The organism is Pseudoalteromonas sp. T1lg10, assembly GCF_002964545.1.
GTDB lineage: Bacteria > Pseudomonadota > Gammaproteobacteria > Enterobacterales > Alteromonadaceae > Pseudoalteromonas.
On sequence record NZ_PQBV01000037.1, the window covers coordinates 76,993 to 134,663 of the forward strand.

At 49.3% G+C, this 57,671-nt stretch carries 48 protein-coding genes, 6 tRNA genes, 1 other RNA gene and 3 pseudogenes (1 of these 58 running past the window's edge); 17 read left to right on the forward strand and 41 right to left on the reverse strand.

The genetic code is table 11. The features are described from left to right. The 4 genes from C2M17_RS16035 to C2M17_RS09045 all read left to right on the forward strand — a co-directional run. Positions 1-203, forward strand: a 203-nt coding sequence (locus C2M17_RS16035) for a hypothetical protein (protein ID WP_233997953.1), incomplete at its 5' end; no start/stop codon positions are given. A 213-nt stretch (positions 204-416) separates the two neighbouring features. Continuing rightward, positions 417-1,904 carry a KAP family P-loop NTPase fold protein gene (locus C2M17_RS09035; RefSeq protein WP_105200484.1) on the forward strand — a complete coding sequence of 496 codons (1,488 nt, stop codon included), beginning with the start codon at positions 417-419 and terminating at the stop codon, positions 1,902-1,904. 138 nt (positions 1,905-2,042) lie between these two features. After that, positions 2,043-2,639 (forward strand): recombinase family protein, encoded by a 597-nt coding sequence (locus C2M17_RS09040; protein ID WP_105200485.1) that lies wholly within the window; start codon positions 2,043-2,045, stop codon positions 2,637-2,639. 76 nt (positions 2,640-2,715) lie between these two features. Continuing rightward, positions 2,716-2,916, forward strand: a complete 201-nt coding sequence (locus C2M17_RS09045) for a hypothetical protein (protein WP_105200486.1) — start codon at positions 2,716-2,718, stop codon at positions 2,914-2,916. 427 nt (positions 2,917-3,343) lie between these two features. Here the strand turns inward: C2M17_RS09045 and C2M17_RS09050 are convergent, their stop codons facing one another. The 19 genes from C2M17_RS09050 to aspS form a co-directional block, all read right to left on the reverse strand. Continuing rightward, entirely contained in the window at positions 3,344-4,216 is an 873-nt protein-coding gene (locus C2M17_RS09050; protein WP_105200487.1) for a hypothetical protein, read from the reverse strand. Positions 4,217-4,238: 22 nt separating this feature from the next. Further along, a complete protein-coding gene (locus tag C2M17_RS09055) occupies positions 4,239-5,951 on the reverse strand; it encodes a site-specific integrase (RefSeq protein WP_105200488.1) in 1,713 nt (570 codons plus the stop codon). A gap of 95 nt (positions 5,952-6,046) precedes the next feature. Beyond that, a tRNA-Ser gene (locus C2M17_RS09060) sits at positions 6,047-6,137 on the reverse strand. Between the two features lie 106 nt (positions 6,138-6,243). Next, positions 6,244-7,287 carry a quinolinate synthase NadA gene (gene nadA, locus C2M17_RS09065; protein ID WP_105200489.1) on the reverse strand — a complete coding sequence of 348 codons (1,044 nt, stop codon included), beginning with the start codon at positions 7,285-7,287 and terminating at the stop codon, positions 6,244-6,246. Positions 7,288-7,417: 130 nt separating this feature from the next. After that, a tRNA-Lys gene (locus C2M17_RS09070) sits at positions 7,418-7,493 on the reverse strand. A gap of 69 nt (positions 7,494-7,562) precedes the next feature. Then, positions 7,563-7,638: transfer RNA gene (locus tag C2M17_RS09075), tRNA-Lys, on the reverse strand. Positions 7,639-7,706: 68 nt separating this feature from the next. Then, positions 7,707-7,782, reverse strand: a tRNA-Lys gene (locus C2M17_RS09080). Between the two features lie 23 nt (positions 7,783-7,805). Further along, positions 7,806-7,881, reverse strand: a tRNA-Lys gene (locus tag C2M17_RS09085). A 26-nt stretch (positions 7,882-7,907) separates the two neighbouring features. Next, positions 7,908-7,983, reverse strand: a tRNA-Lys gene (locus C2M17_RS09090). A 187-nt stretch (positions 7,984-8,170) separates the two neighbouring features. Continuing rightward, positions 8,171-8,938: a tol-pal system protein YbgF gene (gene ybgF, locus C2M17_RS09095; protein ID WP_105200490.1), complete on the reverse strand. Its 768-nt coding sequence runs from the start codon at positions 8,936-8,938 to the stop codon at positions 8,171-8,173. A gap of 16 nt (positions 8,939-8,954) precedes the next feature. Then, positions 8,955-9,488: a peptidoglycan-associated lipoprotein Pal gene (gene pal, locus C2M17_RS09100; protein WP_105200491.1), complete on the reverse strand. Its 534-nt coding sequence runs from the start codon at positions 9,486-9,488 to the stop codon at positions 8,955-8,957. Positions 9,489-9,610: 122 nt separating this feature from the next. Further along, a complete protein-coding gene (tolB, locus tag C2M17_RS09105) occupies positions 9,611-10,966 on the reverse strand; it encodes a Tol-Pal system beta propeller repeat protein TolB (RefSeq protein WP_105200492.1) in 1,356 nt (451 codons plus the stop codon). Between the two features lie 9 nt (positions 10,967-10,975). Further along, a complete protein-coding gene (gene tolA, locus C2M17_RS09110) occupies positions 10,976-11,908 on the reverse strand; it encodes a cell envelope integrity protein TolA (RefSeq protein ID WP_105200493.1) in 933 nt (310 codons plus the stop codon). Position 11,909: 1 nt separating this feature from the next. Next, positions 11,910-12,335 (reverse strand): protein TolR, encoded by a 426-nt coding sequence (tolR, locus tag C2M17_RS09115; protein ID WP_105200494.1) that lies wholly within the window; start codon positions 12,333-12,335, stop codon positions 11,910-11,912. Further along, positions 12,322-13,023, reverse strand: coding sequence for a protein TolQ (gene tolQ, locus C2M17_RS09120; protein ID WP_105200495.1), 702 nt, complete (start codon positions 13,021-13,023; stop codon positions 12,322-12,324). The genes tolR and tolQ overlap by 14 nt, the downstream gene beginning before the upstream one ends. Before the next feature lie 891 nt (positions 13,024-13,914). Beyond that, entirely contained in the window at positions 13,915-14,919 is a 1,005-nt protein-coding gene (ruvB, locus tag C2M17_RS09125; protein ID WP_105200496.1) for a Holliday junction branch migration DNA helicase RuvB, read from the reverse strand. A gap of 13 nt (positions 14,920-14,932) precedes the next feature. Next, positions 14,933-15,553 carry a Holliday junction branch migration protein RuvA gene (gene ruvA / locus C2M17_RS09130; RefSeq protein WP_105200497.1) on the reverse strand — a complete coding sequence of 207 codons (621 nt, stop codon included), beginning with the start codon at positions 15,551-15,553 and terminating at the stop codon, positions 14,933-14,935. Between the two features lie 2 nt (positions 15,554-15,555). Then, positions 15,556-16,077 carry a crossover junction endodeoxyribonuclease RuvC gene (gene ruvC / locus C2M17_RS09135; RefSeq protein ID WP_105200498.1) on the reverse strand — a complete coding sequence of 174 codons (522 nt, stop codon included), beginning with the start codon at positions 16,075-16,077 and terminating at the stop codon, positions 15,556-15,558. A 129-nt stretch (positions 16,078-16,206) separates the two neighbouring features. Next, entirely contained in the window at positions 16,207-17,994 is a 1,788-nt protein-coding gene (aspS, locus tag C2M17_RS09140; RefSeq protein WP_105200499.1) for an aspartate--tRNA ligase, read from the reverse strand. A gap of 193 nt (positions 17,995-18,187) precedes the next feature. On the opposite strand from aspS, the gene C2M17_RS09145 reads away from it, so the two are divergent. Further along, the gene (locus C2M17_RS09145) at positions 18,188-19,045 is read left to right on the forward strand and encodes a DUF72 domain-containing protein (RefSeq protein ID WP_105200500.1); all 858 of its coding nucleotides are present in this window, start codon (positions 18,188-18,190) and stop codon (positions 19,043-19,045) included. Positions 19,046-19,063: 18 nt separating this feature from the next. Here the strand turns inward: C2M17_RS09145 and C2M17_RS09150 are convergent, their stop codons facing one another. Further along, positions 19,064-19,747 carry a DUF3334 family protein gene (locus tag C2M17_RS09150; protein WP_105200501.1) on the reverse strand — a complete coding sequence of 228 codons (684 nt, stop codon included), beginning with the start codon at positions 19,745-19,747 and terminating at the stop codon, positions 19,064-19,066. A 227-nt stretch (positions 19,748-19,974) separates the two neighbouring features. Here C2M17_RS09150 and cmoA point away from each other — a divergent pair, with 227 nt between their 5' ends. The 5 genes and pseudogenes from cmoA to C2M17_RS09175 all read left to right on the forward strand — a co-directional run bounded on the left by cmoA (position 19,975) and on the right by C2M17_RS09175 (position 24,583). Continuing rightward, on the forward strand, positions 19,975-20,700 hold the full coding sequence (gene cmoA / locus C2M17_RS09155) for a carboxy-S-adenosyl-L-methionine synthase CmoA (RefSeq protein ID WP_105200502.1): 726 nt from the start codon (positions 19,975-19,977) through the stop codon (positions 20,698-20,700). A gap of 11 nt (positions 20,701-20,711) precedes the next feature. After that, a pseudogene (cmoB, locus tag C2M17_RS09160) lies at positions 20,712-21,679 on the forward strand (tRNA 5-methoxyuridine(34)/uridine 5-oxyacetic acid(34) synthase CmoB). 447 nt (positions 21,680-22,126) lie between these two features. After that, on the forward strand, positions 22,127-23,179 hold the full coding sequence (gene purM, locus C2M17_RS09165; RefSeq protein WP_105200503.1) for a phosphoribosylformylglycinamidine cyclo-ligase: 1,053 nt from the start codon (positions 22,127-22,129) through the stop codon (positions 23,177-23,179). Beyond that, positions 23,179-23,850 (forward strand): phosphoribosylglycinamide formyltransferase, encoded by a 672-nt coding sequence (gene purN, locus C2M17_RS09170; RefSeq protein ID WP_105200504.1) that lies wholly within the window; start codon positions 23,179-23,181, stop codon positions 23,848-23,850. The genes purM and purN overlap by 1 nt, the downstream gene beginning before the upstream one ends. Then, a complete protein-coding gene (locus tag C2M17_RS09175) occupies positions 23,783-24,583 on the forward strand; it encodes a DUF3108 domain-containing protein (protein WP_105200505.1) in 801 nt (266 codons plus the stop codon). The genes purN and C2M17_RS09175 overlap by 68 nt, the downstream gene beginning before the upstream one ends. Before the next feature lie 50 nt (positions 24,584-24,633). Here the strand turns inward: C2M17_RS09175 and C2M17_RS09180 are convergent, their stop codons facing one another. Genes C2M17_RS09180 through C2M17_RS09190 form a run of 3 tightly spaced genes read right to left on the reverse strand, consistent with a single transcriptional unit; the run spans position 24,634 to position 26,610 of the window. Next, complete coding sequence (locus C2M17_RS09180) at positions 24,634-25,248, reverse strand: hypothetical protein (RefSeq protein WP_105200506.1); 615 nt, start codon at positions 25,246-25,248, stop codon at positions 24,634-24,636. Next, positions 25,248-25,868, reverse strand: coding sequence for an RNA polymerase sigma factor (locus C2M17_RS09185; protein ID WP_105200507.1), 621 nt, complete (start codon positions 25,866-25,868; stop codon positions 25,248-25,250). The genes C2M17_RS09180 and C2M17_RS09185 overlap by 1 nt, the downstream gene beginning before the upstream one ends. 58 nt (positions 25,869-25,926) lie before the next feature. After that, positions 25,927-26,610 (reverse strand): energy transducer TonB, encoded by a 684-nt coding sequence (locus C2M17_RS09190; protein ID WP_105200508.1) that lies wholly within the window; start codon positions 26,608-26,610, stop codon positions 25,927-25,929. 981 nt (positions 26,611-27,591) lie between these two features. Between C2M17_RS09190 and C2M17_RS09200 the strand changes: the two genes are divergently transcribed. Then, positions 27,592-27,831, forward strand: coding sequence for an RNA recognition motif domain-containing protein (locus tag C2M17_RS09200; RefSeq protein WP_105200510.1), 240 nt, complete (start codon positions 27,592-27,594; stop codon positions 27,829-27,831). A 979-nt stretch (positions 27,832-28,810) separates the two neighbouring features. Here C2M17_RS09200 and ffs read toward each other — a convergent pair. Beyond that, positions 28,811-28,907: signal recognition particle sRNA small type (gene ffs, locus C2M17_RS09215), an RNA gene on the reverse strand. 240 nt (positions 28,908-29,147) lie between these two features. After that, positions 29,148-29,984, reverse strand: a complete 837-nt coding sequence (locus C2M17_RS09220) for a DUF3014 domain-containing protein (RefSeq protein WP_105200513.1) — start codon at positions 29,982-29,984, stop codon at positions 29,148-29,150. Positions 29,985-30,131: 147 nt separating this feature from the next. Between C2M17_RS09220 and C2M17_RS09225 the strand changes: the two genes are divergently transcribed. After that, positions 30,132-31,271, forward strand: a complete 1,140-nt coding sequence (locus C2M17_RS09225) for a patatin-like phospholipase family protein (protein ID WP_105200514.1) — start codon at positions 30,132-30,134, stop codon at positions 31,269-31,271. A gap of 16 nt (positions 31,272-31,287) precedes the next feature. Here the strand turns inward: C2M17_RS09225 and C2M17_RS09230 are convergent, their stop codons facing one another. The 7 genes from C2M17_RS09230 to lpxB form a co-directional block, all read right to left on the reverse strand. Continuing rightward, positions 31,288-33,255: a monovalent cation:proton antiporter family protein gene (locus tag C2M17_RS09230; RefSeq protein ID WP_105200515.1), complete on the reverse strand. Its 1,968-nt coding sequence runs from the start codon at positions 33,253-33,255 to the stop codon at positions 31,288-31,290. Positions 33,256-33,450: 195 nt separating this feature from the next. After that, on the reverse strand, positions 33,451-33,777 hold the full coding sequence (locus C2M17_RS09235) for a hypothetical protein (protein ID WP_233997954.1): 327 nt from the start codon (positions 33,775-33,777) through the stop codon (positions 33,451-33,453). Between the two features lie 11 nt (positions 33,778-33,788). Next, entirely contained in the window at positions 33,789-35,123 is a 1,335-nt protein-coding gene (gene tilS / locus C2M17_RS09240) for a tRNA lysidine(34) synthetase TilS (protein WP_158684003.1), read from the reverse strand. A gap of 64 nt (positions 35,124-35,187) precedes the next feature. Beyond that, positions 35,188-36,144 (reverse strand): acetyl-CoA carboxylase carboxyl transferase subunit alpha, encoded by a 957-nt coding sequence (accA, locus tag C2M17_RS09245; protein ID WP_105200518.1) that lies wholly within the window; start codon positions 36,142-36,144, stop codon positions 35,188-35,190. A gap of 16 nt (positions 36,145-36,160) precedes the next feature. Further along, positions 36,161-39,652: a DNA polymerase III subunit alpha gene (gene dnaE / locus C2M17_RS09250; protein WP_105200519.1), complete on the reverse strand. Its 3,492-nt coding sequence runs from the start codon at positions 39,650-39,652 to the stop codon at positions 36,161-36,163. 3 nt (positions 39,653-39,655) lie between these two features. Further along, positions 39,656-40,252, reverse strand: coding sequence for a ribonuclease HII (gene rnhB / locus C2M17_RS09255; RefSeq protein ID WP_105200520.1), 597 nt, complete (start codon positions 40,250-40,252; stop codon positions 39,656-39,658). Then, positions 40,242-41,399 carry a lipid-A-disaccharide synthase gene (lpxB, locus tag C2M17_RS09260; protein ID WP_105200521.1) on the reverse strand — a complete coding sequence of 386 codons (1,158 nt, stop codon included), beginning with the start codon at positions 41,397-41,399 and terminating at the stop codon, positions 40,242-40,244. The genes rnhB and lpxB overlap by 11 nt, the downstream gene beginning before the upstream one ends. Positions 41,400-41,683: 284 nt before the next feature. Here lpxB and C2M17_RS09265 point away from each other — a divergent pair, with 284 nt between their 5' ends. From C2M17_RS09265 to cydC, 5 genes are read left to right on the forward strand one after another with little or no spacing between them, the layout of a single operon-like run. After that, a complete protein-coding gene (locus tag C2M17_RS09265; RefSeq protein ID WP_105200522.1) occupies positions 41,684-43,258 on the forward strand; it encodes a cytochrome ubiquinol oxidase subunit I in 1,575 nt (524 codons plus the stop codon). Continuing rightward, positions 43,255-44,394 (forward strand): cytochrome d ubiquinol oxidase subunit II, encoded by a 1,140-nt coding sequence (cydB, locus tag C2M17_RS09270; RefSeq protein WP_105200523.1) that lies wholly within the window; start codon positions 43,255-43,257, stop codon positions 44,392-44,394. The genes C2M17_RS09265 and cydB overlap by 4 nt, the downstream gene beginning before the upstream one ends. Positions 44,395-44,403: 9 nt before the next feature. Then, positions 44,404-44,529: a cytochrome bd-I oxidase subunit CydX gene (gene cydX / locus C2M17_RS09275; RefSeq protein ID WP_105190793.1), complete on the forward strand. Its 126-nt coding sequence runs from the start codon at positions 44,404-44,406 to the stop codon at positions 44,527-44,529. A gap of 4 nt (positions 44,530-44,533) precedes the next feature. Next, on the forward strand, positions 44,534-46,312 hold the full coding sequence (cydD, locus tag C2M17_RS09280) for a thiol reductant ABC exporter subunit CydD (protein WP_105200524.1): 1,779 nt from the start codon (positions 44,534-44,536) through the stop codon (positions 46,310-46,312). Further along, positions 46,305-48,023, forward strand: a complete 1,719-nt coding sequence (gene cydC, locus C2M17_RS09285) for a thiol reductant ABC exporter subunit CydC (protein WP_105200525.1) — start codon at positions 46,305-46,307, stop codon at positions 48,021-48,023. Before cydD ends, cydC begins: the two co-directional genes overlap by 8 nt. A gap of 112 nt (positions 48,024-48,135) precedes the next feature. On the opposite strand, the gene lpxA is transcribed toward cydC, so the two are convergent. The 9 genes and pseudogenes from lpxA to uppS form a co-directional block, all read right to left on the reverse strand. After that, a complete protein-coding gene (gene lpxA / locus C2M17_RS09290; protein WP_105200526.1) occupies positions 48,136-48,906 on the reverse strand; it encodes an acyl-ACP--UDP-N-acetylglucosamine O-acyltransferase in 771 nt (256 codons plus the stop codon). 2 nt (positions 48,907-48,908) lie between these two features. After that, positions 48,909-49,361, reverse strand: coding sequence for a 3-hydroxyacyl-ACP dehydratase FabZ (gene fabZ, locus C2M17_RS09295; protein ID WP_105200527.1), 453 nt, complete (start codon positions 49,359-49,361; stop codon positions 48,909-48,911). Between the two features lie 21 nt (positions 49,362-49,382). Then, complete coding sequence (gene lpxD, locus C2M17_RS09300) at positions 49,383-50,408, reverse strand: UDP-3-O-(3-hydroxymyristoyl)glucosamine N-acyltransferase (RefSeq protein WP_105200528.1); 1,026 nt, start codon at positions 50,406-50,408, stop codon at positions 49,383-49,385. After that, a complete protein-coding gene (locus tag C2M17_RS09305) occupies positions 50,408-50,926 on the reverse strand; it encodes an OmpH family outer membrane protein (protein WP_105200529.1) in 519 nt (172 codons plus the stop codon). The genes lpxD and C2M17_RS09305 overlap by 1 nt, the downstream gene beginning before the upstream one ends. 10 nt (positions 50,927-50,936) lie before the next feature. Beyond that, positions 50,937-53,407, reverse strand: a pseudogene (gene bamA / locus C2M17_RS09310) (outer membrane protein assembly factor BamA). Positions 53,408-53,609: 202 nt separating this feature from the next. Next, a pseudogene (gene rseP, locus C2M17_RS09315) lies at positions 53,610-54,961 on the reverse strand (sigma E protease regulator RseP). Further along, positions 54,961-56,160, reverse strand: a complete 1,200-nt coding sequence (ispC, locus tag C2M17_RS09320; RefSeq protein WP_105200530.1) for a 1-deoxy-D-xylulose-5-phosphate reductoisomerase — start codon at positions 56,158-56,160, stop codon at positions 54,961-54,963. Before ispC ends, rseP begins: the two are co-directional and overlap by 1 nt. Then, positions 56,157-57,023, reverse strand: coding sequence for a phosphatidate cytidylyltransferase (locus C2M17_RS09325; RefSeq protein WP_105200531.1), 867 nt, complete (start codon positions 57,021-57,023; stop codon positions 56,157-56,159). Before C2M17_RS09325 ends, ispC begins: the two co-directional genes overlap by 4 nt. A gap of 16 nt (positions 57,024-57,039) precedes the next feature. Then, positions 57,040-57,671, reverse strand: partial view of a polyprenyl diphosphate synthase gene (gene uppS / locus C2M17_RS09330; RefSeq protein ID WP_442792518.1) — the 3' portion only. The gene runs 136 nt beyond the window's last position; only the last 632 of its 768 coding nucleotides appear in the window; its start codon lies off the right edge, out of view; it ends in the stop codon at positions 57,040-57,042.

A 57,671-nucleotide genomic window follows, 5' to 3' on the forward strand; every position in this document is an offset into this window, starting at 1 on the left:
TTCATCATGACCTCCCCCACTCAGCTAGTGCTGTTAAAACAAAAAAGCCCAGCTATTTAGCTGGGCTCTTTCGTTTTAATGCATGGCGCAGAGGAGCGAGTTCACCACTAGTGAACGAACAGCCCAAGGCTCGCCGCAGGGCCGAAGCTTGCGACCGTACGCCGAAAAGCAAAAAACCAGCCGAAGCTGGTTTTTTATCATAATGCATGGCGGAGAGGGAGGGATTCGAACCCTCGACTGTCATCTACCAAATATAAAGCCTTTAAATTCAATGCGTTAATTCTACACTGATATTTACCTTTGTACTACTGGTTTGTACACTGCTGAACAAGCCCTTGCATTCATTTTACGCTTCTGTGTTAGGATTCAATAGATTACAGCTTCAACCCCTTAGCCAAGCATACAAGGACGTTTAAATGACTTCAGAAACCCTTACTCCGATCACAAACTGCAAATACAAAGATTGGCTTAAGAACTATACATTCGACACCTGTAAACTCAACAGGCGTGAATACGGAGAGTTTCTCGCTAGTTATATCGCTGGTGAGCGTGATGGGTTCGTATTGAACCTAAACGGGGCTTGGGGAACAGGTAAGACTCAGTTCCTAAGGCGACTATATTCGCTCCTATGTGGAAGAGGCTACCCAACTATATACATTGACGCTTGGGAAAGTGACTTCTCAGAAATACCTTTATCGGTCGTGGCTAGTGAATTGATAAACCAGTTATCAATGATTAACGAAAACATTGGTGGTGAGTTTGAAAAGATTCAGCAGTTTTTAGGCAAAGCACTTAAAGGCACAATAGTTGGTGGAACTGGGCTACTTACAAAACACTTTTTGGATGAAGCCAGTGTTGGTACTGAGGCAGCCAAGGCATTATTTGAAAAGACAGACCAAGATTACTTGAAAGACGTAATGGGCAATCATGTCGAGCAAATAGAGGCAATTAAAAACATACGAGATCAATTAGCTCAATTGGCTGAAGTGTTAAAACAAAACTTTAGTTACGAACTACCTGTTGTAGTTTTAGTTGATGAACTCGACAGATGCAGGCCTAACTACGCAATTGAAATGCTTGAAGTCATCAAGCACTTCTTCACTACTAAGAACTTTGTTTTTGTGGTTGCAACTGACAGTGAACAATTACAACACTCGATTAAGTCAGTTTACGGTTCTGACTTCGATTCCATGACTTACCTCAAACGCTTCTTTGATCGAGAAGCCAGTCTGAGTACGCCGGACTTGCAGTATTACATAAGGTTTTACCCATTAGAGCAGTTCGCTAACTCTGAAGGCCTAGTCCTGTACCCTTATTTAGCAAATTACCAAAGCTTAGAAATAGAAGGCCTCAATAGGTATCTATACTGGGTTGCATTAGCATATAAATTAAGCATTCGTGACATTGACCAACTACAAGCTAAACTCAGCGCCTGCCTGAGATATGCTGAAGAAGCCTTTAAATCAACCAACTCGAAGCAGTACATAAACATTTTTTCCTTGATGGTGGTTATTGTCGAGCTTGATAACAGACTGCTTAATATCAACAACAAGGAGCCAGAAAAAAACGACCTATTATTAAACTATCAAACAACTGTGTTTCTAGAAATGAACAGGCCATGGAATGGTAAACGCACAAGCTTCACACACATTAGAGAATTACTGCGGCACTTTTCAGTTAAGCACACCGTAAAAGTCAAAGATCATTTCGGTCATGAACAAGAACAACAAGTGTATGGCCATGACGTCCAAACTAAGTTCAGACCCAGCAGCGCCTTGGCTGAACAGGTGTATAATGATATATCAAGTACTGTTGAATGCTTTCTTCAAGAGAAAAAAAACTCCAAGTTTTGGTTGTGGGATGATTATATAAAGCTTGCGCAACTCGCAGGGAATATTACCTAAAATTGATATGTAGGTTCAAAAGCATTCATTTATGAGCCACCAGCATTGAACCTACCTAAGGGTGGCTCAAAAGTACCACTTTGACTTTTAAGCCTAGCTCATTAAAATACCCCCTAGTTTATTCAAGGAGATAACTTAATGAGCCAACGGACTTACTTCTACTGTCGCGTATCAACCACTGAGCAAACAACTGAGAACCAGAAGCAAGCTTTTAAAGATAAAGGCTACTTAGTAGATGATGCTTTTGTCGTTGAAGAGACGGTATCAGGCTCAATCTGTGCGATGCAACGAGTGGGCTTCAGAGCCCTTGTAGAGCATAAACTAATGAAGGGTGATACGCTGGTGGTCCTCAAGTTAGATCGCTTAGGTAGGGATAACATAGACGTTCAGCAGACCATTCAACTACTGGGCGATAAAGGCATCAATGTCCACAGCCTAGACCTACCCACAAGAGACCTAACGACCTCTGAAGGTAAGCTAATGCTACGCATGTTCACGGCCTTTGCAGAGTTTGAGCGTGACCGCATCAGAGAGCGCACCATAGAGGGTCAGACAAGGGCTAAAGCTCAAGGTAAGAAGATTGGGAGACCAAGTAAGGTGTCTCCTGAGAAAGTAGCTGAGTATCGTTTAGAACGAGGGCTTTCCATTTCCAAAACAGCTTCAGCACTAAATATATCAGTGCCTACAGTTAAACGACATTTAGCTACATTTAGGAAAGCCAAAATGAATCCATGACACGCCACCAGACGCTGGATTTCACTTGGAGACGCTGGGCTAGGTAACCCCTAGCTCAAAAACGCACGATGCGGAAATGAGCCAACCTGAAGAAGCTCAACAAGTAGTGTTCAAAATGGGCATGATGCTGAAAATGAACACCCTGAAGATCCTGTCCAAAAACGGTACGATGCCAAAAATGGACAAGCTGAAGAATCCCCTCAAGAGCCTGTTCAAAAACGGCATGATGCCAAAAATGAACACCCTGAAGATTAAGTTAGGGTCACGAACAAAATAGACGAAAAGTAAAACACATATTGTGTAAACGTAGTGACCCGATGCAATCGCTTAGAAAGCCTATTACCTCCACCCCTCCCCCCTTGGCCTAACCCCTAAGCAAATGGTTTAATCAAGGAAAAGGGATGAGCGAGGTAGCTGTCTTTAGCAGTCTAACTCGCAATGGGGTATATAAATGTGGGCTTCACTAGGAGGTCTTTCGGTCTAGCCACCATAGTATTAATCTTTATTAGTATTTCTCCTCACAGGATACGTATAGGTGCCTTTGGGGACACTCACTGGACGATGTAAGAACACCTTAAATTGTTCACTAGGTAACCATAATGGTTAACAGTTAAACTAAAACCCCCTTAGAGCGTTCACTTTACAACCTAATTAAGTAAATCTGAGAGAACCACAAGGAATAACTATAGTATAGGGCTGAGCCCCTAGAACTCGTCTAATTCTGCTGAATTCTTTCGTTTGTCTTTAGGCTGTTTCTTTTTGTAGGGCGTAAGCGTTTCATATATATACTCCCACTCCATGGCTTTCCTGGTGGACTCTTGATAACCTTCCAACTCAGCTTTTGCCAATGCCCCACCAACTTTAAGAAACGTTTCATAAACGCTGTCGACAAGCTCTGGATTTTCATCTTCGTCAATTAGCCTGTCTGTTCTGAACCCATGACGGTTTAACTCCTTTAACAACACCAAAGATGGATAAACACCATTATTTTCAAACACTGGTAAATCTTTTTTCTTATCCCTAACGTCCAAATCAAAGTCTCTTTGAAGACGCCTCAAGTCGTAGCGCTGGCGGCAGACTTCCTTAAAATTATTATCATCAATGGGATCTCCTCTTTGTACAGAGAGGCCGCTGGTGGCTGGATAAGGTAAGTTAGAAAGTCTTCTGTTTAACTCCGCTGGAGCTATGATTAAGTTACTAGGCTTAAGAGCACCCACGCTTCCCCCCGCACCTTTAACAGGGTCTATATGGCATAACTGATAATCGTATTTCTTACTAAACGACTCTCCATCACAACATAGGCCGCTGGCTACTCTGAACTCAAGCCATAGCATAATTAAACCACCAAGCTCGTCCGTGTCCTTTGGGATAGACTCTGTGCATTGCCTATGAAAAGCTCTTCTCAACCACTGACCAAAAGAGCTACTGAAGAACCTGTAGTCGATGACCTTTGAATGACACTCTTGGCATATCTTCGCGGGTGTTTTTCTTTCTTTGCCTGTCTCAGGATTCACTATCGTAGCCTTAACCCTGCGCTTCCCACACTCTTTGCAGGTAATTCGTTTTACTGGTGACATACTTCTTAATTGCCTAGCTGAACTAAAATATTCGATTCACAGATAATCGCGGAAGACGATCAACTGCACCTTGCTTGGTTTGTAAGGTAACCATACCGTAGCGGTCACCCTCTGATTTTCCTGCGTGCCCTGTAATGGCGTCACTAACTGTATCCGGGATACCTAGGCTACGCATAATGGTTTTAAATGAGTGCCTAAATGCGTGTACAGGCTGAGTGTTATCAACACCTACCTCTTGTAAGACACCGCGCCACCACTTTGTGAACGCTGTTGATTTCTTACCGTATTTATCCTTTGGCAATTCAGGAAATAACCACCCTTCTCTGGTATTCACAAACTCAATAAAGCCAAGCTCCAAGAGGTGTTCACTGACGGGAATATGTCTCAACGAAGCATCTGTCTTTACGCTCTGTTCCTGACCCCTTCTTATGTTCAGGTAATGTATCCCTGTGTCAGATTGCATCACGTCTTCAGAACGTAACTGGGCTATCTCATTAAGCCTTGCGCCCGTGTACCTACACAGGAGTGGCACCCAGTAGCAAGCCATACCATATTTCTTAGGTGCGTTAGGGTTTTTAAAGACCTCGGTAGCAAATAAGCGCTCAATGTCCTTATCTGTATACCCCTTCCCGTCTTCTACCTCGACTTTCTTCTGTGCGGTACTTACTTTTACTCCAAAGACGGGGTTATTAGGGAGCAACTCCAGATCAACTGCATAGGTAAATACCGTGGATAGCTGCCGCAAGGAGTTCTTAACGGTAGACGCAGAAATGGTTTCCAAGCCCTCAGATTTCACGAGCTCTATTTGCTCGTCTATAGGCTTAGAGCGGATATTTTTTTGCTTAGATTTAGGGAGTTGAAGAAGCGTGTCACGATAGGCCATAACATCACCGCGAGAAACATCTCCGATGCCTTTGTCGCCAATAATTTCGATGAAGCGCTCTACCTTTAAAGACGTTTCATTCAAGGTCTTAAGGCGGCTTAAAGAGCCACTGTGCTTCACTTTCTCTGACTCCAGGAACCTTTCAAGCACAGAAGAAATACTGTTATTCACGAGTGCCTTTTGCTTAGGCAAAACTCGTGGTGATACTTTAGTTGAAAGCTCCTCCAGCCCAACCTTTATAGTGACTGGTTCGTAGCTCCAATCATTCTTGTATCTAGCACGACACACTGAATCTAAACGAAAAACATAGGGCAGGAATGCAGCAGCCAGCCTCCGGAATACTGTACTGTTTGGCTGAATCACTATGGATTCTCTTTCCAATTGACTAGTAATTTCCTCGGACAGGTCATCTGCAAGTTCAGCTAGCTCAGACTCACTTGCGGTGTCCAGTTCTGGCGGAGTGATCGAGAGTGTATCTGCAAGACCAAAGAAGCGTGCTCCCGCCTTACCTTCGATATCATAATTTCTGCTTACATAGTCACTGAGTAGCCCTGACTGCTCTATGTCACTCTTTGTATGCACATACCATCGTTCAGCAAGTATTGCGCAGTCTTTAAAGCTTAACTCAACGTTGCTTTGACCAGAAAGCTTTAGCCTTGCTAGCTCTACCTGCTTTAACGCATGTTGGTAGTGCTCACTAAATAAACGCTTTGCTTCTGTGGTATTAGTAGTACCTAAAGATGCCTTAAATTCACGCTTACCGATAATTGGGCGGAGGTCTTGTGGAACCACCATTCTGAAGTAATAAATACCCGACTTAGGGTGCCTTTGAGGAGAAGCCATAATTCCCATGTGTACCAACCTTTTGTACCAGTTGGTAGATAGAGTCAAATCTCTGGAGCCTAGAAACGACAAAGCCTCGCGGAATACGAGGCTTCGAGAATGCATGGCGGAGAGGGAGGGATTCGAACCCTCGATACGCTATTAACGTATACACGAGTTCCAGTCGTGCGCCTTCGGCCACTCAGCCACCTCTCCGCACTTTAACTGGGCTGCCGCAGCAGCGCCGCTTATACTAAGCAAAGGCTTTGTTTGTTGCAAGGTGTTTTTTACAAAACCAAATCAATTGCTTAGTAATCCGCCATTAGCGTGCCATGGCGGCGGTGAAATCAAGCATGCGATTAAGTGAGCGTAAGGCGCCCTCACGCAGCTCCATGTCCACAAACACTTCTTTACCGCTTGGGTCAATCAGTGCTTCTTCAATGGCTTTTAAGCCGTTCATGGCCATCCAAGGGCAATGTGCGCAGCTTTTACAGGTAGCACCCTCGCCCGCAGTCGGTGCTTCAAAGAACTCCTTCTCTGGGCACAGTTGCTGCATCTTATAAAAAATACCGCGATCGGTGGCGACGATAAACTTCTGGTTATCCATTTCCTGCGCCGCTTTAATCAGCTGGCTGGTTGAACCAACCGCATCGGCCAACTCAACAATCTCCGCTGGAGACTCTGGGTGAACCAGAACCGCCGCATCCGGGTGCAAAGCTTTCATATCTTGCAGCGCTTTAGTTTTAAACTCGTCGTGAACGATACAGGCGCCGTTCCACATGATCATATCGGCACCGGTTTGCTTTTGAATATAGCTGCCAAGGTGCTTATCCGGACCCCAGATAATCTTTTCGCCTTCACTATCAAGGTGCTCAACAATTTCCAACGCACATGATGACGTAACAATCCAATCCGCACGGGCCTTAACCGCAGTCGAAGTATTAGCGTACACCACTACTTTACGATCCGGGTGCTGATCACAAAACGCGCTAAAAGCATCGATCGGACAACCCACATCCAGCGAACAGGTCGCCTCCAGAGTTGGCATGACCACGGTTTTATTCGGCGTCAGGATCTTAGCCGTTTCACCCATAAAGCGAACGCCGGCAACAATAATCATATCTGCTTGCTCTTGACGTGCGCCAAAACGAGCCATCTCTAACGAGTCGGCAACACAGCCACCGGTTTCTTCCGCGAGCGCCTGAATTTCAGGGTCGGTATAGTAGTGCGCGACTAATACGGCATTCTTCTCTTTCAGCAATTGCTTAATACGCTCTTTATAGGCGAGCTTTTCTGCATCGGAAAGAGGAGCTGGCTTAGGAGGAAAAATATAGTCCTCTGGCATGATCTGTTGGCTAATACCCATACTGATAAAACTATTCTAGGTTACGAAATACTAGGGCAATTATACGAAACTATGACGATAAAAAGAAGCTATGCGCTAGGGTTCGAGAAGATAGTTAGTAACTAGTTAGTTTAAAAGGGAATAAAGAAAGTGGTGGGTCATGATGGATTCGAACCATCGACCAATGGATTAAAAGTCCACTGCTCTACCAGCTGAGCTAATGACCCGCTCTGGTGTAATGAGCCAAAAGATGTCGGCACATTAAGCGCTATTCATAATAGCAGGGGGAGATTGAATGGTGGGTCATGATGGATTCGAACCATCGACCAATGGATTAAAAGTCCACTGCTCTACCAGCTGAGCTAATGACCCGCCCGGGTTGTTAAGTTGTTTAAGGCGTTATGATTAACGTCAACAAGTTAACAGTATTGATTCTAAAGTGGTGGGTCATGATGGATTCGAACCATCGACCAATGGATTAAAAGTCCACTGCTCTACCAGCTGAGCTAATGACCCAACATTAGAATCTATTTAGCAATTGGTGGGTCATGATGGACTTGAACCATCGACCAATGGATTAAAAGTCCACTGCTCTACCAACTGAGCTAATGACCCAACGCTGTGCTAAGTATTACATAAAGTGGTGGGTCATGATGGATTCGAACCATCGACCAATGGATTAAAAGTCCACTGCTCTACCAGCTGAGCTAATGACCCACTTTATGTAATTTGCCGCAGAAAACTTCCTGAGTGGTTATCCCCTGCTGCGGGCGCTTATAATACTTATTTAAAATCCAAGTGCAATACAAATACTCGGTTTTTTTTAGTTTTTCCTTTTAGTTGCCTAATTTTAGACCGCTTTAGCTACAAAGCAGTCTAAAACATTGCAACTGGCAAAATTCGGCTACAACTTGCTAACACGTTCGGCGGCAAGTTTCGCAGCCGTGGTATTAGGGTATTGAGTGATAACCTCATTAAACAACTGCTTAGCTTTGGCCAACTGACCTTGCTGTTGTTCTAGGGTGCCAAGTTTAAGGAGTGCGTCCGGGCGCTTGCTAGAATCACTGAACTGATTCACTACGGTCTCAAAATGAGACTTGGCACCGGCTGTATCGCCCTTGATAGTCAACAATTGCCCCAACCAGTAATGAGCGTTAGCCGCATACACGGAATTTGGGTAGCTTTGTAAAAAAGACTGGAATTCAGGAATAGCGGCATCATAGCGCTTATCCTGCATAATCAGTTTCACCGCTTTATCGTACGCTTCGTTTTCCGATAGGTCGGTGCTGACCGCTGTGGTGCTTAAGCCAGCGTCAGGCTGCGGCATTGGCACTTGTGATGACTCGTAGCTCGGCTGCTGCGTATAGGCGGCACTCACACGGTTCTCAATCTCTTGATAAAGCTCACGTTGACGTTGCAACACCTTCTCGAGCTTGTAGCTATGCTCTTCGGTAATGCCACGTAGCTGGCTCACTTCATCCTGTAACATATCGAGCTGCTGCTGCAGATTGGCTTGCATAATGTTGCGCGATTGCATCATTTGCTCAAGTCGGCTTAAGCGCTGCTCAATACTTGATTCGCTGGCAGTGGCCTCAGAAACAGGAGCGGGAGCAGCCCAAACATGGGTGCTCCCGCTCATGAGTAAGGCTGCCAAAATAAGTTTCGGCTTCATCATTACTCTACTGATTTTAGTATACTAATACCGCACGGCGGTTTTGAGCAAACGCTTCTTCGTTGCGTGCTTTGATCATTGGCTTTTCTTCGCCATAGCTCACAACTGACATTTGGTTTGCGCTAACGCCAAGGCTTAGAAGGTATTTTTCTACCGACTGACCACGGCTCTCACCCAGGGCGATGTTGTACTCAGGCGTACCACGCTCATCGGCGTGACCTTCGATAAGTACTTTAACCGATGGGTTTTGGATTAGGAATTGAGCGTGCGCTTGAAGTAGCTCAGCATACTTGCTTTGGATCGTTGCACGGTCAAAGTCGAAGTGGATAACTTGTTGCTGGCGAAGTTCTTCAAACTTTTTACGTAGTTTTTCTTCTGCAGTTTCTACGCGCTCAACAGTTTCAACTTCTACAGTATCAGTTACTTGGGTTTCAACTTGGTTAGTCTCGTTGGCTTGGCCTTCATCTAGGTTAGATGAAGAGCTACAGGCCGCTAGTGTCATTACTGGCACTGCAACAAGCAGGCTTTTTAACAGTTTATTCAGTTGCATTGAGTAGATTCCTATTATGATTTAGTGAAACCATCACCTGATTTTCAATTTTTCTTAATATAGTGCGATAGTCGCACAAACATCAAGTTTATACGACTAAAGCTGACTGCACCCTTAGCGAGTTACAAAAATGGCGACCATGCCGGCGACTTAACCTGACCGTCGAGCACAGGTAAACGCGCTTTAAAACGACCATCCATCGACACCAAAGCCAATACATTTTTATTGTTATGCATGGTGCTGTATATAATCATTGAGCCATTGGGCGCAACGCTTGGTGATTCATCCAAGCGAGTTCGAGTCAACACATGGAAGTTCCCGTTATCAAGATCCTTCTTAGCAATATGATATTGACCTAAAGTACGGTTAACCATGACCAAATGTTTCCCATCCGGGGTCACCGAACCATTCAGGTTCATATCGCCGTCGAAAGTCACACGCTGTACTCGACCCGAGTCTAAATTTAACTTATAAATCTGGGCATTACCACCTCTTTCAGAGGTAAACATTAGGTCTTTACCATTGGGATGCCAAGTTGGCTCCGTGTCTATGCTACGGTGGCGTGTTAAGCGGCGTTCCTGCTTAGTAATTAAGTCGTATAAATACAATTCCGTGGCGCCGGTACGGTCTTTTGACAGTACCATGGCCAGCTTAGTGCCATCGGGTGAAAACTGCGGCGCACCATTGATACCTGGGTGAGAAGTGACCAACTGACGCTGGCCTGAGTAGATATCCTGAATAAAGATCTGACTCTGACGGTTCTCAAAAGTTACATAAGCCAGCTTATTGCCATCCGGCGACCAGGAAGGCGACATCAGCGGCTCTTTAGAGCGCAATAACACCTGCTCGTTAAAGCCGTCGTAATCGGCAACCACTAGCTGATATGGCTTCTCGTCCTGCTCACGTACTATGATGTAAGCAATTTTTGTTAAAAAGGCGCCGCGCTCACCGGTCAAGGCCTCATACACCACATCACTGATACGGTGGCCATAGCGACGGAAGCTCGATGCCGAAATCACGGTTTCGCGGGCATCCAGCACATGATCTTCACTGTTCACCAACTGACCATTGTTCAATACTCGGGTTTGACCGCCAGTGATCTGACCGCGTAACACATCGATCAGCTCAAAGCTGACCAGGTAACGACCCGCTGATTGCTGCTCAACCGTGCCCACAACTATGGCTTCTACACCACGCTGTGCCCAGGCACCATAATCTACATCTGCATCCGAGCTCGGGCGCTGCGGCATATCGATATTGGCGACTGGCTTAAATTTACCGCTGCGGCGCAAGTCCGCAGCAACCACTTCGCTGATTCGCATGGGCATTTCGCCTGTGCCTTTATAGGCGAAGGGCACCACAGCGATGGGGCGAGCGCTGTCGACCCCTTCGGTGATCACAATTTCCAGCGCGGCCTGAGCCCACATACTCATGCTCGCCAGTAAAGACACTGCCACCATGCGGCATAATCTAATCATAAAAGTCCCCTAAAACTCTGGTTTAACCGTTAAGTTAATATTTTTTAATTCTTCAAATACGTCGCGATCTTTTGATACCGGCAGCGTATCGGCGCGGCGCACGGCACGTACTGCGGCCTCACATACTTGTCTGTCACCACCAAGCGAATTTACGCTGGTCACCAAGCCATTAAAGGCCAATTTAATATTGAGGCGACACTCTTTACCGCGGAAGCTATCATCAAGCAGCAGGTTCTGCTGAATACGCTGACCGATTAAGGCGCGATATTTGTCGACTTCAGATAGTACCTGCTGACGGCGGGCTTTAGCACGCACCGCTTGCTCGGCGGCCATCTGCTCTTGCAACATTTGCTCTTGCAGTGCCTTCTGCCTTGCTTCTTCGGCCTTACGCTTGGCTTCCGCCTCTTTGCGTTTGCGCTCTTCTTCGGCTTTGCGAGCCGCTTCTTCTTCCTTGCGACGTTTCTCCGCTGCGGCCTTGGCAGCCTTCTCTGCCTTTTCCTTTTCTAACTGAGCTTTCTTCGCTTTATCGCGTTCTTTACGCTCAATTTCTCTGGCTTTTTTCGCTTCGGCTTCGGCTTTTTTACGCTCTTCTTCCTTGGCTTTGCGTTCCTGCTCTAGCTTTTTAATGCGATTAGCTTCTTCCTGACGCTGACGCTTGGCCAGCTCGGCGCGTTTTTCCAGTTCGCGAATGCGTTTTTGCTCAGCCCGTTTCTTATCTTCTTCCTGCTTACGCAGCTCGTCGATACGCTTTTCCACCTGCTTTTGATCCACGGCCACCGCATCCACGGCTTTTTGCGGCGTGTCTTCATTGCTCGGCGCATTCAAGGTCACAGTGATCACCTCGGGCGTTGACGGGCGCAAGTAATTGACGCCAACGAGTATGGCAATCATCAGCACATGCAAACCGGCAGAGATCAGAAGAGGTATTTTAAACTGCTGCATATTAATCCTCGAACGACTCCGTCATCAGACCCACCTCGGGAACGCCTGCGCGCTTAAGAAAGTCCATCAATCGCAACACCTCTTGATAACTGACCTGGCCGGACCCCTTGATCATCACAGGTGTTTTTGGGTTTTGATCCAGCTTTAACTTGATCACCGCGGCCACATCTATGGCTTCCATCGGCGCTTCAGGATCGGTTCCCACACTGACGTAGTATTTACCGTCGGCATCGATAGAGGCAATGATAGGCGGTTCACCCTTGGTATCCACCAATTCCGACTGCTCCATTTTCGGCAGTTCAACCTTGACGCCATGGGTGATCAGAGGCGCGGTGGCCATAAAGATAATTAACAGCACCAACATCACGTCGATGTAAGGAACGACGTTGATCTCCGAGACCGGACGACGCTTCTTACGCTGATACATGGCTTTTCACCTCATGAGTCAGAGTCTGGCGATGTAGGATATTGGCAAACTCTTCCATAAAGTTACCGTAATAAGATTCAATTTTTTCCATCTTGGTAGCAAAACGGTTGTAGGCGATAACCGCAGGAATAGCCGCGAATAGACCCATGGCCGTTGCAATCAGAGCCTCGGCAATACCCGGGGCAACCATTTGCAAGGTCGCTTGTTTTACTTCACCCAAGGCGATAAAGGCGTTCATGATACCCCATACGGTACCGAACAGACCGATATAAGGACTGATAGAACCGATAGTGGCTAAAAAAGACAGGCTGTTTTCTAGCTTTTCAATCTCACGAGAAAGGGCAACACGCATGGCACGATGTGGACCATCAATTCCCATCGCAGCGGCAGAGAGATTGTTTTTCTTGGCGCGGGCAAATTCTTTAAAACCCGACGTGAAAATGGCTTCGATACCTTCACTTTGGGTACCGCGAGCAGAGATTTCGTTGTACAGCTTAGAAAGGTCAACGCCAGACCAAAAACGGGATTCAAACTTTTTCGCATTCGTTAAGGCGTTGCTAAGTATTTTGCGACGCTGAATGATAATGGCCCAAGAAAGCACCGACAGGGCAACCAGGGTAAGCATCACCAGCTGCACTAAAAAGCTGGCTTTTAAAATAAGATCAATAAAGTTTAATCCTGAATCCACGTATTTTCTCCTAAGGCGCGTATATTGCAATTAACTGTATCCGCGCTCAATACAGCGTACGACACACAATGAACCCTAGTGTACCCAGTCATAATTGCGCTGACAATGACCTTGCCATGAATTGCCGCCTAGCGCCGATAAATCGCCGCAGGCTGTGGTTAACAGGCAGATACACAGATATCTTATTGGGCTCTTTTACATGCGAAAAAGTTCCAAAAAAACAGATTTTATGCGAATTATTCGCATAAGCTGTCATTTTGCCGATGTATTACAAGTTAAAAAATAGTAATTCTAATAGAACAAAAAAAGCACAAAAATAATAATAGCCTTATATTTCAACATACAAAGCTAATAGCCTTACGTTTATTGCGCAAAATATCATCATGAAGATTTTATTCGGTATTAGTTTTTTTTATCCGAAAAAAATAATTTTTCTAGTTTGAAGAAAATCTGCTACCGCTTTATTATTCTCCCTGTACTGAGCTAGCGCAACCAACTATGGCTCTATTGCACAGTTCATGAGGTGGTTTCTGATTCCCCACCTCACACCATCGGCTGTTTCATCCTACTATTGAGCAGCTGGTGTGTTCCTCGGATTTACTTCCTTCAACTTGTTGTTTTGCCCGCTTTATTAGCGGGCTTTTTTTTGCCTGAATCAAGCTCAGTCACAGACCCTAATCGGTGCAGCCTTAATCCGCTGTGAATCGGCTGTCGTATGACAAGCAATTGGCTGCCTGTTGTCGGCCGTTGCTTCGCGTCGACAAGGTGTCAATAGTGCACTTTTGTCGGGGTGAATCCCGACCTACAGAGGTATTCCGGGCATAAAAAAGCCGAGCTTATGGCTCGGCTAATTAGCGCTCGGCTAATAAAATGCGATTTTACACACCAGACTTAGGTCGCCTTATGCAGACCAAAGTGAGCATAGGCATGGTCAGATACAATGCGCCCTCTTGGTGTACGTTGAATAAAGCCTTGTTGGATCAGATAAGGCTCAATGACATCTTCAATGGTTTCTTTTTCTTCGCCTATGGCGGCGGCGAGGTTGTCCAAACCAACCGGCCCACCCATAAACTTCTCGATGATCGCCAGTAAATACTTGCGATCCATGTAATCAAAACCGCTTTTATCAACATCCACCATATCCAGAGCCTGGGCGGCAATATCGGCGCACACGCTGCCATCGCCTTTCACCTCGGCAAAGTCACGAACGCGGCGCAACAAGCGGTTGGCAATACGCGGCGTGCCCCGCGAACGTTTAGCAACCTCGTATGCACCCTGCTCGTCTATGCTCAAACCAAGATGAGTTGCAGAGCGCTTAACTATGGATGCCAGATCATCGACATTATAAAACTCCAGGCGCTGGACAATACCGAAACGGTCGCGCAGCGGTGAGGTTAAAGAGCCGGCCCGAGTCGTTGCACCGATAAGGGTAAAGGGCGGTAAATCTAACTTGATTGAGCGCGCTGCCGGACCCTCGCCTATCATGATATCGAGTTGATAGTCTTCCATGGCCGGGTAGAGAATTTCTTCCACATGCGGGCTCATGCGATGGATTTCATCGATAAAGAGCACATCATGGGCTTCTAAATTGGTTAGCAAGGCCGCCAAGTCGCCGGCCTTTTCTAATACCGGGCCTGAAGTGGTTTTAATACTCACCTCCAGCTCGTTGGCGACTATGTTCGCCAAGGTGGTTTTACCCAAGCCCGGCGGACCGAAGATAAGCAGGTGATCCAAGGCCTCACTGCGAGAGCGTGCCGCCTCGATAAAGATATCCATTTGCTGTTTTACATGAGGCTGACCATGATAGTCCGCCAGCAGCTTAGGTCGTATGGCCCTATCGACCACGTCTTCATTGCCCTGCTGCTGGGGCTCAATTAGTCTATCCGCTTCTATCATTCACTTATCTCTGTTACAGCATCGCCCTAAGCGCTTGCTTGATCATTTGCTCCGAGGTCATGGCCTCCTGGGCAACGGCTTTCACCGCTTTTGTTGCCTGACTATTCTTATAACCCAAGGCTTCCAGGGCAGCAATAGCATCGTCTGTGGCATTGGCGGCTACTAAGGTATCACCATCTGCACCGCTAAGGGGCGCCGCATCCGTATATGGCGTGAATAAATCCGGCCCCCAGTCTTTGAGTCTGTCTTTCATTTCCAGCACCAGACGCTCGGCGGTTTTCTTGCCCACCCCGGGAAGCTTCACTAAGGTGCTGGCATCGCCATGATGGACACAGCGGATAAACTGCTCCGCCGACATGCCAGAGAGAATGCCGAGGCCAAGTTTAGGACCCACACCATTGGCTTTTAGCAGCTCTCGAAACAGAGCGCGCTCGCTTTTGGTGTTAAAACCGAATAGAAGCTGGGCATCTTCACGCACCACAAAATGAGTAAACAGGGTGACGTCTTCGCCGCACTCCGGCAAGGCGTAGAAACAGCTCATGGGCAAGCTGATTTCATAGCCGACACCGGCCACATCCACCAGCACTTCTGGAGGCTGTTTTTCGACTAATTGTCCGCGAATTCTTCCTATCATATTCACCTCAAACGACCACGCACGGTTTTGCGCGCTTGGCCGGCTAATTTAATCAGGTTTTGTTGTGAGTGACCATGACACATGGCAATGGCCAAGGCATCGGCGGCATCCGCCTGGGGCGTCGCCGGCAGCTTTAAAATATGCTTAACCATATGTTGAACTTGTGCTTTTTCTGCCGAGCCCTTACCCACCACGGCCTGTTTTACCTGGCGCGCGGAATACTCGTGTACACCCAGCTCTGCCATGGTGGCGGCAACGATAGCGGCACCACGAGCCTGACCCAGCTTGAGTGCCGAGTCCGGATTGTGGGCCATAAAGACCTGCTCAATGGCAAAGGCGTCGGGGTTAAACTGTTCGATCAACTGGGTGACACCTTGGTAGATCATTTTTAAACGCGTTGGAAACGCGTTCTCACCAAGCTTAATACAGCCGCTGCCCAGATAGACAAAGCGCTGTCCTTGCTGGCGCACCACGCCGTAACCGGTGAATCGCGAGCCAGGGTCAATCCCCAAAATAATACTCACCCAGAAACCTTATTCTTGTTATTGCACCAAACAATGGTAACTGTATGGATGACCAGTGTAAAGGCGAGGCACAAGAAAAAAGCGGCCTAAGCCGCTTTTAAGATTGAACTCTGTGTCTGAGCGAGCGGATTACTCACCCTGCTCCGCTGTCGCACTTGCTTTAGGTGCAATGGCGATACCCAGCTCTTTAAGCGCATCCGGGTTGGCACCGCTTGGCGCATCCGTCATCAAGCATGAAGCCTGAGTAGTTTTCGGGAAGGCGATTACGTCACGAATGTTGTCCGTGCCACATAGCAGCATTACCAGACGGTCAAGACCAAAGGCCAGACCCGCATGTGGAGGCGTACCGTACTTCAAGGCATCCAGTAAGAAGCCGAACTTCTCTTGTTGCTCCTGCTCTTCAATACCCAAGATGCGGAAAGCTGTTTCTTGCATGGCGCTGTTGTGAATACGTACAGAGCCACCACCGACTTCGTAGCCGTTTAAGACCATGTCATAGGCATCGGATAAGGTGCCCGCCGGGTTGGCTTCCAGCTCTTCTGGGCTTACGCCTTTTGGTGCCGTGAACGGGTGGTGTACCGCGTGCAGGTTACCTTCGTCGTCTTCTTCAAACATTGGGAAGTCAACAACCCAAAGCGGTGCCCACTTGCTTAAATCTGTTAGCTCAAGGTCTAAACCGATTTTCAAGCGTAGTGCACCCATGGCTTCGTTAACCACGTTGCGGCTGTCGGCACCAAATAGAATGATGTCGCCAGATTGCGCATTGGTACGCTCAAGCAAGGCAGTGATCACTTCTTCACTTAGGAATTTAGCGATAGGTGATTGCACGCCTTCAACACCGGCGTCGCGGTCGTTAACCTTCATCCAGGCCAGACCTTTTGCACCATAGATGCCGATAAACTTAGTGTAATCATCGATTTGTTTGCGTGATAACTCAGCACCGCCTGGTACGGTAAGTACAGCTACACGGCCTTTTTCATCGTTGGCCGGGCCTGAGAATACTTTAAACTCAACGTCTTTCACTAAGTCGGCAACGTCGATAAGTTCCATCGGGTTACGTAAGTCCGGCTTATCCGAACCGAAGCGACGCATGGCTTCTTCGTGACCCATCACAGGGAATTCGCCAAGGTCAACGTTCAGTAGCTCTTGCCACATATCACGAATTAGTTTTTCGGTGATGGCACGAACCTGATCTGACGTCATAAACGAGGTTTCGATATCGATCTGGGTGAATTCAGGCTGACGGTCTGCACGTAAGTCTTCATCACGGAAACATTTCACGATTTGATAATAACGGTCGAAACCAGACATCATCAGCAACTGTTTAAATAACTGCGGCGACTGTGGCAAGGCATAGAAGCTGCCGTGGTGTACGCGGCTAGGTACCAAGTAGTCACGAGCACCCTCTGGTGTCGCCTTGGTCAATACCGGAGTTTCGATATCAAGGAAGTCGTTGCTGTCTAAGAAACGACGTACAAAGCTTGAAGCCTTGGCACGCAGTTTAATGCGATCGCTCATCTCAAGACGACGCAGGTCAAGATAACGGTATTTAAGACGACGCTCTTCCGAGTTTTGCTGGTTAAAGTCCAGCGGTAGCGCTTCGGCACGGTTGATGATTTCAAGCGCGGTGCCAAGAATTTCAACTTCACCTGTGGCCATATCTTTATTTACTTGGCTTTCGGGGCGAGCACGCACCACACCTTTGATCTGGACACAGAATTCTTGACGAAGTTTGTTGGCAATATCCATTAACCCTTCTACTTCAGGGTCAAACACCACCTGCACCAGGCCTTCGCGGTCACGCACATCGACAAAGATCAAACCGCCTAGATCACGGCGTTTGTTGATCCAACCACAAAGAGTAACCTCTTGGTCGACATGGCTTTTATTCAAGTGTCCGCAATATATAGAGCGCATAATATTCCTGTTTTAATTGTAAGCGCGTGAGCTAAATGCACGCAGTGGCCAAATAAATTGCGTCAATTATATAAAATCGGCGGTCAATGTCACGAAGCAAACTACGGCTTGGCTATTTATTCACCACCTTGAAGACCCAAGCTATGGTAGCATTTGCGTATCAGAGCAAATAAAGACAAGAGCAAAAGCACAGATGTTGTATTTGGGTTGCCCACAATGGGCCAATAACGCCTGGAAAGGCAGTCTTTTTACTTCCGACTGTCAAAACGCCCAGATGCTGGCGCAATATGCCCAGGTGTTTAACTCGGTGGAAGGGAACACCACCTTTTATGCCGATCCCAAGACTGAGACAATACAGCGCTGGCATGAGGCCACCGGCGATGACTTTCGCTTTACCTTTAAGTTTCCCAAGCGTTTTAGCCACGACCTGGCGCTGCAATGTGATAAACAGGCGGTACATACCTGGTTGAAGTTAATGTCACCCTTGCTGGAAAAAACCGGATCCCTGATGTTGCAACTGCCCGCCAGTTTTGCCCCCATGCACCTGAGTCGCTTACAACACTTTATGGCGCAGATACCCGCGGACATCGGCCGCAGCATAGAAGTCAGGCATCCTGAATTTTTCACCAAAGGGGATGGCGAGAAACAGCTTAATCGCTATTGTTTTGAACAGGGCATAGATCGTGTGTGCATGGATACCCGGGCGCTGTTTGCCGCCAAGCCTTATAACGACGCCATTATTGATGCCCAGCAAAAGAAGCCCCATCTCCCCGTGCATGCTATTGCTTTGGGCCAGCGCCCTATCGTGCGTTTTGTTATCGCCGCCATGGGGGATGAATATCAAAGCTACTATCAACCCTGGCTCAAAAAGATTAAGCAATGGCTGGATGAAGGCCGTGAGCCCTATGTGTTTTTGCACACCGCCGACAATCATGGCGCACCCTTATTAGCACGACAGTTTGCTCAAGATTTAAAAGCCCACTGCGGTTATCATCATAGAGCTGTCGACCCCTTTGCCGGTGAATACAAGCAGCAAAGCAGTTTCTTTTAGTCCCCCCGAGGCTCACCACTATAAACCGAGGTTTTCCATAAAGTCATCATCGATATCCTGATCGACCTCTTGCTGTTGTTTCACCTTGGTCTGTTGCTCGGCACGGGTATTGGCGATGATCTCATCCGGGTCTACCGCTTCATTGATATCAAAATCACGCAGCTTAAAAAACTCGGTTTTTTCCATCGCCATTTCAAGATAGAAGATATGCTGACTTTGGGTGGTAAAGGTGACCCGTCGCGCCTGCGGTCTGTCTGAGGTAGTATCGACGGAGATCTGCACCTGCTTATTAATAGCCATCATTTTCGGCTGGTTTTGGCTGATGGAAGTGTGCAGTTGTTCACCCACTTTTTTGCTAAAGTCGCCGACAATCTGATTCATCAACTCCCCGAGCACATTGGCCACATCATCGGATAAATGGCTTTTTGCCAGCTCACTCTGTGGCATACCCATGTTGCGCAGGTAATTGCCGTAAATTTCCAGCGCCGCCCCAGCGCTGAAGTTGGTCACCACTAAGGCGCTAAAACCGCCGTCAAACAGCACAAAACAGCCTAGGTCCGGGCGCATACAAGTGTGCGATATTTTCTGCACCATGGCGGAATAACCTATGCTATTGCCACTGGCGGACGATAAGACCTGAGTGACCGAATGACACAAGGTAGCGAGGATATCATCGGTGCTAATTACTTTGCTTTTGCTCATGCACAGTCTCACTTGCTGCTGTTAATGGCGCATTGCCGCAACTAACATATTGAATTAACGGCAAATAGGCTTGGTTTATTCGCGCTTTTTTATCACTGCTCCTGCTCTTATATCCCCTTGGTCAGCACACAGGGTTAATGCCCGTACATAATCGCCGACTAAAGCTGCCCACAAACAGCACAAAAATGATAAAATAACGTCATCGTTTCTAGCTAGAGCTTAGCAAAGTGTCAGCCAAAGACAGTATTTACGCCTCTGAACAACAAGTAAAAGACTTCACTTTTGACGCCAAGGTAGTGGAAGTATTCCCCGATATGATCGAGCGCTCGGTCCCCGGGTACGCCACCATAGTCAGCACCCTGGGCAAACTTGCCGGTAAGTACGCGCAAAACAACAGTAACCTCTATGACTTAGGTTGCTCCTTGGGCGCAGTGACCCTGAGCATGCGCCGCAACCTGAACCAAACCGGCTGTGAGATCATTGCCATCGACAATTCCGCAGCCATGGTTGAACGTTGCCGTTTACACCTTGAAGGCTTTCGCTCCACGGTACCGGTCAAGGTTGAGTTGGGCGATATCTTAGACGCCAAATTAGAAAATGCTTCTGTAGTGGCAATGAACTTCACCTTACAATTTATTGAGCCGGAAAAACGCCAGGCGCTATTAAGCCGTATCTACAACGCCCTTAAGCCCGGCGGCGTTTTACTGTTGAGCGAAAAGCTGCGTGGTGAAAATCAAATCGTCGACGACCTGTTGATCGATCTGCACCACGACTTTAAGCGCGCCAACGGCTATTCCGAGCTGGAGATCAGCCAAAAGCGTACCGCCATCGAGAATGTGATGCGCACCGACACCCTGAGCACACACCTCACCCGCCTTAATGAGATTGGCTTCAGCCAAACCCAGGTGTGGTATCAATGCTTCAACTTTTGCTCCATGGTCGCAATTAAATAAACGGAACAACTATGAATCAGTGGTTTAACGAATTTTATCGCCATATTGCCTGCACCGAGCTCAGCCATTGGCTCAATACCTTGCCGGCGCAACTACAACACTGGCAAGACGAAGCCCGACATGGCGATATGCCGAAATGGCTAAAAGTACTCAATAACCTGCCTGAATTGAACGCCTCAGAAGTGAATATTCAAACTCAGGTGCAAGTAGGTACCAGCGAGGATATTAACGAAGGCCAGCGCAAGCAGCTTATCCATTTATTGCAGCGTTTTATGCCCTGGCGTAAAGGTCCCTTCTCTTTGTTCGGCATTGATATTGATACCGAATGGCGCAGCGACTGGAAATGGGATCGAGTTTTACCTCATATCAGCCCACTGCATGGGCGCAAGGTGCTGGATATCGGCTGTGGCTCGGGTTATCACCTATGGCGTATGCGCGGCGAAGGTGCCGAGCTGGTAGTCGGCATTGACCCAAGCGATTTATTCCTTTGTCAGTTCCAAACCATTAAGCACTATAACCCAGACCCGGCGGTACACCTGCTGCCGTTAGGGGTGGAACAACTGCCGGAACTCAAAGCCTTTGATACGTGTTTTCCATGGGCGTGCTGTATCACCGCCGTTCGCCCATCGACTTCCTGGCCCAGTTGCGCGCTCAGTTGCGCAAAGGCGGCGAACTGGTGTTAGAAACCCTGGTTATCGAGGGGGATATCAATACAGTTCTGGTACCCGAGGACAGATATGCGAAAATGCGTAATGTCTGGTATATCCCCAGCACAGAAGCCCTGATGCTGTGGATGCGCCGTGTTGGCTTTAAGGATATTCGCGTCGTCGACACCGACCAAACCTCGCTCAACGAGCAGCGCCGCACCGAATGGATGGAAAATGAATCTCTGGCCGATTTCCTAGACCCCACTGATCCAAACAAGACCATTGAGGGCTATCCGGCACCATTAAGAGCGGTTATTGTGGCTACCGCATAAACAAGGACAAAGGTCCTCCTTTTCCTAGCTAAGCCGCGGCATTTGCTGTAAAATGCCCGGCGTTTAGAGGGCCTGTTTATCTTTGTGGTTTACTTTATGTTCAATCTAAACGCATTCTGATGAATATCATCACTGATTTATGTGGTTTAATTCATCCGTGAAGCTTGGTTACATCGCGCATCCATGCGCTCACCTCGCTAAGCTGCGAAGCATTGCTTCGGTCTTGCTCGCCTATGTTCATAGCGAGTAACACAGAGCAGGATGCGTTTAGATGAACCCACAGGGCAGCGTTTGTAGCGCATTTCTACTGTGTTGTTACATGTTTATGTAGAATAACTACACCACACATATGACGCCTTGTACAAATCTGCTACAAACTGCTGCAGAAACAAACAACAAAGGTCAACAGACCCTGATCACCCCTAAATTAAATTTTGAGGAAACCCTGTGAGCGAACAAAAACAGTCTCTTAGCTACAAAGATGCCGGCGTTGATATCGATGCGGGTAACGCCCTAGTAGAACGCATTAAAGGCGTTGTGAAAAAGACCAAACGTCCTGAAGTGATGGGCGGCATCGGCGGCTTTGGTGCGCTATGTCAGCTACCGACTGGCTACAAAGAGCCTGTTTTAGTTGCCGGTACCGATGGTGTGGGCACTAAATTGCGTCTTGCAATCGACCTTAAAAAGCACGACACCGTAGGCATCGACCTGGTTGCCATGTGTGTTAACGACCTTATCGTTCAAGGTGCCGAGCCACTATTTTTCCTTGATTACTATGCCACCGGCAAACTAGACGTAGACACGGCTGCCGACGTAGTTACTGGCATTGGCGCGGGTTGTGAGCTTTCTGGTTGTGCCCTTATCGGTGGTGAAACCGCTGAAATGCCTGGCATGTACGAAGGCGACGACTACGACATGGCTGGTTTCTGTGTGGGTGTGGTAGAAAAAGAAGGCATTATCGACGGCACTAAGGTTGCTGCCGGTGATCAGCTTATCGCTCTTGCCTCTAGCGGCCCGCACTCAAACGGTTACTCATTGATCCGTAAGGTTCTTGAAGTATCTGGCGCCGACACCAACAGCGAATTTGAAGGCAAAACCCTAGGCGAGCACCTGCTTGAGCCAACGCGCATCTATGTTAAGCCGGTACTAGAGCTACTTAAGCAAGTAGACGTACACGCGCTTTCACACATCACAGGCGGCGGCTTCTGGGAAAACATCCCACGCGTATTGCCTGAGTCGGCTAAAGCCGTGATCAAGGGTGACAGCTGGCAGTGGCCTGCGGTATTCAACTGGCTACAAGACAACGGCAACATCGAAACCCACGAAATGTACCGCACCTTTAACTGTGGTGTAGGCATGGTGCTTGTGGTTCCTGCCGACAAGCTAGAGCAAAGCCTGAGCATCCTTAAAGATGCGGGCGAAAACGCTTGGCACATTGGTGAAATCCAAGACGCTGTTGTCGGCGAAGAGCAAGTTGAAATCATCGGTGGTGCGCAATAATGACACCAGGCCAGAACCTCGCCCGACTCGTAGTACTTATTTCGGGCAGTGGCTCTAACCTACAGGCCATCATTGATGCAGTTGCAGCGGGCACCCTCCCCGCTGAAATCTGCGCAGTGATCTCTAATAAGGCCGATGCTTTCGGCCTTGAGCGCGCCAAAAATGCTGGCATCGAAACAAAAGTGTTAGACCACAAGGCGTTTGCCTCGCGCGAAGAATATGACGTGGCTCTGGGTGAGCTGATTGAGAGTTTTTCACCTGACTGTGTTGTATTAGCTGGATTTATGCGTATTCTAACAGCAGGCTTAGTGCAAAAGTTTAAAGGGAAAATGTTGAACATTCACCCTTCCTTGTTGCCTAAGTACCAAGGGCTGAATACCCACCAGCGTGCTTTAGATGCAAACGATAAAGTGCATGGCGTTAGCGTTCACTTTGTGACCGAAGAGCTCGACGGCGGACCTGTGATAGTTCAGGCACAGGTGGCCATCGAAAGCGATGACACAGCACAGAGCTTAGCGCAAAAAGTGCATGCACAAGAACATATTATCTATCCGTTGGTGGTTAAGTGGTTCAGCGAACAACGACTGAAAATGGAAGATAACTATGCAGTGCTCGATAACAACACCCTTCCAAGCCAAGGCGCCGACCTCAGCGCGTACTTGGACAGCTAAATTATTGATTGCCGCAGTCCTTGGCTGCGGTGTCAATCTTGCTCACGCCGAGCAGCAAGATGCAGATCCTGCACCGACCATCGCCTTAAACGAATACAGCGCCGAGTATATAGTGACCCGTCAGGGTGAACGCCATGGTGCCGCACAGCGCAGCCTGACCCGCGTCGACAATGACCTCTACCAATTAAGCTACCGCAGCGAAATTGAGTGGATGATCTTCTCCGACGAGCGCCAGGAAAGCAGTCGCTTTAAATATGTCGATGGTGCCGTATTGCCCATAGACTATATACTTAAGCGCTCAGGTACCGGCCCGGATAAAACCTATAAGATCAGTTTTGATCACCAGCAACAGCAGGTATTTAGCAACCAGTCTAAATACCCGCTTGAGTGCACCTGGCAACAAAACTTCCAGGACGTGCTTTCTTACCAGATCTCATTGCGTCAGGCGCTAAGCAAGGGTGAAACCAAGTTTACCTACCCCATAGTGGATAAAAAGGGTAACAACCGCGAATATCAATTCGAGGTGATTGGCAACGAAACCATTACCCTGCCCATAGGCAATGTGGAAACCATCAAGGTTAAACGTGTGTACGACAATGATAAGCGCCAAGCCATCGCCTGGTTTGCTCCTAGCCTAGATCATATGATGGTACGCATGTACAAGGGCAAAGACGGCGTTGAACAGTTCCAGGTGGAGTTGGCCAAGTACACGCCAGGCACCGCAACCCACTAATCTTAGAACACAAAAACAGGCGCTACATTTAGCGCCTGACCTCTCTTACCTCAGCACTGCTGATACTTGCCCGCTCCCTGTATTGCCACCAGCTGACCGTTACTGTCAAAAGACAAGGCCAACAGAGCGCCAGACTGCAGTTGCGCCGCCGGGTGCCCTACCCGCTTCAACAGTTCCGAGCTCAAGGCGATTAACACCTGTTGCCGGCAATCGGCCAACAACCAATCGCCCTTATTTTGCACTAAACGCACTAAACGAACCGGCTCCTGCTCTTGGTCAAGCGCATAGGCCTGGTGTTGCACCCGCAGCTGACTGGCCAGCTGCAGCTCGGCCTGCTCTATGCTGCCCAGTTGCGCCGGTACCGTGTCGCTGATACGCATGCGTTGCTCGCCATCGGCGATATCAAAGATTTCCATGCGCGTATAACTCTCAACGCTATACAGGGGGGCATGCTCTTGCTTTGCCGCCTGCCAGGTTACCGACACTAAGGTAAATAAGGCCACACAGGCCATCAGCCACTGACCCTGATGCCACCAGCTACGACGATTACGGGGGCTCGAATTGAGGGCCGACAACAAGGCTTTTTTCTCCTGTGCCTGCAGGCCACTTTGTTGTTTTTGTTGTTGCTGCCATTGGGCCAGTTTGTCTGATCCGCGGTTTGCCATTACTGTGCTCCTTTGACCATGGTGGCGGCAATTTTTGCGCGTGCATAGCGCAATCGGGTTTTTACACTCTCTTGGGCGCTGGCGGTGATCTGGGCAATTTCTTGCAAACTAAAACCCTCGAGTTGCAAGGTTAAGGCCTCGCGTTGTAAGTGCGGCAAGTCTGCTATCGCCGCTGTTAATTGCTGCTCGGTGGCGGCCATGATCAGTCCCTCTATATGCTGGGCGTCGAGGTGCAAATTAGGCTCCTGCAGACATTCTTCTACCGGTAGATGACGCTTTTTCCTGCGGGCATAATCAATCACCTGATTGCGGGCCAGGCTAAATAACCAAGCCTTAAAGCTGCCCTGCTGTTGCGGACTAAAGCGTTGTGGCTGGGCCAACCAGCGCAACCACACCTCATGCAATAAATCGAGCGCCAATTGCCGCCGCGTATGGCTATCCTCACTTAAGGACACTAACTGGGCCTGCAAAAAATACAGCACATCGTCGCTTAGCCTGAGCACCAAGACATCCCGTGCCTTGGCGCTGTCGGCGGCCAGTTGCGCCAATTGCTCATCACTATAGTGGCTATAGTTTGGCGACAGGGGCGCAAATATCCGTGTGGCAACCGCTTTTAGCATCTTCACTCCTTAAATCGGCGACACCCTAGGCTCAAATCCAGGGTGGCGCCCTAGGCGACTAATTTTGCAAGTTAAAGTCTAATCTTACCTGTTGATTGGGCTGGCTCCTAGCCACACCCTCCACAACCTTAGGGCTAAACTTCCATTTACTCAGCGCCTTAAGGGCCTCACGATCAAAAATCCGCTTGGGCTCGGCGCTAATTACCTTCGCATTGATAACCTGACCGGTTGGGGAAATATCATAGCTAAGTATGACATAACCTTCGATCCCCTCACGGGCGGCGGTCGCTGGGTATTGCGGCGGTACCCGCACCAAGGGCATGGCGGTATCGCGAGACATGGATGAAAATTCCCCCAAATCCGACATCTCGGTGCCCACATCCGGCAAGGTCGGCGCTAACGTCAGCACCTCACCACCTGGGTCGGCAACCAGGCTTGGTCTTGATTCTGGCCTTGGCTCAACCTTAGGTGGCACCGGCTTGGCTTTTTTGAGCACCTCGGTGTGCTTTGGCGGCTCCATGATTTCCACAATGACATCGTCAAACACCTCAACGGGCGCACGTTGCTCTGCGGTCAACAGCGACACCATAAAGCTAAAGGTCGCCAAAGTGATCGCCGCAGCGGCTAACGCAAAGGCAACCGCCTTAAAACCTGGTGCGATCAGATCATGGCTGGGCTCAAAACCCGGTTCGTATGTGCCACTCTGGTGAGCGCCATAAGTAATATTCAATGTATTTTCCATGCAATTTCCCCTTAAAAACTGACACCCTGACAAGTAAGGTGCTTACTAAGAAAACGCATGGGGGTATAAAAAGGGGTGAAAATATTTTTAAGATTTTTGCATAGAGCTTGCTTTAGCCCAACTAAGGTTGGCCGTAAACAGGGGTCACAAAGCAATTCGTATTGATAGAAGCGTTGAAATTAACACAACAAGGAATTATCCAACGAAGGCACACACAACAACAAACACCATAATTGACCAAAATATAATCTCCTGGAGTTTGTAAGCCATTTTATCCTTGTTGAGTAGAGGCAACACCCATACCAAGGAATAGCCAGTAAACCCACCCACCAGCAAAGGCAATATAATAAGTATATCCAGCAATAAAGGGTCACACGTTGGAAAGAAATCGAGTATAAAAACTGGAGAAATGACACTAAGCGAAAAAATAAAATAGATAAGTGAGTGGGTACCAATGGAAGTATTACATTGAGGGCAACGTAACTTCCTAGGCTTACTTAGTACATCCCAATACTTAATTTCTGTGTAATCACACTCTGGACATTTCATACCCTTTTTCGCGCCCCCATTATTTATTGGTTTTTACTAAAGGTGTTTGTAATTAATCTTAGACCTTATTCGAGTAGGGTTCGGTTGTTTGAAGTGAAAGTTGTCATAAAGCCCATGCCAATTTCAGGCACTTCAGAGGTATTAGTGAAGTAAAAGATGACAAAAACTTTCCCCTGTCCCAATAATGACCTTCGGATGACTCTTTTGTGCCAAAAGCGGACGGTGAGAACGCCGCGTTAAGTAGTGAGCAACGCTACCACCTAACCCATTGCACCGTAAACACAAAACTCAAATTGGACTAAAATGCCACGCGTTGCGAATCTGCCTTAAACGTTTTGTTAGGTACAATTTTTTCAAGGTAAGTTATCAATAACTTGGTTTGTTAACCGTTACCTGCCACACTTAGCTCGCATTTTATATTAGGCAACCACCATGAAACTTTTAGTTCGCAATTTAGAGCGTAAAACATCGGAACATGACATTCGTATTCTATTTTCCACTTTCGGCACTGTAACTGAGTGCAATCTAGTTTTAGACCAAGAAACTGGTCAATCAAAAGGCTTCGCGTTTGTTGAAATGCCTGACGAAAGCGAAGCAAAAACAGCCATTGAAAAATTACACCTTTCAACGGTAGCTAAGACCAAAATCAGAGTTAAATTAGCTCAAAACTAATAACAATAAGAGCCAGTAAACCTTAGATATTGCTGGCTCGATTTCAAACTTTTCGTATTGTACCTAACGCAAAGCTTTGGGGCGGCTGAAGCGCAGCGTAAGCCGTCCCAGCCACGATAGTGGCAACAACAGCGCCTTGTTATGTGTTTTTACCATTATTTTTTTTTACTAATCGTTGATTTAGCTAACGTGACAATTGCGATTAACCCCAGACCCAATAGCACTGCTAGTAGAGTAAAACTAAACTCCTCCCGCGCTTTGAAGATCAGTATTAAGTACACAACTACTATGCAAGCCAAAAATATATTGCTGATTAAATCAACGTATTTTTTCAAAACAACTTTGTCCATAATGTTCAGCTTGAAACACATAACAATTTAATATCGAGCGATTGGGTCGTTTTTCTGCCGCAATCTGTCTCGCTTTTTTCCTATGACCATTGATAGCAAACTTAGGAAGTGCTTGCCAGCATTGAAGTTACGCTACGTTGCTATAAACGTGGACACGACAAAAACGACCCATTGGATCGTTTTCCTGACTATGGGAGAAACTCATCGATTATGGATATATAAACAGTAATTTATGTGGAAGGATGAAGGTCAGCTTTTCGCTCAAAGCCTCCCTTAGAGCATTTGCATTATCTCATTGAATGAATGGTACTAATTCAGGGGAAAGGTCACTTTCAATCCAAATATCTTCAAACTATCACTCATAAGCTAATATCCGAAATTCATCAATTCAGTTTTGAAGAGAGACAAAAGGAAAAGCTTCAGGAAAAAGTGCCCCTACAAAGTTATGGAGCAGTTGATTATTTACCCTGCCTTTTCGGCAGTTAAAATTAATATGGTCTGATTATTTACTTCTAGCCTGACTCCGGCCAATGCGGGATCGGATATCAGCTGCAAATTAATTTACATAGTAAGTGTAGAAAGAGAGTAGATTTCAGAAAGATTTCAAAGAAGAGGAATTTGGGTGGTAGCCTTACCAGCCACATCTCGGCACACACATCACACGCTGTGGCTGCTCCCTTCCGGGCCTGACCAGGTTCACATGCTAGTGTTGCGAGAGGACCAATAAGGCCACCATAGTGGGCCTCTTTGGGCGCAGGAGGGATTATCCCGACTTTAAGGGTGAGATTCAAGGGAAATCCGTGAATTGTCCGATAAAACCAAGTTAACTGCCTAGTAAACAAACAGTTGGTTGTCTGTTAGGCACGAGTTTAGGTTATTGGGCAAGCCTGATGGCCAGCCCACCTCTGTGCTATTGTGCTATCGAGAATCGAATGGCAGTGCCACCCGCTCTCTTATTACCGGCATTTAATCAAGCTGGGTGCGTAACTCGCGTAACACCCCTTTCACCTTGGCCACGTTTTCCGGGCCCATGCGCAGTAATTGCTTTTGCGCCGGCGGCAGGTTCTCCCATTCTGAATAGGCGTACTTATAGGTAACTGAATCGCGCAACAACGGAATTTGTGTGGTCATCTCCGGCGTTGCCAGTACCAGGTCGATGGCCTGCACCAGACGCTGCTCAAAGCTGGTACCCGGCTCACCTACTTCGCCATAGGCTTCGACAAAGAGTGGCTCGAAGCGTTTATAAAGCGCCAAAAGTTGCTCGCTGTCCAGGGCGGTAAGAATGGCCACATAAGGGTCATAGCGTTTAAAACTTTGCGGGTCCATGGTCAGCACATCGCCTTCAACTACGCTGAACGGCTCTTGCAATTTAGTCACCGGCGAGTGATTGGTGGCAACGCGACCGGCGGCGAGGTTATTAACAAACACCACGGTGCGACGGATTAAATCATCGTTCACCAATAGTTCGGCACTGCTGGCGGCCAAGGATTGCTCTACCCGCTCGCTGACCTCAGCATCGCTGTCATCCAGGCTGGGTAAGGGCTCTTCCATTACCGGCTCAGATTGAACGGGCTCGGGCTGAACAGGCTCGGGGGTTGGCTGCGGCTCTAACTCGGGTTCGGGCTCTTGCGGCTCAATAACCACCTCTTTGGGCTCGGTAACAGGTGCCGGCTCAGTCGGTTGCTGCTGATTACTGAGGGCGATAACCACTACAATCATCAACACCACAACAACGATGGCGGCAAATAACAGGGTATTTCTGTTCGGTGTTTTCGTGTCTTGTTCGGGGGGCTGCTCTTTCATAGGTGCTCCGTTAACATAACCACGGTTTCAGCAAGGGCGGTAGCCATCAGTGGCAGTGCCAACATTGACAACGCGCTTGCCTATACGTTTCTTTTTACTGAAGAATCTTTTACATTAAAGCTAGGTCTCCATTTAAGTGCAAATAATATGCGAAAGCAAACTAATTGCGGTCAAAAAGGCACAGCATTGTTTTTAAGCGGCGGTGGCGCTCGTGCGGCTTATCAGGTGGGGGTGCTTAAGGCCCTCACTCATAGCCTACCGCGTACCGCCCCGCTACCGTTTCGTATTATCACCGGCACCTCTGCCGGGGCAATCAATTCCGTGGCATTAGGCTGCTGGGCATCCTGTGCCCACTTGGCCAGCCGCAAGCTTGATGCGGTGTGGAGCCAATTTCATACCTCGGACGTCTACCGCAGTGACTTTGCCCATGTTTTTGGCCATATCCTTCGCAACATACTTACCAGCTTTCGCTCCGGCCATGCCAACCATGCCCCGGGCAGCCTGTTTAATAACGCGCCTCTTAGGCGCCTGCTGGCCGACGTCCTGCCTATGGAGCGCATCGACCGCAATATTCACCGCGGGATCATAGATGCCTTGGCGGTCACCGCTTCGAATTACAGTAACGGCGATTCCATTACCTTTTTTCAAAGCCATAACGCCGAACCCTGGCAACGGGTGAGACGCCAGGGACTAAAAACCCGTATCCATATGGAACACCTGATGGCCTCCAGTGCCATCCCCGTGGTGTTCCCCAGTGTAAGAATTCGACAGCAATATTATGGTGATGGTTCCATCCACCAAATGTCACCGCTTTCGAGTGCCATTCACCTTGGCGCCGATCGCATTTTTGTTATCGGTGTCGAGGCCCCGAAAGATGAAAACCGCAAGTATGCCCCGCATTATCCGGGTATCTCGCATATTGCCGGCCACCTGCTAGACAGTGTGTTCGCCGATACCCTGCAGGCAGATCTGGAACGCGTTGAACGCATTAACCGTACCCTAAGCCTGCTAAAAGACCGTGAAGACCACAAAGAGCTCAAGCATATCGACACCTTTGTTATTAATCCCTCGCACAACTTTAATACCATAAGCAGCGAATATTACGACGATATGCCCCTCGCCATTCGCCTGTTACTGCGTGGCTTTGGTGTGAAGCGCTACAGCGAGTCAAGCTTACCCAGCTACCTGCTCTTTGAGAAACGCTATACCCAACATTTGATCGACCTCGGCTACCAGGACGGACTCGATAAATTACCCGAGCTGCGCCACTTTTTGAGTTTGGATTAGCTCAAGCATGAATTGATCAGGCTTCGCTACCATTGAGTAAGTAACGCTCGGCACGCTCCACCCGGCGCGGCTTGCCCTTAAGCACCAGCACATCCTGACCTTGCAAAACAGTATCGGCGCAAGGGTCGTCAATTTCCTCACCATGGCGGCGCATAGCCGCCAGACTAACGCGGCGCAGACCCAGATTTAATTCGGCAATGGTTTTACCCACAGCATAGGCGTTATCCCCTAAGGCCATCACATGCAGATACTCTAAACGGTCGCTGTGAAGCTCTCTGTGTGGGGCCTCATCGCTAATATAAAAGCTATGCAATAGGGAATAACGATTTTCCCGTTCCTGACTCACACGCCGTAGGATCCGCTTCATGGGTACGCCACTCATAAACAAAACATGGGAAGAGAGCATTAGACTCGCCTCCAGCGACTCGGGCACCACTTCCGAGACGCCGCATTCTTTGAGCTCTTCGAGGTGCGCATCATCCGGCATCCGCGCTAAAATTTTAACCTCAGGAGCAACCTCTTTGATCACCTCGGTCACTAATTTGACCTTAGCCAGATCGGTGAAGGTGATCACCACGAGGCGCGCATTGGCGGTGCCCGCACGCTGGAGAATCCCCTTTTGTGTGGCATCGCCGAACATCAAGGGATAATTGGCCAAACGGCCTTGCTGCACCAGGTAGGGGTCTAAGTCTATAGCCACAAAGGGCAGCGCTTCGGCACGTAAAAAACGGCTGATATTTTGACCGACACGACCAGAACCGCAAATGATCACATGTTCGCTCTGGCGCTCATCGACACAATTGATCTGATCCGGCTCGCTTGAAGTTGCAAAGAGGCGGTGCACCCAGCGCGGCGCGCAGTCGATCAGATAAGGGGTGATAGCCATAGACAACACGCCCACAGCAATAAGCAAGGACGCTAACTCGGTAGCCAAAATGCCATGGGTTTTCGCCAAGGCCACCAGCACAAAGCCAAATTCACCCATTTGACAAAGCATGATGGCGGCACTGAAGGCATCGGTTTTACGCTCCCCCATTAGCTGGGCTATCAGCGCTAAAATGACCCATTTAAGCAACATCATGGCCACCAACACCGCAAGCACTATATGCAGATTAGAGAACACATAAAGCAGGCTCAGTTGCATGCCCACGGTAACAAAAAACAAGCCCATCAGAATGTCGCGAAATGGGCGTATATCGCTTTCCAATTGATGCCGGTATTGGCTCTCACCAAGCATCATACCGGCCAAAAAGGCACCCAGGGCCATGGACAGACCAAACCAATAGGTCAATCCACCGGCGAACAGGGTTACCAGCAAGGTGGTGAGTACAAAAAGCTCTTCATTGCGCATCCGCGCCACTTCATTAAAGATAAGCGGCAACAGCCACTTGCCTATGGCCCACAGCAAGGCGCAAACCAAGGCGCCCTTGCCGAGTGCAAAGGCCAGGCTATAAAGTAACGATTGCTCTGTGTCGTTTGCCAATAAAGGGATGGCGATCAGCAAGGGCACCACGGCCAGATCCTGAAATAACAAGACACCCACCGCCAACTGGCCGCGACGCTTTTGCAACTGACCACTGTCTTTAAGGCATTTCACCACCACGGCGGTAGACGACAATGCTACCAGGGTCGCCACCGCAAAAGCACTTAGGGTATCGAAAGAAAATAACCACAGGCAGAAAAAGAAAACGCTCGAGGTCACCAGCACTTGCAATAAACCAACGCCAAATACGATATTGCGCATCGCCAACAAGCGGGGAAAAGAGAACTCCAGGCCCAGACTAAAGAGCAGAAATACGATGCCGAGCTCGGCAATGCCATGCATCTGTGAGCCGCTGGCAAGCCAGTCGAAACCGTGGGGACCGGCCATAATTCCGGTGACCAGATAGGCGAGTATCACCGGCAGACCCAGGCGTTTAAACAGCCATACCAGCACCACAGCGCTGACTAACAAGCCAATAACTTCGATAAACAGCTGCTGCATGGCGCTCCTGTAACGTCAACACCCGACCAACCAATGACCCTTCACTAACTATAGCAAGGCGTTGTTTTATGGCTAGTTTGAATTACAGGCACAGTTCTAGCATGGAAATGCTAGACGAAGTTAGTCTTAACAGCGGTACATACTGAGCGCGCCGATAAGGCCTTAACAGGCCAAATTCAGTGCTCGCAACACCTATCACGGCGCCCCGGGTTTATCTGCCGTGCCATTGACGAGTTTAAGCGCCCATAACGACGACCAAAAACCACAAAAGAACGTCAAAATAAGCTGAAACAGGGAAATAAAGTTTGGCAACTCTGCGAAGATCACGGCCAGCAAGGGCACCAACAAGCCAAGAATAAAATAGATGCCGCCCTTACCTAGCCAATAGGCGAGTAACAAAACACCGCAACCGACTCCGGCAATAAGCGCAATCACCAATACAGACCACATTGGCCCATAAACACCGACCACCACAGCCAGCAAAATCAAGGTAACCAGCGTAGCCAAGGGTGCTTTTTGCACCAAAGATAAACCTACATGAGGGGGCTTTGGGGAAGAGTTGGTTTCAATTGCCATTGCAATCCTTGTTGTGCCAAAAAGTCGTAATTATAAAAGTAACCCACCACTGCCACTAGGGTATCGCCATAAAAAATAAGCGGGATACGTTGGCGCTCCCAGGGCGGTACCTTAAGCTCTTTGAGCCAGTGACTTAGTTTATTGCCATAGGGTTTGTGCTGTGGACGAATACGGGCATTAAGCACACCAAAGCGCACCCAGACCTGCTCATCGGCATTTGGCGCTCTGACTCCCTGCCCCGGCTCACAGGTTAAAACACGTGCATCTTTCAGGGTATGGGCGCCTGGGCAACTTAGTTGCTGTGCCAATAATTCGACTTGGTTTTCAACCAAGTACAGCTGCTCATTAAAGCGACGTACACTCACCTCAGCGCCACTATGAGTGCGCAGCGATAAACTCGGCTGACTATCGGCACGGGCACTTAACAGCTGCTCGCACAGGCTTTGCAGCTGCAATTGCGAAGGCATGGCCACATCATGGCTTTGCAGCCAGTAGCGCAACACATTATTGGCACGAGCCGCGCCTAAGGCCATTAATGGCGCCAGGCTTAGCTGCTGCGGATTAACAGCCAATTGAGTTAAGTCTTGGGCGGCAATCTCATCAAGCAGGTGCTGCTGTTGTTGCAGTAACTCAGTGGTTTGCGCCACCTTAGCGCTAAAGCCGGGGAAACGTTTGTTAAGTAGCGGCAAGACCTGGTTACGCAGAAAGTTACGGTCGAAGCGGCTGTCATCATTAGACTCATCGTGAATATGCTCAAGGCCATGACTTTCGACATAGTGCTGTAATTGCTTGCGACTAATACCCAGTAAGGGTCTAAGTAAAGGACGTTGTTGCCAGTAGCTTAGCGCCTGCATGCCGCCAAGCCCCTTGAGACCAGCGCCTCGCTTCAAGCGCAGGAAGAAGGTTTCTACCTGGTCGTCACTATGCTGACCCAAAAGCAGCGCATAGCCTGCAGGCAAGGCCATATCCATGGCTTGATAACGAGCCTGGCGCGCCTTGGCTTCAATACCCAGCCTGGTTTTATCCGACAGGGTAACCCGCTCGTTATAAAAGGCAATACCACGCATCCGGCATTGCTCGGCACTAAAGGCCAGCCAATGTTCGGCGTTAGCACTTAAACCATGATGGATATGAATGGCACACAAGGGCATACCCTTGTCCTTGGCATAACGCTGGGCAAGCTCAAGCAACACCATGGAGTCGAGGCCGCCGCTCAGAGCAACCGCCAAGCCTTGGCAGTCGGGCAGCTCATTAAGGAGGTGTGCTAATTGTGTGGCAAAGCGTGTATACATAAGGCTGGCCATTAGGCGATATTAGACTGGCATTAAAAAAGGCCGACTGAGCGGCCTTTTTTGCTTAACAGTAACCGAAGCTCATTAAGCGTTTGTAGCGCAAGTCCAGCATTTCTTCAACGCTGTTTTGACGCAGGTCGGCCAGGTCACGCTTAAGCTGTGCCTTCAGGCTCTTGGCCATGGCATCGTAGTTGCGGTGCGCGCCGCCTAACGGCTCTTCGATAATGTTGTTGATCAAATCCAACTCTTTAACGCGCTGCGCGGTTACACCCATGGCTTCAGCAGCCAATGGTGCTTTCTCAGCACTCTTCCATAGGATTGATGCACAACCTTCTGGAGAAATTACCGAATAAGTGCTGTATTGCAGCATGTTAACGCGGTCACCCACACCAATGGCAAGGGCACCACCTGAACCACCTTCACCGATCACGGTACAGATGGTTGGTACTTTCAACGCTGCCATTACTTTTAGGTTACGGGCGATGGCTTCACTTTGGCCGCGCTCTTCCGCACCCACACCTGGGTAAGCACCCGGAGTGTCGATAAAGGTGAAAATTGGCATTTTAAAACGCTCGGCCATTTCCATCAGGCGCAAGGCCTTACGGTAACCTTCCGGCTTTGGCATACCAAAGTTACGTTTGATCTTTTCAGCTGTGTCACGGCCTTTTTGCTGACCGATAACCATAACCGGCTCACCATCTAAACGCGCTACACCACCAAGAATGGCCGGATCGTTTGCAAATGCACGATCGCCCGCGAGTTCGTCGAACTCGGTAAAAATACGCTCGATGTAATCACGTGTGTAAGGACGCAGGGGGTGACGAGCCAGTTGAGAGACCTGCCAGGCACCTAGTTCAGAAAAGATTTTATTAGTTAGTTCAACACTTTTCTCTTTTAGGCGACCGACTTCTTCTTCCAGCCCTAAATCCAGCTCGCCCGCTCGACTGACGTGACGTAGCTCTTCAATCTTCGCTTCCAATTCGGCAATTGGCAGTTCGAAATCCAAATAATTGAGACTCATGCGCTCATTAACCCATTTAATTAAATTCTAATTCTATATTTTGTGCCGCCATCAGGGATAACTTATGAATTAAGTCATCCGCAGGCGTCACACACCATTGTGTTCCTAGTTCCAGCTCAGCCAAGGCATCTGGTCGCCGGTACAGTATTTTTACCGGACAGGTGCCAAACTTATACGGTTCCAGCACTTTTTCCAACTTTTCGAAGAAGTTGTCGTCAACTTGTGCCATATCCACCGTCATTTTCATCGCTTTAATGCGTTTTTCACGGGCCTCGGCGAGGGTACAGACGTCTCGGGCGGTCATTGTAATGCCGCCAGAGAAGTTATCAAAGCTGACCTGTCCAGTTATCACCAAGATATTGTTGATTTGCAGCAATTCTTGGAACATTTCAAACTGTTCTGGGAATAAGCGTACATCAAGACGGGCACTCTTGTCATCTAAGGTGATTAATCCCCAGCGTTTATTCTTCTTATTTATCAAAGTTCGGGCGCTGATCACCAAGCCCGCCGCCGTGGTTTGCACATCTCGCTCGGTCGGCGTTAGATCGACGAGTTTGCCGCTAGTATAGTGCTTAAGTTCGCCACGATACTGATTTATTGGGTGCCCGGTTAGGAATAATCCCAGTGTTTCACGCTCACCGTCAAGCCATTGATTATCGGTAAAGTATGGCACTCGTTTAAAGGCTTGTTCAACCTCTTCCGGCTCAGTGGCAAGCAGGCCAAAGAGGTCGCCCTGACCGAGCTGCTCAGCCTTATTGTGCTGCTCGGCGGATTTAATGGCCTCGGGCAATGAAGCCATCAAGATGGCGCGACCACCCTGCACAGGATCCGGTCCCAGCTTATCCATGGCACCGGCCATAATCAGCTTTTCGATAACCCGCTTATTAAGGCGCTTTAAATCAACTCGGGCACAGAAGTCGAACAGATCCTTAAACGGCCCTTCCTGCTCACGGGCGCTCAAAATCGCTTCTACCGGGCCTTCACCCACGCCTTTGATGGCACCTATGCCGTAGACAATCTCGCCTTGCTTGTTCACGGTAAACTTATACAGGCCGGCGTTTACATCCGGTGGCAACAAGGTGAGCTTCATGTTTTCACATTCGTCCACCAAGGTAACGATTTTATCCGTGTTATCCATATCCGCCGACATTACCGCAGCCATAAATTCGGACGGATAATGGGTTTTCATCCACAGGGTCTGATACGACACCAGGGCATACGCGGCGGAGTGTGATTTGTTAAAGCCATAACCGGCGAATTTCTCTACCAAGTCGAAGATTTTCATCGCCAGTTCGCCGTCAACGCCGTTTTGTATCGCCCCTTCTTCGAAGGTCGAGCGCTGCTTGGCCATTTCTTCCGGCTTCTTCTTACCCATGGCTCGACGTAATAAGTCGGCGCCACCGAGCGAGTACCCGGCGAGAACCTGGGCGATTTGCATAACCTGCTCCTGATACAGGATTACGCCATAGGTCGGCTCCAAAATGGGTTGCAAGCTGGTGTGCTGGTACTGGGCATCTGGGTAAGAGATTTCCTCGTTACCATGCTTACGGTCGATAAAGTTATCTACCATGCCCGATTGCAGTGGCCCCGGACGGAACAGGGCCACCAGGGCTATCATATCTTCGAAGCAGTCAGGCTTAAGACGGCGAATAAGGTCTTTCATACCGCGGGATTCGAGCTGGAATACCGCCGTGGTTTCGGCGCGCAGCAACAGCTCAATACTGGGTCTGTCATCCAGCGGAATGGCATTGATATCCACCGGCTCTTTGCCTTCGCGGGCAAGGCGCTCGTTGGTCATATCCAAGGCCCACTGCAAAATAGTCAGTGTACGCAGACCCAGGAAGTCGAATTTAACCAGACCGGCGGTTTCTACATCGTTCTTATCGAACTGGGTAACCGGGAACTTGCCCTCTTCATCGCAGTACAGGGCGGCAAAATCTGTGATGGTAGTCGGTGAGATTACAACCCCACCGGCGTGTTTACCGGCATTACGAGTACAGCCCTCGAGAATTCGGCACATGTCTATCAGGTCGCGTACTTCCTCGTCACCATCATAGGCTTCGGGTAAACGCGGTTCGATTTCAAATGCTTTGGCCAGGGTCATACCCGGATCGCCTGGGATCAGCTTGGAAATTCGGTCGACGAAACCATAAGGGTGACCCAGCACCCGGCCCACGTCACGAATAACCGCCTTGGCCGCCATGGTACCAAAGGTGATAATCTGGGATACCGCATCGCGGCCATACAACTTGGCTACGTGGTCTATTACCTCATCGCGGCGGTCCATACAGAAGTCGACGTCGAAGTCGGGCATGGAGACCCGCTCTGGGTTTAGAAATCGCTCGAATAGCAGGTCAAACTGCAACGGATCCAGGTCGGTGATCTTCAGGGCATAGGCCACAAGTGAACCTGCACCCGAGCCCCGCCCCGGGCCCACAGGAATATTGTTATCTTTGGACCACTGGATGAACTCCATTACGATCAAGAAGTAACCGGGGAATCCCATTTGGTTGATTACATCGAGCTCGATTTGCAAACGCTCGTCATACTCGCCACGGCGCTCGGCGCGCACCTGCTCGTCAGGGAATAAAAACTGTAAACGCTCTTCAAGGCCATCGCGGGATACCTTAACCAGGAAGTCCTCGATTTTCAGCGAACCCGTGGGGTAATCCGGCAAGAAATAGGTGCCCAGTTGCACTGTCACGTTACAGCGCTTGGCAATTTCCACCGTGTTTTGCAGCGCCTCGGGAATATCGCTAAACAGCTCGGTCATTTGCTCAGGCGTTTTTAGATACTGCTCCTGCGAGAAGCGCTTGGGTCTGCGCTTATCTTCCAGGGTGTAACCATCATGGATGGCCACACGAATTTCATGGGGCTCAAAGTCATCCGGTTTTAAGAAGACCACTTCGTTGGTGGCCACCACAGGCAGCTGATGCGCATAGGCGTGCTCAACCGCCAGGTGTAAATAAGTTTCTTCGTCGGCGCGGGAGGTGCGGATCAGCTCTAAATAATAATCACCGGGGAAATGGGTGCGATAGAACTGGCTGATCTCTTCGATAATACCGGCGTTGCCCTTGAGCAGTGCCTTACCCAAGTCACCGTCTTTACCACCGCTGATAATGATCAGGCCTTCGCCATGCTCCGCCAGCCAGTCTCTGTCGACCATGGCACGGTGCATCACATGACCACGCAAATAGGCCTTGGAAATAAGCAAGGTGAGGTTTTTATAACCTTGATTGTTTTTCGCCAGCAGTAATAAACGACAAGGCTCGTCGGGAAATTCCGGGGTATTGAGCCAGATATCGGCACCGACTATGGGCTTAATGCCGGCGCCATGGGCAGCACCATAAAAGCGCACCAAGCCGCAGAGGTTCATTTGATCGGTAATGGCCAGAGCGCTGAGCTGCAACTCCTGCGCCTTGGCGACTATGGGCTTGGTTTTAGCCAGGCCATCGACCATGGAAAAGTCACTGTGAACCCGTAAATGAACGAACTGAGGTGCTGCCATTGCTTATTGTCCTCGCTCGGCCAGTACCCTTTGTACGGGCTTAAAACTTTTTCTGTGCTGCTCAAGGACGCCATGCTCGGCCAAGGCTTCAAAATGCGCCTTGGTCGGATAGCCTTTATGCCCGGCAAAACCATATTGGGGATACTGGGCATCAAGCTCGATCATTTCCTGATCGCGCGCCACCTTGGCCAAAATGGATGCGGCACTGATCTCTGCCACCAGCGCATCCCCTTTCACCACGGCCTGCGCCGCCATATCGAGCGCTGGCAAACGGTTGCCATCGACAAACACAAAATCTGGGGTAATATCCAAACCGGCTACGGCGCGGCTCATGGCCAGCATGGTGGCGTGGAGAATATTGAGCTCGTCAATCTCTTCCACCGTGGCGCGGGCAATACAGTAACTCAGGGCTTTTTCTTTGATTTCTTCGCTCAGTGCCTGGCGCTTTTTATCGCTTAGCTTTTTCGAGTCGGTCAGACCGGCAATGGGCTTATTGGGGTCGAGGATCACCGCGGCGGTGACCACATCGCCCACTAAGGGTCCGCGCCCTACTTCATCGACACCGGCAATATATTGTACGTCTGGGCGATTAATTTGCATCGATAAGCTCCAATACGGCTTTGGCCGCCTGACGGCTGGCATCACAACGAATATTCTGATGGATTTCGGTAAAACGGGCAATTAGCGCACTGTTGTCACCGTACAGGCGCGGCTCCAGCGCCTCACACAAGGCGTCGACATTGCATTCATGCTGCAAATACTCGGGCACCAATTCTTCATCGGCCAATAGATTCGGCAGCGAGAAATACTTGATGGTAAAGGTAAAGACGTTTTGCACCATCCAGTAGGTCATAGGTTTAAGCTTGTAGCCCACCACCATGGGCTTTTTATACAACATGCCTTCCAATGAGGCGGTCCCGGAGGCCAGCAAAATGGCGTCGCTGGCCTGCATGGCTAAGCTGGACTGACCGTCAAGCAAAATGGCCTTAAGCTTTGGCGCATGCTCCTGTTGCAGTGCTAAAAACTGCTCCTTACGCGCTTCATTAACCAAAGGCACCACCACCTTTAAGTCCGGATTTTGCTGTTGCAAACGCTCAGCGGTTTGCGCATAGGTAGGGGTTAGCAAGCCAACCTCGGAGCCACGGCTGCCGGGTAGCAAAGCAAGCACCTTATCCTCAGGGGATAAACCTAATTGCTCCCGCGCCTGGGTATTATCCTGTTCAACGGCAATATCATCGGCCAGGGTGTGACCGACAAAGGTACAGGGTACCTGATGCTCATCGTAAAATGCTTTTTCAAAGGGTAACAGGGACAACACCAGGTTAGTGGCTTTGGCGATTTTATGAATACGTTTTTGTCGCCATGCCCACACCGAAGGGCTGACATAATGCACAGTCGTGATGCCCGCTTCTTTAAGCGGCAGTTCAACACGCAGATTAAAATCCGGCGCATCGATACCGACAAACACATCCGGCGGGTTAGCGATAAAATGCTGCACCAGTTCTTTGCGAATACGCAGCAGGCGTGGCAAACGCGAGAGCACCTCAACCAATCCCATCACAGACAACTCTTCCATATCAAACAGGCTGTCACAGCCTAGCGCCTGCATACGCGGGCCACCGATGCCGACAAACTCTGCATCCGGGTGAGATTTCAAGATCGCTTTCATCAGGCCTTCGCCGAGAATGTCGCCTGACATTTCTCCGGCAACAATACCGATACGTAGAGGTTTAGCTGCTGCGCTCATCTAAAGGGGGTTTCCCATATACCACTGTTATTATTAACAGCCTAGTCTACCCTGTTTAGGGTGTGCTTAAAACCTTAGCGGAGCACAAATCCACGGCGCTGAAAAATAGCCGATTTTTTCATCCCTTGGCACAGAGCGCAAGCCGGCTGTTTTTTCATCGCAATGAATTTTTTTATAAATTAGCAACTGCTAATGTGTGGTTGACTGTTAACCAATAAGTACGGATACTATGCAAACTTTCAGTTATTACTGAAAGTTCAAATAGCTTACATTAGGGGTAAACCATGATAGATGAATCCTTTGTAGACATATCCCGTCTGCAATTTGCAATAACGGCCTTCTATCACTTTTTATTCGTGCCACTGACGTTAGGGATGACATGGATTTTGGTGATAATGGAATCCGTCTATGTGATGACAGGGCGAGAAATATATCGTGATATGACCAAGTTTTGGGGCAAGTTATTCGGTATTAACTTTGCGCTTGGGGTCGCCACCGGACTGACCATGGAGTTCGAGTTCGGTACCAACTGGTCCTACTATTCGCATTATGTCGGCGACATCTTCGGCGCGCCGCTCGCTATCGAAGGCCTGATGGCTTTCTTCCTTGAGTCCACCTTCGTTGGCATGTTCTTCCTCGGCTGGGACCGTCTGACCAAGGTGCAACACCTGGGTGTTACCTTTCTCATGGCCATAGGCACCAACCTCTCGGCGCTGTGGATCCTTATCGCCAACGGCTGGATGCAAAACCCTGTGGGCTCAGAATTTAATTACCAAACCATGCGCATGGAAATGCAAAGCTTTGGCGAGCTGGTCTTCAACCCGGTTGCCCAGGTGAAGTTTATTCATACCGTGTCCGCCGGTTATGTCGCCGCGTCCATGTTTGTGCTTGGGATCAGCGCCTATTACCTGCTTAAAGGGCGCGACGTGGCCTTTGCCAAACGCTCGTTTTCGGTGGCCTGTAGCTTTGGTTTAGCCTCTGTGCTCTGTGTCATTTTGCTCGGCGATGAGTCCGGTTATGAGGTTGGCGAGGTGCAAAAGGTTAAACTGGCCGCCATTGAAGCTGAATGGGAAACCGAGCCCGCCCCCGCCGCCTTTACCCTGTTCGGCATTCCCGACTCAGAAGCACAGGAAACCCATGCCGCGGTTAAAATCCCCTATGTGATGGGCATTATCGCCACCCGCTCCCTTGATGAAGAGGTCACAGGTATCAAGGAGTTACAGCAGCAGCACGAGGTGCGGATCCGCAGCGGCATGATTGCCTATCGCTATCTGGAAAAGTTGCGCAATGGTGATACCCGCCCCGAGATCGTTGCCGAATTTGACAAGTACAAGGCCGATCTCGGCTATGGCTTGTTGCTTAAGCGCTATCGCGATGATGTCTATAACGCCAATGAAGAAGAAATCGCTATGGCGGTGAAGGACTCGATCCCTGCCGTCGGTCCGCTGTTCTGGACCTTCCGCGTTATGGTGGCCTGTGGGATGATCATGCTGTTTATCTTCGCCGCTTCTTTCTATTACAACGCCAAGCGGGTGATTGAGAAAAAACGCTGGCTGCTTAAGGCCGCCTTATTTGCCATTCCCCTGCCTTGGATAGCCATAGAAACAGGTTGGTTTGTGGCGGAATTCGGTCGCCAACCCTGGGCAATTTCCGAAGTTCTGCCCACCTTTATGGCCACCTCCAGCCTGACCTTTAATGATGTGCTGATCTCCCTGACCGGCTTTATTATCTTCTACACCATACTCGCTATTATCGAGGTGTGGTTGATGCTGCACTTTATTAAACAGGGTCCCAGCTCGCTGCACACCGGCAAGTATTATTTTGAACGCCAGGCCGCCCTTAAGGAGACTCAGGTATGATTTTCGATTACGAAACCCTAAAACTGATCTGGTGGCTGTTAATTGGAGCCCTGCTTATCGGCTTTGCCATCACCGATGGCATGGACATGGGCGCCGCCGTCTTGCTGCCCTTTGTCGCCAAAAAAGATGTCGAGCGCCGTGTGGTAATTAACACCGTCGGCGCACACTGGGACGGCAACCAAGTCTGGCTGATCACCGCCGGTGGCGCCTTATTTGCAGCCTGGCCCATGGTGTATGCCGCGGCTTTTTCCGGCTTTTACTTCGCCATGATGCTGGTGCTGTTTGCGCTGTTTTTCCGCCCCTTGGCCTTTGACTATCGCTCCAAGCTGGATAACCCGTCTTGGCGCAACCGTTGGGACTGGGCACTCTTTGCCGGCAGCTTTATTCCCGCGCTGATTTTTGGCGTCGCCTTTGGCAACCTGATCCAAGGGGTGCCCTTGCATATAGATAATCTTATGCGGGTCAGCTATTTGGGCTCTTTCTTTGCCCTGCTCAACCCCTTTGCCCTACTTTGTGGCCTTATTAGCGTCACCATGTTGGTCGCCCATGGCGGTCTCTGGTTGCAACTGCGCACCGTAGATCCGGTCGCCTCACGCGCCGCTAAATTGGGTCGCCTGGCATTGATCCTAGCTCTGGTGGGCTTTGCCATTGCCGGAGTCTGGTTAACGCAAATCGAGGGCATGCAAATTATCACCATGGCCGAGCCCGGTAGTCATGCCGATCCCTTGGCAAAAACAGTGAAAACAGGCACCGGTTTATGGCTCGATGGCTACCAGCAGCGGCCGTGGAGTATGGCCTTCCCAGTACTGGCTTATGTGGCTGGCGTATTGGCTCTGCTTTGCTCTTGGCGCAACAAGGCCGGACTGGGCTTTATCCTCACCAGCTTAATGCTGGTTGGCATTATTATGACTTTTGGCGCCAGCCTCTTCCCCTTCATCATGCCTTCAAGCCATGATGCCAATATGAGTCTGACCATTTGGGATGCGGTTTCCAGCCATATGACCCTTAACATCATGTTTATCGTGGTGGCACTGCTGCTGCCCATAGTCCTGAGTTACACCACCTGGTGTTATGTGAAGATGTGGCGTCGAGTCAGTCATGAAGAAATCGAAAACAACTCTCACGGCAGCTATTAAGGAGGCATTATGTGGTATTTCGCTTGGATATTAGGGGTACTCTTTGCCGTTGCTTTCGGCGTAATTAATGTGATGTGGTATGAAATGCAACAGCACACCGACAGTATTGCAGACGACGAGCAGGAGCACTTCTAAGCTCATGAACCCCCAACCAAATCGCGCTCAGCAACTCCAGCTGCGCGCCTTTTTAAAGGAATTTACCCGCCCCCATAACCGCCCTTTGCTGCTAAGCATATTTTTGGGCTTTAGCAGTGGCGTGTTGATGATCATCAGTTGCTATGTGCTGGCGCAGTTGTGCCATAAGGTGATGTTTGCCGGGCAAGACTTAACCGAGCAGACACAAGCCCTGTACTTGCTGGCGGGATTAGGTCTGCTGCGGGCGCTCTTGATAGGAGCCAGTCGCGCCATGGCTGAGCGCAGTGCACTCAATATCAAACTGGCGATGCGTGAAGCCCTGTGGAAAGCCCTGGTCAAACAGCAAGAAAACGGCTCAGCGAACCGCCCGGCATCGGAGTGGGTACTCACCCTCAACCAGGGTGTTGAAGCTCTGCACGATTACTTCGCCAAATACCTGCCGGCGGTAGCCTATGCTGGGCTTATTCCCTTTGCCATTATCGCCGTGGTATTTCCCATCGACTGGAAGTCCGGGCTTATTTTTCTTATTACCGCGCCGCTTATTCCATTTTTTATGATCCTCATTGGCTCTAAGGCGCAAGCGCTGAATGAGCGAAATTGGCAAAGCCTACAGTATATGGGGCAGTTCTTTTTTGACCGCCTAAACGGCCTGACTCAATTAAAACTATTTAACAGCGCCCAGAGCCAGGTTAAGCGCGTTGAGCAGATGGCGGATCAGTTTCGTATATCGACTCTGTCGGTATTACGTATCGCCTTTATTTCCACCCTGGCGCTGGAATTTTTAGCCACCATCAGCATTGCCCTGGTGGCCGTGATCATCGGCTTTCGTTTGTATTTCGGCACCCTGGATTTTGCCACGGGTTTTGTGGTGCTCTTGTTGGCACCTGAGTTTTATCTGCCACTGCGTCAGTTGGGGCAGCATTACCATGCCAAGCTCAAGGGTCTGGCCAGCGCCGACTCCATGCTGGCGCTTTTGAGCACACAAGAGCTGCAGCAAGCTCCCCTGCCAAAAAATACGCGGAATAAGGCCAAGCTAGAATCTATCACCAAGTTAGAAGTGCAGGATTTATCTCTGCGCCTCGATGAGGGCGCCAATGCGGTGCTAAAAAATATCAGCTTTAGCACCGAAGCTAACGGCATACTCGCCCTGGTAGGCCAAAGCGGCGCCGGCAAATCCACCCTGATGGACTGCTTGATGGGCTTATATCCGCAAGCAAACTCGGCCATACGCATCAATGGCATACCGTTAACGGATATCGATATTGCCAGCTATCAACAGCGCATTGCCTGGGTCGCACAAACACCGACCTTATTCAGTGGCAGCCTGGCCGAGAATATCGCCCTTGGCAGCGAGTCTATCAACCTTGAGGCTATACGCGCGCTTTGCAAAGAGCTGGATTTGGACGCCTTTATCATGGCTCTGCCCCATCAGTACGATACAAAAATCGGCGAATTGGGCCAGGGCCTATCCGGCGGGCAGATACAACGTCTGGCCCTGGCCAGAGCCTTATTGCGCCGACCGGATATGATCTTTTTAGACGAGCCCACGGCTGCGCTCGATAAGCTTAGCGAACAAAAGGTGCAGGCCTGTCTTGAGCGCATCAGCCAAAATACTCAGGTGGTGATCATTGCCCATAGACTCAATACCTTGAGCCAAGCTAATCAGGTCCTGGTACTTAAACAGGGTGAGCTGATAGAGCAAGGCAGCTATAGCGAGCTTGCCGCCGATACTCATTCTCAGCTTGGCAGCATGCTTAAGGCGCCGGAGGTGGTTTATGGCTAATTGGCGCTTTCTTATTTCCCTCATTCGCCCCCACCTTGGCTGGGCGCTGTTAGGTCTATTTTTGGCTTTTCTTGCCCTGGCCGCCAATATTACCCTGCTGGCCGTTTCCGCCTGGTTTTTAGCGGCCATGGCCGCCGCGGGTTTACAAGGGGTGACCATGAACTACTTCACCCCGGCGGGCATTATTCGCTTCCTGGCCATTGTTCGTACCGCCAGCGGCTACGCCCAGCGCCTAGTCAATCACAACACCACCTTTTTAATACTTAAAACCCTGCGGGTGCGCATTTTCGCTGCCCTCACCCAGGCCCCCTTGCAGAGCTTTACCAGTGTAGGGCAACGCCTGTCACAGTTGCAGGAAGACGTTGAACAACTCGATGAATTCTATATCGGCGTTCTGGTACCCCTGTTATTGGCTATTATGGCCTTACCCTTAATTGCCTGGGTACTCGGCAGCTACAGCCCTGTGCTGATGCTGGTGACCCTTGCGGCCTTGCTCATTACCGGAGTCATCTTGCCCGCCTGGCTTAGTCGTAATCTAAAAGGAGTCGGCAAACGCACACAGGATGCGCAAAGCAAGTTAAGTGAACGCCTAGTAGAGGGAGCGCGCGGCTTAAAAGAGCTGCATTTGGCAGGCGCCGCACAACAGTATTGGCAAGATCTGGATAAGGCGCAGCAAGCGCTGGCCAAAGAGCAACAAAAGGCACATCGCTGGTTTGCCACCCATCAGGGGCTGTCACTGCTTATCAGCCAGCTGACGATCGTCCTGGCGCTGTTTACGCTGATCCCCTTGGTAAATAACGGCCAGTTGGCACAGGTTGAGCTGGCCATGCTGGTGCTCTTAGTATTAGCTGCCTTTGAGTCCGTGTTAATGCTGCCCGATGCCATGCTAAAACTGGAGCTCACCTTGGCCAGCGCCGGGCGCATTCGCGCCCAACTAGCCGAAGTGGATAAAACGCCAACACAGGTGCAACAAGGAAAAGCGCACGCCGAGCTTATCTTCTCCCTCGACCGAGTTTGCTTTGCCTCCCCAAATCAGCCCCCTGTTTTTCAATCCTTGTCCCTGGACATAAAGCGAGGTGAGAAGCTGGCCATAGTAGGCAGAAGCGGCGCCGGCAAGTCCACCTTGCTTGGTCTGCTAACGGCGCAGCTCCAGCGACAACAGGGAACGTTTTTGGCGTTTGATACTCAAGTAGAGATGCTCGACCCCGCTTGGCTTAATCAAGAGTTGGGCGTGCTGAATCAATTCAGCCACACCTTTAGCGCCACCATTAAAGAAAACCTGCTTCTTGCCAAGGAAGATGCCACTGATGATGAAATCTGGTCGGCGCTCGAACAGGCGCAACTAGCGGCCACGGTAAAGCAAATGACTAAGCACCTGGACACCCAAGTAGGGGCCACCGGACGCCAGCTGTCCGCCGGCGAAGCCAGACGTTTGCACCTGGCGCAACTATTTTTGCGCGACCCACAAGTGCTGATATTGGATGAACCCACCCGCGGCCTGGACGGTGATAATCAAAGCAAGGTCTTTGATGCGATCTTAACCCTGACACAAAACAAAACCCTGGTCATAAGCACTCATGAAACTTCACTGCTGAGTCATATGGATAAGGTGCTGTGGATGGACGAAGGCCAGATAAAAGCTGTGGCTAGCCACAAGGAGCTATATCAGCAGTATGAGGAGTATCGTGCCATCAGCCAGTTGCTTAACTAGCGAAACAGCCGCAATCACATTTACACAGGCATAAAAAAAGCGCTAACCGGGTTTACCAACCGAGTTAGCGCTTTTTCATATATTTCTGCTCTGCTAGTTTGCAGCTCTTATACTAACGAATAATGCCGCGCGTAGAGCTGTTAACCAAGTCGATCATAGGCTGAATGGCTGGGAAGTTAGCCACTTCCTCTTGCAGCTGTGCCAGTGCTTCATCGGCCTTCAATCCCTTACGGAACAAGGTCTTATAAGCACGGCGCAGGGCCATGATTTCGTCAGATTCAAAACCGCGACGCTTCAAGCCTTCGGTATTGATAGCCACCGGGCGCGCAGGCGTGCCGATTGTAGTCACATACGGTGGCACATCCTGGTTTACTCCCGAGTACATGCCGATAAAGGCATGAGCCCCCACTTTACAGAACTGATGCACGCCTGAGTTACCCGCTAGGATCACCCAGTCACCTATGTGCACGTGGCCCGCGACACTGGCGTTATTGGCAAAAATAACGTTGTCGCCAATCACTGCGTCATGCGCAACATGGGTATAGGCCATAAACAGGTTATTGCTGCCGATCTTGGTGATACCCTGATCCTGAATGGTGCCACGGTGAATGGTGGCGCATTCGCGAATAATATTGTTATCACCTATGATAAGCTGCGTTGGTTCATCCTTGTATTTTTTATCCTGGCACGCCTCGCCTACCGATGCGAATTGAAAGATGTGGTTGTTTTTGCCGATTTTAGACGGCCCTTTTACTACCACATGAGATTCAATAATAGTACCTGCACCGATTTCAACGTCATTGCCTATATAGCTATAAGCGCCAACTTGAACATCATCAGCAAGTTTTGCACCGGGTTCGATAATTGCGGTCGGATGGATCACGATTAAAACTCTCTTCTTGCACACATTAGTTCGGCGCTGCACACGACTTTATCGTCAACGCGTGCTTCGCCGTAGAATTTCCACATATTGCGGCGCTCTTTTAAGAACTTTACATGCAAGTGCATGGTATCGCCAGGTAAGACCGGCTGCTTAAAGCGCGCATTGTCGATGGCTGCAAACAAGTATAGCTCGTTCTCACCACGATTTTCTGTGGTTTTAAAACCCAATAGACCTGTCGCCTGGGCCATGGCTTCAAGGATCATCACGCCTGGGAAAATTGGCTGCTCAGGAAAGTGACCGGTAAAGATCGGCTCATTGATGGTCACATTTTTGATTGCATGCAGGCTTTCACCCGGGGTGTAATCTAACACCTTGTCCACCAACAGCATCGGATAACGGTGCGGTAGTAAACTCATTATCTCTTGAATATCTAAGCTATTTAACTGATTAGCCAACTTCTTTTCCTTAAAACAAAGTTATTCTTGTGACTTAAGCTCGGCCTCAATGGCCTTGATACGCTTATTCATGTCACCAATATTGCGCAGGTGCGCTATGGTACGACGCCACTCTTTATTCTTGCTGTGCGGCAAGCCCGAGGAGTAAATACCCGGCTCGTTGATGCCACTGGTAACCATATTCATACCGGTTAGCACCACCTTATCGCAGATCTCTACATGACCTGTGATGGCACTGAGACCACCTATCTGGCAATAACGACCTATTTTGGTACTCCCCGCCACCACGGTACAGCCGGCAATGGCGGTGCCTTCGCAAATTTCCACATTGTGGGCAATTTGACACTGGTTATCGATAATCACGTTATCGTGGATAATAGTGTCGTCGATAGCGCCCCGATCTATGGTGGTACTGGCGCCAATCTCAACGCGGTCGCCGATTATAACAGATCCGACCTGAGGGATCTTCACCCATTGGCCACGCTCATTGGCATAACCAAAGCCATCGGCACCAATCACAGTATTGGCTTGCACTAAGCAGTGTTCGCCCAACTGCACCTGATGGTAAACAGTGACGTTATTCCATAGCTTGGTATGGGCACCGATTTGCGCATCTTTGCCGATAAAACAATGGGAACCAATTTGCGCATGCTCGCCAATCACTGCGCCGGCTTCAATCACCACGAGTGGGCCGATATTGGCGCTGGCGCTGACCTTGGCATCCGGGCTAATCACCGCACTGGGATGAATACCCTGAGCCGCAGCCGGCGTGCTGTCGAGCAGCTGCGCCAACTTAGCATAGGCCACATAAGGGTCCTGGCAAATCAGTTTGTTGCCGGCGAAGTGCTCGGCATCGGCGGCACTGAGGATCACAGCACCGGCTTTCGTATCGGCCAACTGGCTACGATACTTTTTATTCGCTAAAAAACTAATATGCGCCGCAGTTGCTTTTCCAAGCGTCTGTATGCCAACAACTTCAAGGGTGCCGTCACCAATAAGCTCGGCCCCTAGGTGTTTGGCGATGTCAGCTAAGCTTTTTGCCATCATTACTTCTTACTTACGCGCTCAACCACTTTTTCTGACAGGTCAGTCACTTCTTTAGGGTTGAAGTAGATAGTACCGTCTTTAACCTTCACTTCGTCGAAATCACCGTCTTTGGCAATTTCTTCAATAGCCGTAATAATGGTTTTCTGTAGCTTGGCCAACTCTTGGTTTTGACGTTGCTTGATTTCTTGCTCTAGTGGACGACCTTTTTCGGCAAACTGTTTTTGCATGCCGTTGATCTTGTCGCCTAGGGCTTTTTTCTGATCTTCGCTCATGGTTGGCGCTTCACGCTGAAACTTTTCCATTTCAAAACGAATATCACCCTGCAGCTTTTCAAGTTCTTGACGGCGCTCAGAGAATTCACTTTTTAATGCATTGTCGATAGCCGCGGTTTGTGGTACCTGAGCGTAGATGGTTTGCATATCAACGATACCAACCTTATGCGCCAAAGCCTGTACCGAAGTACCCATGGTTAGCGTCGCTAATACTACTAATGCTGTGTTTTTAAATAGTTTGTTCACAGAAAACTCCTTAGAAAGTGTTACTAATGTTAAAGCTAAATGTTTTGGTCTTATCATCTTCTTCTTCTTGCAATGGATAAGCAAAACTAATTAGCATGGGCCCCATAGGCGAGATCCACTGGATTGAAATACCAGTTGAAACCCTGAAACGACCTGGATCGGAAAAGTCATCCAAGCGCGCACGCTCATCGGGCTGAAGGTTTTGATAACGGTCAACGTTAAACTCAGTATCCCATACGTTGGCCGCATCGACAAAGAAACTGGTACGAACGGAACTGCTGTTCTCGTCGTCTAAAAACGGTGTTGGTACTATCATTTCGATACCTGCCACCGCCTTGGCGTTACCACCGATACGACCGGCAAGTTGCAGCGTATCAAACTCCTCGGCACCACCAATGTTGCCGGTAGGCGTACCATCCGGCAAGGTCGTACCTGGAATATCCTGAGGAGTCCTTATCACCGCTTGCGGCAAGATGGTGTTACGGTCAAAGCCGCGTAATTCCTGCTCGGTAATACGGAAGAACTCCTGCACAGGCAGAACCTGGTCATAGCCGTTGGTTTCGCCATAACCATTACCATACCCCAGCGCCGCACGAGCCGAGAAAACCCAGCGATGGTCATCGCTCACCGGCCAGTAATAACGTGAGTTATAGTTGATCTTAAAATAAGTCAGATCTGAGTTCGGTGTGGTCGCTGTCAAGTTTAGCGACTGACGAGATCCCTCTGTTGGGAACATACCACGGTTAACTGTCACACGAGACCAACCAGCGCTTAGCTCGTACTTAGTGAACTCAAAACCGGCATCCGGATTTTCTGGGTCCAGGAAGGTTTCACGCAGTACACGCGTTTGTTCATATTCAGCCAAATCCGACAGTTCTTCTTCTATCCAACGCACACCAAAGTTCAAACGGTTAACTGCGTTGATAGGGAAACCAATATTGGTACCAGACCATAGCTCTTCGATTTATAGTCGATCAGGCTAAATTCGCCGGCATCATAGTTACGATAGAAGATGCTCGAGCCCTGAGATACGCCATCCGGCGTAAAGTAAGGGTCGGTATAAGACAGGCTGACGCTTTCTGAACCACGCGAGGTGTTGATATTAAAGGCCACCTGGTTACCAGAGCCAAGGAAGTTTGACTCACTCACACCAATGTTAAACTGCAGGCCGTAGTAGGAACCATAAGCCATACCCGCGGTAAAACTGCCGGCGGATTGCTCTTTTACGGTAAAGCCAACATCGACTTCATCATCTGCGCCAGGCACTGGCTTAACATCAAACTCCACGCTTTCCATATAGGGCAAACGTTGAATTTGTAATTTTGAGCGCTCCAGGTTCTGGTTTGATAGCCAGCTACCTTCAAGCTGAGTCATCTCACGGCGAATAACCTCATCGGCGGTACTTTGGTTACCTGAGATATCGATACGACGTACATAAACACGTTTGCCCGGGTCAACGGACAACACCAGTTGTACTTCTTTGGTTTCGTCGTCGATTTCCGGAATGGTGCGTACCACGGCATTGGCATAACCAAAACGCGACAGGTAGCTCTTAATAAATTCTTCTGACGAAGTCACCACAGAGCCATTGTAAAGCTCGCCGCTGCGCAACGGGATCACGCTACGAATTAAATCTTCTCGGCCAAGTAGATCACCGATAAAGTCAAAGCCTTTGACCATGTACTGCTCGCCTTCGGTGAGGTTAGCGGTCACATACACGGACTCACGCTCAGGACTTACCGAAACTTGTGTTGAGTCGATATTAAAGCGCAAATAACCACGGTCGAGGTAATAACTGCGAATTTTCTCTAAATCGCCCTCTATGGTCTGCTTCTGGTAACGGTCTGATGACATAAAGCGCCACCAAGGTAAGTCCTGTTGCGATTCCACCAGGGCCAGCAGCTCTTCATCCGGGAACAGCTCGTTACCGACGATATTGATTTGACGAATTGAGGCGGCATCACCCTCATCAAAATTGAGTTTAAGACGCACTCGGTTGCGCGGCAGACGAATGACCTCAACGTCAATCTTGGCGTTGTATTTACCGATACTGTGGAAGAATTCAATTAAACCCTTTTCCACATTATCCAAAACCGTTCTATCTAATGGTTCACCGGTACGGATATCTTGCTGATCTAGGCTCTCGGTCAGCTGCTCGTCTTTAATATCCTTGTTGCCATCAAATTCAATAGCACTGATGGTAGGTCGCTCGGTAACCTTAAACACGATTTTATCGCCATCGCGGTACACTTCGATATCATCGAAATGGCCAGATTTATACAGGGATTTAATGGTTTTCGATACCGTATAGGTATCAATTTGGTCACCCACGTTAATGGGGATATGGGTCAGCGCGGCGCCTAAAGCTACTCGCTGCAGACCTTCAACTTTTAAATCTTCTACGATAAAGGATTCTTGGCCCAGGGCGGCGAAACTGGCCCCTAATAAACTCGTTACTGCCAAATGTTTTTTTATAGCCATTTTATTATCTTTGTCCTTTACTACAGTGTCTTCACCCAAACGCACTATTAGAGTTCGTTTTGCGCACGGCTGTTTTGGTTTGGGCCATCGGCTGCGTTTAATACAGCCATCTTATCATTGCTGTTTGGCTTACACAGCAGTTTCTTTATGCATCCGGCTCAGTTTTTACCCATAAAACAACCAAGCCGGCAGTAACCTCAAGTTACAAGCGCGCAATATCGTTTAACAAAGCAAACGCAGTAAGCGCCAATAATAAGGTTGCACCAATGCGAAAACCAATTTCTTGTGTCTTTTCAGAGACTGGCTTTTTACGAATAAGTTCAATTATGTAATACATTAGATGACCACCGTCGAGCACCGGCAGAGGCAATAAATTAAATACCCCTAGGCTCACACTGATCAGCGCTAAGAAACTTAAAAACGCGACGAAACCGTAGCTTACGCTAGTTCCTGCCCCAACCGCAATGCCTAAGGGGCCACTGATATTTTTAATCGATACCTGACCTGTGATCAGGTTGGCAATCATTTCAAAGCTCAGGCTGACCATTTGCCAGGTTTTAGTCACCCCAAGGCCAATGGCCGTAATCGGATTGTAACTGCGGGTCACAATTGCATCTTCAGGCCAAGGTTCTACCACAGCACCACGCCAAGATAACCGCGACTCAAACCATCTTCCATAGGCTTATTCGCTGGGGTCACTGTCACATCCATGCCGCTTTTGTCGCGAATGATATGAAACTTCAGCGGCTGCTCCGCAGAGCGCTCGATTTGTTGTACCAAGGCCGGCCAGGACTTAATCAGCTTGTCCTCAACACTGACCAAGAGATCCCCTTCTTGTAAACCGGCTCTTTGCGCCGGAGAATCCGGAGCCACCATGGCCAAGGTTAAGGTTGCATCGGGACGAAACGGCACTATACCAATAGATGCCAGCGGCGACTGGTCGCGCTGTTGCAGGCTCCAGTCCTCAAGATCCAGCACCTTAATGCTTTGCATACCCGATGGCGCTTGTATTTTCACATTAACGCTTTCATCACCCAGGTGCTGCATTAATGCCAGAGTTACTTCCTGCCAATCCTGAGTTTGCTGGCTACCCACCTCAATAAGCTGGTCGCCTTCTTTTAAACCCGCAACCTGAGCACGGCTTTGTGTGCCGACATCGCCAATAATAGGCTTCACTGATTGCACGCCTATGACATACATCAGACTCAGGGCGAAAATAGCGAATAAGAAATTGGCCAAAGGCCCGGCACTAACGATGGCAATGCGGGCATAAACGGATTTGGCATTAAATGACAGATGACGCTCATGCTCGGCGACCTTATCGACGCGCTCGTCGAGCATTTTTACATAGCCACCAAGGGGGATCATGGCCACCACATATTCGGTGCCTAATTTATCGTACCAACGCAGCAGTGGCTTACCAAAGCCGATGGAAAAGCGCAGCACCTTAACGCCGGCCTTGCGAGCCACCCAGAAGTGGCCGTATTCGTGCACTGTGACTAGGATACCCAAGGCAAGGATAAAGGAGCCCAGGTGCCACAAAAATTCAAACATTAGTTTGCCCTACTCTTAATTTGCTGCTGTGCCACGCGTCTTGCGTCGCCATCGCACTGCAAAATTCCCTGTAAACATTCATCATATTGGGTCGACATGGCCGCCAGGGTATCGGCATTGACCGCATAAATATCGGTAAAGCGAATATGCCCGGCTAAAAATGCCGCCACAGCTTCTTCGTTTGCGGCGTTAATTATGGTGGTCGCACTTTGCCCCGCTTTACAAGCCTCTATGGCAAGGCGCAGGTTCGGGTAGCGATTAAAATCCGGGGCATGGAAGCTGAAGTCTTTCATGGTGCTAAAGTCCAGGGACGCCACACCGGCATTAATACGCTGCGGGTAAGCCAAGGCGTGGGCTATGGGCGTGCGCATATCCGGTTGCCCCATTTGCGCGAGCACAGAACCATCGCTGTACTGCACCATGGAATGGATCATACTCTGCGGGTGGATCACCACTTCGATATCGTCGGCGCTGGCATTAAAGAGCCACTTGGCTTCGATAAATTCCAAACCCTTGTTCATCATGGTCGCAGAATCGACTGAGATTTTCTGGCCCATGGACCAATTTGGGTGTGCGACCGCTTCGGCAACGGAAATATCGGCAAAGGTGTCCAGGGCGCGTTCACGAAACGGGCCACCCGAGCCGGTTAATAAAATTTTAGTCACCCCATGGGCCGTCAAGGTGGCGTCATGGTGGCCTTGAATGGCCTCGGGCATACATTGGAAGATGGCGTTATGTTCGCTGTCGATAGGCAATAAGGTGGCGCCGTGGTGGCGTACCTTATCCATAAATAATTGCCCCGACATGACCAGAGATTCTTTATTCGCCAACATCACTACCTTGGCCGCTTCAATGGCGTACAAGGTTGGAATAAGCCCGGCGGCCCCTACTATGGCGGACATCACCATATCAACGTCGCTGTGTTGACAGAGCATGGCCATATCCTGCTCATAGTCCACGACCTGGGTGGCACTTCCAAGCGCATTTAGGCGCTCGGCCAGCTGCTTGTTTGCATCAGCGCAGGAAAGGGTCGCAAATTGCGGCTTATGCACAACACAGTCGCTCACCATTTGCTCAAGGTTACGTCCGGCGACCAGGGCAAAGACCGAATATTGCTCTTGATTGCGGGCAATCACATCCAGGGTACTTTGGCCGATAGAGCCGGTAGAGCCTAAAATGGTGACGCTTTTGCTGCTCATAGAGTCATGGTCCAGGCGTAAAACACCACAAAAATAGGTGCCGCTGCGGTCAGGCTGTCGATTCTGTCAAGAATACCGCCATGGCCGGGTAAGCACTTACCACTGTCCTTCATGCCTGCCTGACGCTTAAACATGCTTTCCAACAGATCGCCCACCGCAGAAAAGGCAGCAACAATCACTGCCATCAGTGCATAAGGCGCCCACATACCAGGCTCGATATCTTTAAAATAACAAAATACCAAGACGAAGATGGCAGCGCTTAGCAGGCCGCCGACAAAGCCTTCGATGGTTTTATTTGGGCTCACCTTGGGCATCAATTTGTGTTTGCCAAAGTTTTTACCACAGAAATAGGCGCCGATATCGGCACACCAGACAATACCTAATACCGCCAGGATCAAGTAGGAACCAAACTGGCTCGACTCGTCATAGTTGGCGCTGCGCAGCACACATAACGCCAGCCACAAAGGTGCCAGGGTTAATATTCCGGAAATGCCACGCATTAAATAACCTTGCGACCAGGCATCACTGAATTTAGGGTAACGTACCACCAAAATGGTGGCGACAATCCACCAGGCCAGCGCCAAAGTGAAAACATAATTGATATCCGGCAGCATTTGCCCTTGCTGCCACAGTGCGGTGATCGGCCAATGCCATTGCATCAGAGCCACCAGCACACCGACCAAGGCCACATAGATAAGCCTTTTGCCGCGATTACAAATTCCCATTAACGCCGACCATTCGTAGGCGCCTAATAATACGATGCCGCCGGCACAGTAACTAAACCAATCCAGAGGGGCTAAAAACACTAATGCAAGGGCCAGTGGCGCCAGCACCAATGACGTGATAATTCGTTGTTTAAGCAAGTCTTATACCTTCAACTTAGGGCTGAGCGTGTGAGAGTAATTGTTTTATTTGTTCGCCGGTACATCCGAACCGACGTTCTCTCGATACATAGCAGGCAATGGCCTCTGCAAACACCGACTCATTAAAGTCGGGCCATAGCGTAGGCGTAAAATAAAGCTCAGCATATGCCGCCTGCCAAAGCAGGAAGTTACTGATGCGCAGGTCACCGCCGGTGCGTATCAATAAATCCAGTTCACTTTGTTCATTAAGACTAATATGCTTTGCCAGCGAGTGCTCGTCAACGTCATCCGCTGTTATTTCACCTGCCGATACCTTAAGCGCCAACTGTTTAGCGGCCTGGGCGATATCCCAACGACCACCATAGTTTGCGGCAATATTTAGCCGTAAACCGCTGTTATTGGCGGTTAACGCTTCAGCTGCAGCTATCTTCTCTTGTAGCTTTGTGGAAAAGCGACCTAGGTCGCCGATAATGGATAATTTAACGTTATTTTTATGCAGTTTTTTCACCTCGCGGCCAAGAACCATTAAAAACAGTTCCATCAGCGTGGTGACCTCTTCTTCCGGACGTCGCCAGTTCTCACTGCTAAAGGCAAATAAGGTGAGCGACTCTATGCCCAATTTGGAGCAAAATTTCACTGCTTCTCTAA

Coding starts and splice junctions, on each gene's coding strand:
- C2M17_RS09035 (WP_105200484.1), top strand. CDS start 417: ATGACTTCAGAAACCCTTACTCCGATCACAAACTGCAAATACAAAGAT.
- C2M17_RS09040 (WP_105200485.1), top strand. CDS start 2,043: ATGAGCCAACGGACTTACTTCTACTGTCGCGTATCAACCACTGAGCAA.
- C2M17_RS09045 (WP_105200486.1), top strand. CDS start 2,716: ATGAGCCAACCTGAAGAAGCTCAACAAGTAGTGTTCAAAATGGGCATG.
- C2M17_RS09050 (WP_105200487.1), bottom strand. CDS start 4,216: ATGTCACCAGTAAAACGAATTACCTGCAAAGAGTGTGGGAAGCGCAGG.
- C2M17_RS09055 (WP_105200488.1), bottom strand. CDS start 5,951: ATGGGAATTATGGCTTCTCCTCAAAGGCACCCTAAGTCGGGTATTTAT.
- nadA (WP_105200489.1), bottom strand. CDS start 7,287: ATGGGTATTAGCCAACAGATCATGCCAGAGGACTATATTTTTCCTCCT.
- ybgF (WP_105200490.1), bottom strand. CDS start 8,938: ATGAAGCCGAAACTTATTTTGGCAGCCTTACTCATGAGCGGGAGCACC.
- pal (WP_105200491.1), bottom strand. CDS start 9,488: ATGCAACTGAATAAACTGTTAAAAAGCCTGCTTGTTGCAGTGCCAGTA.
- tolB (WP_105200492.1), bottom strand. CDS start 10,966: ATGATTAGATTATGCCGCATGGTGGCAGTGTCTTTACTGGCGAGCATG.
- tolA (WP_105200493.1), bottom strand. CDS start 11,908: ATGCAGCAGTTTAAAATACCTCTTCTGATCTCTGCCGGTTTGCATGTG.
- tolR (WP_105200494.1), bottom strand. CDS start 12,335: ATGTATCAGCGTAAGAAGCGTCGTCCGGTCTCGGAGATCAACGTCGTT.
- ruvB (WP_105200496.1), bottom strand. CDS start 14,919: ATGATAGAAGCGGATAGACTAATTGAGCCCCAGCAGCAGGGCAATGAA.
- ruvA (WP_105200497.1), bottom strand. CDS start 15,553: ATGATAGGAAGAATTCGCGGACAATTAGTCGAAAAACAGCCTCCAGAA.
- aspS (WP_105200499.1), bottom strand. CDS start 17,994: ATGCGCTCTATATATTGCGGACACTTGAATAAAAGCCATGTCGACCAA.
- C2M17_RS09145 (WP_105200500.1), top strand. CDS start 18,188: ATGTTGTATTTGGGTTGCCCACAATGGGCCAATAACGCCTGGAAAGGC.
- C2M17_RS09150 (WP_105200501.1), bottom strand. CDS start 19,747: ATGAGCAAAAGCAAAGTAATTAGCACCGATGATATCCTCGCTACCTTG.
- purN (WP_105200504.1), top strand. CDS start 23,179: ATGACACCAGGCCAGAACCTCGCCCGACTCGTAGTACTTATTTCGGGC.
- C2M17_RS09175 (WP_105200505.1), top strand. CDS start 23,783: ATGCAGTGCTCGATAACAACACCCTTCCAAGCCAAGGCGCCGACCTCA.
- C2M17_RS09180 (WP_105200506.1), bottom strand. CDS start 25,248: ATGGCAAACCGCGGATCAGACAAACTGGCCCAATGGCAGCAACAACAA.
- C2M17_RS09185 (WP_105200507.1), bottom strand. CDS start 25,868: ATGCTAAAAGCGGTTGCCACACGGATATTTGCGCCCCTGTCGCCAAAC.
- C2M17_RS09190 (WP_105200508.1), bottom strand. CDS start 26,610: ATGGAAAATACATTGAATATTACTTATGGCGCTCACCAGAGTGGCACA.
- C2M17_RS09200 (WP_105200510.1), top strand. CDS start 27,592: ATGAAACTTTTAGTTCGCAATTTAGAGCGTAAAACATCGGAACATGAC.
- C2M17_RS09220 (WP_105200513.1), bottom strand. CDS start 29,984: ATGAAAGAGCAGCCCCCCGAACAAGACACGAAAACACCGAACAGAAAT.
- C2M17_RS09225 (WP_105200514.1), top strand. CDS start 30,132: ATGCGAAAGCAAACTAATTGCGGTCAAAAAGGCACAGCATTGTTTTTA.
- C2M17_RS09230 (WP_105200515.1), bottom strand. CDS start 33,255: ATGCAGCAGCTGTTTATCGAAGTTATTGGCTTGTTAGTCAGCGCTGTG.
- tilS (WP_158684003.1), bottom strand. CDS start 35,123: ATGTATACACGCTTTGCCACACAATTAGCACACCTCCTTAATGAGCTG.
- accA (WP_105200518.1), bottom strand. CDS start 36,144: ATGAGTCTCAATTATTTGGATTTCGAACTGCCAATTGCCGAATTGGAA.
- dnaE (WP_105200519.1), bottom strand. CDS start 39,652: ATGGCAGCACCTCAGTTCGTTCATTTACGGGTTCACAGTGACTTTTCC.
- rnhB (WP_105200520.1), bottom strand. CDS start 40,252: ATGCAAATTAATCGCCCAGACGTACAATATATTGCCGGTGTCGATGAA.
- lpxB (WP_105200521.1), bottom strand. CDS start 41,399: ATGAGCGCAGCAGCTAAACCTCTACGTATCGGTATTGTTGCCGGAGAA.
- C2M17_RS09265 (WP_105200522.1), top strand. CDS start 41,684: ATGATAGATGAATCCTTTGTAGACATATCCCGTCTGCAATTTGCAATA.
- cydB (WP_105200523.1), top strand. CDS start 43,255: ATGATTTTCGATTACGAAACCCTAAAACTGATCTGGTGGCTGTTAATT.
- cydX (WP_105190793.1), top strand. CDS start 44,404: ATGTGGTATTTCGCTTGGATATTAGGGGTACTCTTTGCCGTTGCTTTC.
- cydD (WP_105200524.1), top strand. CDS start 44,534: ATGAACCCCCAACCAAATCGCGCTCAGCAACTCCAGCTGCGCGCCTTT.
- cydC (WP_105200525.1), top strand. CDS start 46,305: ATGGCTAATTGGCGCTTTCTTATTTCCCTCATTCGCCCCCACCTTGGC.
- lpxD (WP_105200528.1), bottom strand. CDS start 50,408: ATGATGGCAAAAAGCTTAGCTGACATCGCCAAACACCTAGGGGCCGAG.
- ispC (WP_105200530.1), bottom strand. CDS start 56,160: ATGAGCAGCAAAAGCGTCACCATTTTAGGCTCTACCGGCTCTATCGGC.